At 72.4% G+C, this 53912-nt stretch carries 58 protein-coding genes and 2 pseudogenes (2 of these 60 running past the window's edge); 30 read left to right on the top strand and 30 right to left on the bottom strand.

Annotated features, from left to right (window positions below; all coding sequences use genetic code 11):
• The 8 genes from AB0M03_RS07715 to AB0M03_RS07750 form a co-directional block, all read right to left on the bottom strand.
• On the bottom strand, positions 1-258 hold the 5' end (the start) of the coding sequence (locus tag AB0M03_RS07715; RefSeq protein ID WP_363489564.1) for an endo alpha-1,4 polygalactosaminidase. It extends 690 nt beyond the left edge of the window; 258 of the gene's 948 nt are visible here — the first part of the coding sequence; the start codon lies at positions 256-258; its stop codon lies beyond the left edge, outside the window.
• Positions 258-962, bottom strand: coding sequence for a spherulation-specific family 4 protein (locus AB0M03_RS07720; protein WP_363489566.1), 705 nt, complete (start codon positions 960-962; stop codon positions 258-260). Before AB0M03_RS07720 ends, AB0M03_RS07715 begins: the two co-directional genes overlap by 1 nt.
• On the bottom strand, positions 962-1870 hold the full coding sequence (locus AB0M03_RS07725) for an NAD-dependent epimerase/dehydratase family protein (protein WP_363489568.1): 909 nt from the start codon (positions 1868-1870) through the stop codon (positions 962-964). The genes AB0M03_RS07720 and AB0M03_RS07725 overlap by 1 nt, the downstream gene beginning before the upstream one ends.
• Positions 1871-1873: 3 nt before the next feature.
• On the bottom strand, positions 1874-2587 hold the full coding sequence (locus AB0M03_RS07730; RefSeq protein WP_363489570.1) for a sugar phosphate nucleotidyltransferase: 714 nt from the start codon (positions 2585-2587) through the stop codon (positions 1874-1876).
• Positions 2588-2628: 41 nt separating this feature from the next.
• Entirely contained in the window at positions 2629-3630 is a 1002-nt protein-coding gene (locus tag AB0M03_RS07735) for an SDR family NAD(P)-dependent oxidoreductase (protein ID WP_363489572.1), read from the bottom strand.
• A gap of 114 nt (positions 3631-3744) precedes the next feature.
• Positions 3745-5301, bottom strand: coding sequence for a hypothetical protein (locus AB0M03_RS07740; RefSeq protein WP_363489574.1), 1557 nt, complete (start codon positions 5299-5301; stop codon positions 3745-3747).
• Positions 5298-6806: a GT4 family glycosyltransferase PelF gene (gene pelF / locus AB0M03_RS07745; RefSeq protein WP_363489766.1), complete on the bottom strand. Its 1509-nt coding sequence runs from the start codon at positions 6804-6806 to the stop codon at positions 5298-5300. Before pelF ends, AB0M03_RS07740 begins: the two co-directional genes overlap by 4 nt.
• Before the next feature lie 235 nt (positions 6807-7041).
• Positions 7042-9198 (bottom strand): hypothetical protein, encoded by a 2157-nt coding sequence (locus tag AB0M03_RS07750; protein ID WP_363489768.1) that lies wholly within the window; start codon positions 9196-9198, stop codon positions 7042-7044.
• A 599-nt stretch (positions 9199-9797) separates the two neighbouring features.
• Between AB0M03_RS07750 and AB0M03_RS07755 the strand changes: the two genes are divergently transcribed.
• The 4 genes and pseudogenes from AB0M03_RS07755 to AB0M03_RS07770 all read left to right on the top strand — a co-directional run bounded on the left by AB0M03_RS07755 (position 9798) and on the right by AB0M03_RS07770 (position 11405).
• Positions 9798-9968 (top strand): hypothetical protein, encoded by a 171-nt coding sequence (locus AB0M03_RS07755; protein ID WP_363489576.1) that lies wholly within the window; start codon positions 9798-9800, stop codon positions 9966-9968.
• A gap of 128 nt (positions 9969-10096) precedes the next feature.
• Complete coding sequence (locus AB0M03_RS07760; protein ID WP_363489578.1) at positions 10097-10498, top strand: YciI family protein; 402 nt, start codon at positions 10097-10099, stop codon at positions 10496-10498.
• Between the two features lie 33 nt (positions 10499-10531).
• A pseudogene (locus tag AB0M03_RS07765) lies at positions 10532-10675 on the top strand (sigma factor); the annotation flags it as partial.
• A gap of 139 nt (positions 10676-10814) precedes the next feature.
• Positions 10815-11405 (top strand): hypothetical protein, encoded by a 591-nt coding sequence (locus AB0M03_RS07770; protein WP_363489580.1) that lies wholly within the window; start codon positions 10815-10817, stop codon positions 11403-11405.
• Positions 11406-11427: 22 nt separating this feature from the next.
• On the opposite strand, the gene AB0M03_RS07775 is transcribed toward AB0M03_RS07770, so the two are convergent.
• Entirely contained in the window at positions 11428-11640 is a 213-nt protein-coding gene (locus tag AB0M03_RS07775) for a hypothetical protein (RefSeq protein ID WP_363489582.1), read from the bottom strand.
• Between the two features lie 45 nt (positions 11641-11685).
• Positions 11686-11916: pseudogene (locus tag AB0M03_RS07780) on the bottom strand (phosphotransferase); the annotation flags it as partial.
• Between the two features lie 142 nt (positions 11917-12058).
• Between AB0M03_RS07780 and AB0M03_RS07785 the strand changes: the two are divergent.
• Positions 12059-13444, top strand: coding sequence for an FAD-dependent oxidoreductase (locus AB0M03_RS07785; RefSeq protein ID WP_363489584.1), 1386 nt, complete (start codon positions 12059-12061; stop codon positions 13442-13444).
• 69 nt (positions 13445-13513) lie between these two features.
• Here AB0M03_RS07785 and AB0M03_RS07790 read toward each other — a convergent pair whose 3' ends face one another.
• The 3 genes from AB0M03_RS07790 to AB0M03_RS07800 form a co-directional block, all read right to left on the bottom strand.
• The gene (locus tag AB0M03_RS07790) at positions 13514-14290 is read right to left on the bottom strand and encodes an MBL fold metallo-hydrolase (RefSeq protein WP_363489586.1); all 777 of its coding nucleotides are present in this window, start codon (positions 14288-14290) and stop codon (positions 13514-13516) included.
• Between the two features lie 146 nt (positions 14291-14436).
• On the bottom strand, positions 14437-14937 hold the full coding sequence (locus tag AB0M03_RS07795; RefSeq protein ID WP_363489588.1) for a ricin-type beta-trefoil lectin domain protein: 501 nt from the start codon (positions 14935-14937) through the stop codon (positions 14437-14439).
• 184 nt (positions 14938-15121) lie between these two features.
• Entirely contained in the window at positions 15122-15796 is a 675-nt protein-coding gene (locus AB0M03_RS07800) for a hypothetical protein (RefSeq protein ID WP_363489590.1), read from the bottom strand.
• 245 nt (positions 15797-16041) lie between these two features.
• On the opposite strand from AB0M03_RS07800, the gene AB0M03_RS07805 reads away from it, so the two are divergent.
• The gene (locus AB0M03_RS07805) at positions 16042-16611 is read left to right on the top strand and encodes a GNAT family N-acetyltransferase (RefSeq protein WP_363489592.1); all 570 of its coding nucleotides are present in this window, start codon (positions 16042-16044) and stop codon (positions 16609-16611) included.
• A 24-nt stretch (positions 16612-16635) separates the two neighbouring features.
• Here AB0M03_RS07805 and AB0M03_RS07810 read toward each other — a convergent pair whose 3' ends face one another.
• Positions 16636-17028: a VOC family protein gene (locus tag AB0M03_RS07810; RefSeq protein WP_363489594.1), complete on the bottom strand. Its 393-nt coding sequence runs from the start codon at positions 17026-17028 to the stop codon at positions 16636-16638.
• Positions 17029-17244: 216 nt separating this feature from the next.
• Here AB0M03_RS07810 and AB0M03_RS07815 point away from each other — a divergent pair, with 216 nt between their 5' ends.
• Entirely contained in the window at positions 17245-17457 is a 213-nt protein-coding gene (locus AB0M03_RS07815; RefSeq protein WP_363489596.1) for a hypothetical protein, read from the top strand.
• Between the two features lie 67 nt (positions 17458-17524).
• A complete protein-coding gene (locus tag AB0M03_RS07820; RefSeq protein WP_363489598.1) occupies positions 17525-18529 on the top strand; it encodes a GNAT family N-acetyltransferase in 1005 nt (334 codons plus the stop codon).
• A gap of 129 nt (positions 18530-18658) precedes the next feature.
• On the opposite strand, the gene AB0M03_RS07825 is transcribed toward AB0M03_RS07820, so the two are convergent.
• The 3 genes from AB0M03_RS07825 to AB0M03_RS07835 are packed head-to-tail and all read right to left on the bottom strand — an operon-like array spanning position 18659 to position 21118.
• Positions 18659-19027, bottom strand: coding sequence for a VOC family protein (locus tag AB0M03_RS07825; protein ID WP_363489600.1), 369 nt, complete (start codon positions 19025-19027; stop codon positions 18659-18661).
• Between the two features lie 57 nt (positions 19028-19084).
• Entirely contained in the window at positions 19085-20488 is a 1404-nt protein-coding gene (locus tag AB0M03_RS07830) for an FAD-binding oxidoreductase (protein ID WP_363489602.1), read from the bottom strand.
• A gap of 42 nt (positions 20489-20530) precedes the next feature.
• A complete protein-coding gene (locus tag AB0M03_RS07835) occupies positions 20531-21118 on the bottom strand; it encodes a cupin domain-containing protein (RefSeq protein WP_363489604.1) in 588 nt (195 codons plus the stop codon).
• A gap of 256 nt (positions 21119-21374) precedes the next feature.
• Between AB0M03_RS07835 and AB0M03_RS07840 the strand changes: the two genes are divergently transcribed.
• From AB0M03_RS07840 to hypE, 13 genes are all read left to right on the top strand, one after another.
• Positions 21375-22460 carry a hydrogenase expression protein HypE gene (locus tag AB0M03_RS07840; RefSeq protein WP_363489606.1) on the top strand — a complete coding sequence of 362 codons (1086 nt, stop codon included), beginning with the start codon at positions 21375-21377 and terminating at the stop codon, positions 22458-22460.
• A gap of 82 nt (positions 22461-22542) precedes the next feature.
• Entirely contained in the window at positions 22543-24318 is a 1776-nt protein-coding gene (locus tag AB0M03_RS07845; RefSeq protein WP_363489608.1) for a nickel-dependent hydrogenase large subunit, read from the top strand.
• Entirely contained in the window at positions 24318-24830 is a 513-nt protein-coding gene (locus tag AB0M03_RS07850; RefSeq protein ID WP_363489610.1) for a hypothetical protein, read from the top strand. Before AB0M03_RS07845 ends, AB0M03_RS07850 begins: the two co-directional genes overlap by 1 nt.
• A complete protein-coding gene (locus tag AB0M03_RS07855) occupies positions 24827-25477 on the top strand; it encodes a DUF5947 family protein (RefSeq protein ID WP_363489612.1) in 651 nt (216 codons plus the stop codon). Before AB0M03_RS07850 ends, AB0M03_RS07855 begins: the two co-directional genes overlap by 4 nt.
• Entirely contained in the window at positions 25474-26133 is a 660-nt protein-coding gene (locus AB0M03_RS07860; RefSeq protein ID WP_363489614.1) for a DUF6084 family protein, read from the top strand. The genes AB0M03_RS07855 and AB0M03_RS07860 overlap by 4 nt, the downstream gene beginning before the upstream one ends.
• A complete protein-coding gene (locus AB0M03_RS07865; RefSeq protein WP_363489616.1) occupies positions 26130-27527 on the top strand; it encodes a hypothetical protein in 1398 nt (465 codons plus the stop codon). The genes AB0M03_RS07860 and AB0M03_RS07865 overlap by 4 nt, the downstream gene beginning before the upstream one ends.
• Positions 27524-28204, top strand: coding sequence for a hydrogenase maturation protease (locus AB0M03_RS07870; protein ID WP_363489618.1), 681 nt, complete (start codon positions 27524-27526; stop codon positions 28202-28204). The genes AB0M03_RS07865 and AB0M03_RS07870 overlap by 4 nt, the downstream gene beginning before the upstream one ends.
• 260 nt (positions 28205-28464) lie before the next feature.
• Positions 28465-28839, top strand: coding sequence for a hydrogenase maturation nickel metallochaperone HypA (locus tag AB0M03_RS07875; protein ID WP_363489620.1), 375 nt, complete (start codon positions 28465-28467; stop codon positions 28837-28839).
• A gap of 4 nt (positions 28840-28843) precedes the next feature.
• Entirely contained in the window at positions 28844-29656 is an 813-nt protein-coding gene (gene hypB, locus AB0M03_RS07880) for a hydrogenase nickel incorporation protein HypB (RefSeq protein ID WP_363489622.1), read from the top strand.
• Positions 29653-31986 (top strand): carbamoyltransferase HypF, encoded by a 2334-nt coding sequence (hypF, locus tag AB0M03_RS07885; RefSeq protein ID WP_363489624.1) that lies wholly within the window; start codon positions 29653-29655, stop codon positions 31984-31986. The genes hypB and hypF overlap by 4 nt, the downstream gene beginning before the upstream one ends.
• A gap of 45 nt (positions 31987-32031) precedes the next feature.
• Entirely contained in the window at positions 32032-32322 is a 291-nt protein-coding gene (locus AB0M03_RS07890; protein ID WP_363489626.1) for a HypC/HybG/HupF family hydrogenase formation chaperone, read from the top strand.
• Positions 32319-33452 carry a hydrogenase formation protein HypD gene (gene hypD, locus AB0M03_RS07895; RefSeq protein WP_363489628.1) on the top strand — a complete coding sequence of 378 codons (1134 nt, stop codon included), beginning with the start codon at positions 32319-32321 and terminating at the stop codon, positions 33450-33452. The genes AB0M03_RS07890 and hypD overlap by 4 nt, the downstream gene beginning before the upstream one ends.
• Positions 33445-34518 (top strand): hydrogenase expression/formation protein HypE, encoded by a 1074-nt coding sequence (hypE, locus tag AB0M03_RS07900; protein ID WP_363489630.1) that lies wholly within the window; start codon positions 33445-33447, stop codon positions 34516-34518. Before hypD ends, hypE begins: the two co-directional genes overlap by 8 nt.
• A gap of 16 nt (positions 34519-34534) precedes the next feature.
• Here hypE and AB0M03_RS07905 read toward each other — a convergent pair whose 3' ends face one another.
• Positions 34535-35464: a LysR substrate-binding domain-containing protein gene (locus tag AB0M03_RS07905; RefSeq protein ID WP_363489632.1), complete on the bottom strand. Its 930-nt coding sequence runs from the start codon at positions 35462-35464 to the stop codon at positions 34535-34537.
• 123 nt (positions 35465-35587) lie between these two features.
• Here AB0M03_RS07905 and AB0M03_RS07910 point away from each other — a divergent pair, with 123 nt between their 5' ends.
• The 3 genes from AB0M03_RS07910 to AB0M03_RS07920 are packed head-to-tail and all read left to right on the top strand — an operon-like array spanning position 35588 to position 38969.
• Positions 35588-36292 carry a succinate dehydrogenase cytochrome b subunit gene (locus AB0M03_RS07910; protein WP_363489634.1) on the top strand — a complete coding sequence of 235 codons (705 nt, stop codon included), beginning with the start codon at positions 35588-35590 and terminating at the stop codon, positions 36290-36292.
• A complete protein-coding gene (locus AB0M03_RS07915) occupies positions 36289-38235 on the top strand; it encodes a fumarate reductase/succinate dehydrogenase flavoprotein subunit (protein WP_363489636.1) in 1947 nt (648 codons plus the stop codon). The genes AB0M03_RS07910 and AB0M03_RS07915 overlap by 4 nt, the downstream gene beginning before the upstream one ends.
• Positions 38232-38969, top strand: a complete 738-nt coding sequence (locus tag AB0M03_RS07920; protein ID WP_363489638.1) for a succinate dehydrogenase/fumarate reductase iron-sulfur subunit — start codon at positions 38232-38234, stop codon at positions 38967-38969. The genes AB0M03_RS07915 and AB0M03_RS07920 overlap by 4 nt, the downstream gene beginning before the upstream one ends.
• Positions 38970-39074: 105 nt before the next feature.
• Here the strand turns inward: AB0M03_RS07920 and AB0M03_RS07925 are convergent, their stop codons facing one another.
• Positions 39075-41453, bottom strand: coding sequence for a SpoIIE family protein phosphatase (locus tag AB0M03_RS07925; RefSeq protein ID WP_363489770.1), 2379 nt, complete (start codon positions 41451-41453; stop codon positions 39075-39077).
• Positions 41454-41882: 429 nt separating this feature from the next.
• On the opposite strand from AB0M03_RS07925, the gene AB0M03_RS07930 reads away from it, so the two are divergent.
• Together AB0M03_RS07930 and AB0M03_RS07935 are read left to right on the top strand one after the other, a co-directional pair.
• Positions 41883-43304 carry a ricin-type beta-trefoil lectin domain protein gene (locus AB0M03_RS07930; RefSeq protein WP_363489640.1) on the top strand — a complete coding sequence of 474 codons (1422 nt, stop codon included), beginning with the start codon at positions 41883-41885 and terminating at the stop codon, positions 43302-43304.
• Positions 43305-43410: 106 nt separating this feature from the next.
• Positions 43411-45252 carry an RICIN domain-containing protein gene (locus tag AB0M03_RS07935; RefSeq protein ID WP_363489772.1) on the top strand — a complete coding sequence of 614 codons (1842 nt, stop codon included), beginning with the start codon at positions 43411-43413 and terminating at the stop codon, positions 45250-45252.
• A gap of 110 nt (positions 45253-45362) precedes the next feature.
• On the opposite strand, the gene AB0M03_RS07940 is transcribed toward AB0M03_RS07935, so the two are convergent.
• On the bottom strand, positions 45363-45608 hold the full coding sequence (locus tag AB0M03_RS07940) for a GntR family transcriptional regulator (RefSeq protein ID WP_363489642.1): 246 nt from the start codon (positions 45606-45608) through the stop codon (positions 45363-45365).
• An 81-nt stretch (positions 45609-45689) separates the two neighbouring features.
• Between AB0M03_RS07940 and AB0M03_RS07945 the strand changes: the two genes are divergently transcribed.
• The 4 genes from AB0M03_RS07945 to AB0M03_RS07960 all read left to right on the top strand — a co-directional run bounded on the left by AB0M03_RS07945 (position 45690) and on the right by AB0M03_RS07960 (position 47655).
• Positions 45690-45977, top strand: a complete 288-nt coding sequence (locus tag AB0M03_RS07945) for a hypothetical protein (RefSeq protein WP_363489644.1) — start codon at positions 45690-45692, stop codon at positions 45975-45977.
• A gap of 258 nt (positions 45978-46235) precedes the next feature.
• Positions 46236-46646 (top strand): sigma factor-like helix-turn-helix DNA-binding protein, encoded by a 411-nt coding sequence (locus AB0M03_RS07950; RefSeq protein ID WP_363489646.1) that lies wholly within the window; start codon positions 46236-46238, stop codon positions 46644-46646.
• Between the two features lie 338 nt (positions 46647-46984).
• Positions 46985-47383, top strand: coding sequence for a hypothetical protein (locus AB0M03_RS07955; RefSeq protein ID WP_363489648.1), 399 nt, complete (start codon positions 46985-46987; stop codon positions 47381-47383).
• Between the two features lie 50 nt (positions 47384-47433).
• Entirely contained in the window at positions 47434-47655 is a 222-nt protein-coding gene (locus AB0M03_RS07960; RefSeq protein ID WP_363489650.1) for a hypothetical protein, read from the top strand.
• A gap of 317 nt (positions 47656-47972) precedes the next feature.
• Here AB0M03_RS07960 and AB0M03_RS07965 read toward each other — a convergent pair whose 3' ends face one another.
• From AB0M03_RS07965 to AB0M03_RS08010, 10 genes are all read right to left on the bottom strand, one after another.
• Entirely contained in the window at positions 47973-49181 is a 1209-nt protein-coding gene (locus tag AB0M03_RS07965) for a tyrosine-type recombinase/integrase (protein WP_363489652.1), read from the bottom strand.
• 69 nt (positions 49182-49250) lie between these two features.
• Positions 49251-49451: a hypothetical protein gene (locus tag AB0M03_RS07970; RefSeq protein ID WP_363489654.1), complete on the bottom strand. Its 201-nt coding sequence runs from the start codon at positions 49449-49451 to the stop codon at positions 49251-49253.
• A gap of 70 nt (positions 49452-49521) precedes the next feature.
• A complete protein-coding gene (locus tag AB0M03_RS07975) occupies positions 49522-50001 on the bottom strand; it encodes a hypothetical protein (protein ID WP_363489656.1) in 480 nt (159 codons plus the stop codon).
• Positions 50002-50145: 144 nt separating this feature from the next.
• A complete protein-coding gene (locus AB0M03_RS07980; RefSeq protein WP_363489658.1) occupies positions 50146-50688 on the bottom strand; it encodes an HNH endonuclease in 543 nt (180 codons plus the stop codon).
• Positions 50688-50930, bottom strand: coding sequence for a hypothetical protein (locus tag AB0M03_RS07985; protein WP_363489660.1), 243 nt, complete (start codon positions 50928-50930; stop codon positions 50688-50690). The genes AB0M03_RS07980 and AB0M03_RS07985 overlap by 1 nt, the downstream gene beginning before the upstream one ends.
• Positions 50927-51400 (bottom strand): hypothetical protein, encoded by a 474-nt coding sequence (locus tag AB0M03_RS07990; RefSeq protein WP_363489662.1) that lies wholly within the window; start codon positions 51398-51400, stop codon positions 50927-50929. The genes AB0M03_RS07985 and AB0M03_RS07990 overlap by 4 nt, the downstream gene beginning before the upstream one ends.
• On the bottom strand, positions 51393-51815 hold the full coding sequence (locus tag AB0M03_RS07995) for a hypothetical protein (protein ID WP_363489664.1): 423 nt from the start codon (positions 51813-51815) through the stop codon (positions 51393-51395). The genes AB0M03_RS07990 and AB0M03_RS07995 overlap by 8 nt, the downstream gene beginning before the upstream one ends.
• 167 nt (positions 51816-51982) lie before the next feature.
• Complete coding sequence (locus AB0M03_RS08000; protein WP_363489666.1) at positions 51983-52432, bottom strand: hypothetical protein; 450 nt, start codon at positions 52430-52432, stop codon at positions 51983-51985.
• Positions 52432-52809 carry a hypothetical protein gene (locus AB0M03_RS08005; protein ID WP_363489668.1) on the bottom strand — a complete coding sequence of 126 codons (378 nt, stop codon included), beginning with the start codon at positions 52807-52809 and terminating at the stop codon, positions 52432-52434. The genes AB0M03_RS08000 and AB0M03_RS08005 overlap by 1 nt, the downstream gene beginning before the upstream one ends.
• A protein-coding gene (locus tag AB0M03_RS08010; protein ID WP_363489670.1) for a phage/plasmid primase, P4 family crosses the window boundary here: on the bottom strand, positions 52809-53912 show its 3' portion. 1104 nt of this gene lie beyond the right edge of the window; 1104 of the gene's 2208 nt are visible here — the last part of the coding sequence; the start codon falls outside the window, past its right edge; it ends in the stop codon at positions 52809-52811. Before AB0M03_RS08010 ends, AB0M03_RS08005 begins: the two co-directional genes overlap by 1 nt.

Here is a 53912-nt window from a genome sequence, read left to right on the forward strand (position 1 = left end):
CCAGCGGGCGGCGGTCGGGCGGGCGCCGGACGGGGAGCCGGAAGGCACCGAGTCGCTGCCGGGCGTCGGCGAGGCGCTCGCCGACGGGCTGCCGCTCGCCGGGGCCGAGCCGGACGGTGCCGGGTTCGCCGTCCCGGAGGCGGTGGCGGTGGGCTCGTCCGGGTCGGGGCCGTCGTCCTCGCCCCCGCTCGAGCACCCGGCGAGGGTGAGCAGCAGGGCGGCTGCGGCGAGGGCGGCGGGGTGCGGTCGGCGGGTCATCAGTCGGTCTCCGTCCGGGTGGGCGAGAGGGCTGGCCCCGCGAGGGCCGGGGTGAGGGCCAATGACAGGGTGCGCCACGGATTGTCGCCGTCGCCCGTTGTCGCGTAGTGGACGGCGGCGCCGCGCAGTCTGGCCTCGCGGGGGACGGCGCGCAGCCGGCCGGACGGCACGCCGTGCACCAGGTGGCAGAAGAGTTCCGCCGGGTGGTCCGCCGTCCAGCGCGGCACGGGCGCCGCCTCGTACGCCTGCCAGTCTCCCTCGAAGGTGACCAGCAGGTCGGCAACCGTGCCGTCGGCGTAGGCCGGGTCGGGGTGGGTGCCGTGGCCGAGGACGACGGTTTCGCAGCCGAGGGCGCGGGCGGCGACGGTGAGCCGCCGCTGGTAGGGCAGGAAGGCGGGGTCGGTGCAGGCCTGGTCGAAGTAGACGCCGTCGGTGCCGTACCAGGTGCGGTGGCGCTGGAGGTCCTCGACGACGGCGGCGTGCGGTCGGCGGCCGTACGCGGTGTCGACGTAGCCGAGGATGCGCACCCCGGCCTCGCGGAGTTCGGCGAAGGGCTCGGCGAGGACCGGGTCGGGGGCGGCGCCGGGGCCGTCGGCCGCGTTGACGACGACGCCGTACAGGCGCGGTGCGGCCCGGACGAGGGCCCGCCAGGCGGGCGGGTCCTCGGCCGGGTGCACGTAGAGCGGTACCAGCTGGCGCTCCATCAGGCGGTCTGCTCCGGGGTGTCCTTCAGGCTGTGCCAGAGGTCGGCCAGCGAGTCGGCGAGCGCGATCCGCGGCTCCCACCCGAGGGTGCGGGCGGCGGTGATGTCGGCCTGCTGCCAGGAGACGGCGGCGGAGCGCTCGGAGCCTGCGCCGTGCTCCTCGATCCGGCCGGTGAACTGTGCGGCGGCGACCAGGGCGTCGGCGACGGCGCGGACCGGCCGGGCCTCGCCGCCGGCGATGTTGAGGACCGCCGGCAGCGGGTTCGCGGCGGTGAGGACGGCGGCCACCGCCCGGGCGACGTCGCGGGCGTCGACGAAGTCGCGGTGGGCGGACAGGTCGCCGACGGTGACGGTGCCGCCGGGGCCGGCCCGGCGGATCTCGGCGGCGAGCCGGCCGGCCAGCGAGGTGCCGGGCGAGCCGGGGCCGACCGGGTTGAACACCCGGAGCACCACGGCGTCCTGGCCGCGGGCGGCGGCCTCGGCGACGGCCAGGGTGCCGGCCAGCTTGGTGGCGCCGTACAGGCCGCCGGGCCGCGGGGCGGCGTCCTCGGCGAGCGAGGTGCCGTGCTCGCAGGCGCCGTACTCGGCGGCGGAGCCGAGGTGGACGAGGCGGCTGCCGGGCACGGCCGCGCGCAGGGCGGCGGCGAGCACGGCGGGGCCGCGGGCGTTGAGGCCGGTCTGCAGCAGGGCGTCGCCGGTGACCGCGCCGGCGCAGTTCACCACCGCCGCCGGGCGGAGGTCGGCGAGCAGCGCGGTGAGGCCCTCGACGGTCTCGTCGGCGAGGTCGATCCGCAGGTCGGCGGTGGCGGAGCGGCCGACGCGGAGCACCCGCGCACCGGGGAGGGTGCGCAGGTGCTCGGCGATGTGGCCGCCCAGGAAGCCGGTGGCTCCGAGGACGAGGACGTCCATGGCTCAGGCACCCCGCAGCAGCAGGTCGCGGTTCTCCCGGAAGTCCGCGTTGGCCCGGTCGTAGTCGTCGGGGCGGCCGATGTCCAGCCAGTAGCCGTCGAACTCGTAGGCCTGCGGCGGGGTTCCGGCGTCCAGGAGGTCGAGCACCAGGTCGTCGAAGCCGAGCGGCTTGCCCGCGGTGTAGCGGGTGAGGGTGGACCTGGAGAGGCCGTAGACGCCCATCGAGACGTGGTAGTCCATGCTGGGCTTCTCGCGGAACTCGGTGACCCGGCCGTGCTCGGTGGTGAGGACGCCGAAGTCGATGTTGACCCTGCGGGCGTAGGTGGCGATGGTGAGCGGCGCGCCGGCGTCGGTGTGCTGCTTGAGGACGTCGCCGTAGGGCAGGTCGGTGAGCACGTCGCCGTTCATGACGAGGAAGTGCTCGGGGAGGGTGTCGAGCATGGTGAGCAGCGGGCCCATGGTGCCGAGCGGGCTGTCCTCGGTGGTGTAGGTGACGTCGATGCCCCACTGGGAGCCGTCGCCGACGTAGGCGCGGATGATGTGGCCGAGGTGGCCGATGGCGAGGGTGCAGCTCTCGAAGCCGGCGGCCACGAGCTGGCGCATGACGATCTCGAGGATGGCGTGCTGGTCGCCGATCGGGACGAGCGGCTTGGGCAGCGCGGTGGTGTACGGGCGCAGGCGGACGCCCTTGCCGCCGGCCAGGATGACAGCGTGCATGCTGGTGCTCCTTTTCTGTGTGCGGTGGGTGCGGGCGCGGATCAGACGTTGTACAGGTCGGTCTTGTAGCGGGCCAGGTTGGCCGGGTCGCGGAAGAACTCGATGGTGTGCAGCAGGCCCTCCTCCAGCGAGTGGGCGGGGGCCCAGCCGGTGGCGGTGCGCAGCCGGGTGGCGTCGGCGACCAGGCGCATGACCTCGGAGGCGGCGGGGCGGATGCGGTCGGTGTCCTCACGTACCGTCAGGTCGGCGTCCATCAGCTTGCCGACCAGGGTGACCAGGTCGCCGACGGAGATCTCGCCGCCGGTGCCGGCGTTGAAGGTGCGGCCGACGACCTGCTCGGCGGGGGCGGTGCCGACGGTCGCGAACGCGGCGGCGGTGTCCTTGACGTAGAGGAAGTCGCGGGTGGGGCGGAGGTCGCCGAGGGTGATGGTGCGCTCCCCGGCCGCGACCTGGCCGATGACGGTCGGGATGACGGCGCGCATGGACTGGCGCGGGCCGAAGGTGTTGAACGGACGGAGCGTCACCACGGGGGTCTCGAAGCTGGCGTGGTAGCTGTCCGCGAGCCGATCGCCGCCGGCCTTGGAGGCCGCGTACGGGGACTGGGTGTTGATCGGGTGGTCCTCGGTGATCGGGACGGTCTGCGCGGTGCCGTAGGTCTCGCTGGTGGAGGTGTGCACCAGGCGCGGGATCTCCAGGTGGCGGACGGCCTCCAGCACGTTGAGGGTGCCGGTGACGTTGGTCTCCACGTAGGAGTGCGGGGCCTGGTACGAGTACGGGATCGCGATGAGCGCGGCCAGGTGGTACACCGCGTCGGTGCCCTTGACCAGGCCGGTCACCGAGCCCGGGTCGCGGACGTCGCCGAGGACGATCTCCACGCTGTCCAGGACGTCCTTGTCCAGGGTCTCCAGCCAGCCGAACGAGGAGAAGGAGTTGTACTGGACCATGGCGCGGACGCGGTGCCCGTCGGCGACGAGCTTCTCGACGAGGTGGGAGCCGATGAAGCCCTCGGCTCCGGTGACGGCGGCGGTGGTGGTGTTGCTCATGGCGAGCCTCCGGTGGTGTGGACGTGTGGTTCGGCTCGCGGCCCTCGGGGGGCGCGCGGTGGGGGTACAGGGGTGCCGCGGTTGCGGCGGGGGCCCGCCGGGGCGGGCACCGCGTCATCTGTGCGCGGTGATGCGGCCCGTCCTGGCGCGGGCGACGCATATGGTCGCGCCCACGGCGAGGCCGGTGGCTATGAGCCGGGCCGCGGTGGCCGAGGCCGGGTGCAGGGCGCCGGCCGTGCTCTCGGCGAGGGCTGCGGCGGTGCATATCAGGGCGGGCGGCCAGACGGCGCCGAAGACCTGGAGCAGCAGGGCCGTCCAGAGCAGGGCGCCGAGCAGCAGCAGGCCGCCGAGCTGGACGGGGTCGGGGAGCTTCCCCGTCCAGAGCAGGCAGGCTCCGGTGCCGAGGGCGGCGAGCACGGTGAGGTAGCCCGCGATCAGCAGGAGGAGCGTGCGGTCGGTGCGGTTGCGGAACTGGTCGGCGGTGGTGCTGGTGTGCAGCGCCGTCACCGACCGGCTGCGGAACCGGAAGAGCAGCCACTCGGCCAGACCCATGCTGAGCGTCAGCGCCACGGCCGCCGAGGCCCCGCCGGGGACGGCGGGCCGCCACGGGTCGCCGAAGGAGGCGGTGATGACCAGGGCGCCCACCGCCAGGCCGAACAGGCCGTGCGGCAGGCTGTCGGCGAGCGGCACGCCGCCCGCCGGGGCCTCGTCGCCGGCCCGCAGCCGCAGCCAGATCTCGATGCCGGCGAAGACGGCGGCGAGGGCGAGCGACAGGGCGGGGCCGGCGATCCGCAGCCAGTCCGGCAGGTCGACGGCGAGGGTGGCCGCGGCCCCGGCGGCGGTCGGCGCGAGTGCGCCCATCAGCCGCTTGGCCCGACGGGTGATCAGCAGGACGGTCGCGCAGGCGAGGTACAGCGACTGTCCGGCGGCGAACAGCAGCACGGCCGTGTCCGCCCCTGCGAGGGCGGCCGCCGCCGTGCCGAGCGCGGTGGCGGTGAGACCGCCGCGCAGCAGGCTGCGCCCGACCGCGGACCGGGCGCCGACGGACCGCCAGGCGTACGCCCGGTGGGCGAGCGCCTGGTTGAGCCCCCAGCCGACCAGGGCGGTCAGGGCGAGGGCGCTGCCTGCGCCGGCGCTCTGGAGGAAGCGTGCGGTCGGCAGGTAGGCGAGGCCCGGGAGGGCGAACAGCAGGCCGCGCAGCACGGTGCGCAGCGGGTCGGCCTGCCAGGGGTCGTTGGGCTCGGGCGGCGCGGGGTGGCGCCGCTCGGTGCGGGCGAACAGTTCCTCGGCGATGGCGAAGGAGTCGGTGCGGCCGTAGCGGACGGCGGCCTGCTCGTCCGTCAGGCCGTCGGACTCCAGCACCGCGGCGATCTCGAAGGGGTGGACGGCGCGGGCGCAGACGTCGGCGAGCCGTTCGGCGAGTTCGTCGAGCGGGTCGTCGGGCAGCGGCACGGGCTCGGCCGCGCCGGGTTCGACCACCCGCAGCGCGAGGGTCTCGTCCGGGTTGCGGGCCGCGCCGGCCGCGTCCTTGGTGAGCTCGCCGGGCGGCGGGACGCGCAGGGCGAGCGTCTCGTCCGGCCGGTCGGCGTCCTTGCGGCGCGGCGGCAGGTGCAGGACGACGGTGTCCTCGGGGCGCGGCCCGTCCTCGGAGAGGTTCAGCAGGGTGCTCATCCGGCGGCCCCGACGGCGGACCGGCCGGCCGCGGCCTCTGCGGCGGCGGCCTCCTCGCGCTGCGCGGGCGTCCACCAGTCGAAGGGTCCGCTGTCGTCGGCGGTCCGGAAGCGGTCGCGGCGGTCGAGCTCGCGGTAGATGTCGCGGAAGGAGTCGATGGTCTGGCGGAGGGTGAACTGCTCGATGACGCGCATGCGCGCGCCGCGGCCCATTTCGGCGCGGCGGTCGGAGTCGCGGAGGAGTTCGAGGGCGGCCTTGGCCATCGCCTCGGGCTCGCGGGGCGGGACGACGAGGCCGGTGTCGCCGACGGCCTCCCGGACGCCGCCGACGTCGGTGGAGACGGTGGCGCGGCCGCAGGACATCGCCTCGATGAGGGTGAAGGGGAAGCCCTCGCTGATGCTGGAGAGCATGACCACGTTGCCGGCGGCGTAGGCGTCCCGGATGTCGTCGACGCGGCCCTCGAAGACCACCGCGTCGCCGATGCCGAGGTCGACGGCGAGGGCCTCGCAGCGCTCCCGGTACGCGGCGCCGCCGGCGGGGGTGCCGCCGAACAGCCGCAGCCGGGCGCCGGGTATCTCGGCGCGGACGATGGCGAAGGCCCGGATCAGCGTCTCCAGGTCCTTGATCGGGTCGACCCGGCCGGCCCAGCTGAGGGTGGGCACCTCGGGTTCGGGCCCGGCGGGCGGGAACGCGGCCGGGTCGACGCCGTTGTAGACGGTGCGGATGCGCTCGGCGGGGGCTCCGGCGCGCTCCTCCCAACGGCGGTTGTAGCGGTTGCCGGGGGTGACCAGGGCGGCCCGGGCGTAGCTCTCGACGGCGAGCATCCGGTAGAAGCCGAGCACCAGGGCCTTGACCGGCCAGGCGTAGCCGGTGCCGTAGCCGAGGTAGCGCTCGCGCAGGTAGATGCCGTGCTCGGTGAGCAGGAACGGGGTGCCGTGCAGGTGGTTGCCGACCAGGCCTGGCAGGGCGGCGAGACCGCCGCTGACGGCGTGCAGGACGCCGCCGGGCTTGGGGTGGGCCGCGAGCGGGCGCAGCGCGTGCTCGAGGAGTTCGGTGGCGGTGAGGGCGTCGTGCAGGCTGGGCTTGGCGGCCGAGGTGGCCAGGTGGGGGCGGTTCCAGACGGCGGCGAGGACGCGCAGGGCGGCCTCGGAGCGCAGTGCGGGGCTGAGCCGGCCGGCCCGGGCGTGGTCGGCGAGGACGTACAGCTCGGGGCCGAAGGCGTCCTCCTCGGCGGGGTCGAGGAGGGAGAGCAGGAAGCGCTCGTAACCGGTGAGGAAGGCGCGCATGGCGGCTCCCTTCGGTGCCTGGCCGGGCGGGGCGGGGCCCCAGAGCGGGACGGCGCGGACGTCGGTGACGTGCGCGGGGAGGTCCCAGGCGAGCGGCTGGCCGGCGGTGCCGGTGATCGCGATGACCCGGAACTCGGTGTCGGGCATGCCGGTGACGAGCTGGTCGCACCAGACGCTGACGCCGCCGTGGCTGTGCGGGTAGGTGCCCTCGGTGAGCATGGTCACGCGGGTGCCGACCAGGTGCGCCAGGTCGACCGGGCGTACCGCGCCCAACGCTTCGGGCTCGGTGCCGGCCGCGGGCACGGCGTGCAGACGTGTGTTCATGGATTCCCCCCCAGGAAATCCCGCCCCCGGGCAGGCGGGCGGTGTCGGTGCGCGTGGTGCGGGGCGGTGGCCGGGCCGGGGAGGGTCGCTCCCCGGCCCGGACCGCCCGGGCCTTCGGTTTCCGGCCGGATCAGCCGGTGGTTGTCGTCAGCTCGTTGAGCGTGTCGGCGTCGGCGGTCGGGCCGGCCGGCACGGGGTCCTTGACGCCCTTGGGCACCGGCAGGCTGGCGACCGTCTTGGCGATGGTCGTGCGGATCGTCTTCAGGGCGGCCGCCGCGGGCACCTCGGAGCTCGGCAGCTTCAGGGTGACGCTGGTCTGGGTGAGACCGGGGCCGACCCAACCGGACAGCTGCCCGGCGTACGCGGAGCCGAAGTCGGTGGTGCCGATCAGCTGCTGCTGCTTGGTGCCGGTGGGCATGGTGGCCTCGGCGAGGACACCGGACGGGGCGCTGATGGTGACGGTGTCGCCGATCCGGTAGGCGGTGACCTGGCCGGCGTCGACGGCGTTGTTCCAGGCCGCGCGGCGCTGCAGCTCGACGCCGATGTCCTTCTGGCGGAGGTTCACCAGCGGGGTGTCGGCGGCGTACAGCCCGTCGTACTCGGAGAGGATGCGCTCCATCACCGGGTAGGCGATGCGGTCCTCGGCGTAGTTCGACTGGTGGACGAAGTGCGGCCGCGGGTCGTTGTTGATCGCCCGGTTGACGGCCAGTCGGGCCTCCAGCGGGACGATGTAGTCGGCGTAGCCGGTGTTCAGGTCCAGCGGGGCGGGCAGGCAGGTGCTGGTGGCCGGGTTGTCCTCGCAGATGCCGCTGCCGCCCTGGGCGCGGGAGGTGTAGATCCAGTTGTACTCGTCCACCTCCTCGACCGTCTTCGCCGCGTTGTAGAACACGTTCAGCGGGTAGCGCGGGATGGTCAGCGCGTCGCCGACCTCGCGCTGCTCGTGCTCGCGGGAGGAGTCGCTGGCCAGCCAGCGGACGCCGGTGTTGTCCACGGACGGCGCGAGGTACGGGTTGTCGGTGGGCTGCTGCGGGTTGGTGACCAGGCCGGAGTGCTCACCGGTGACCAGCTCGGTGTTGTCCACGTTGGTGAGGCCGTTGTTGGCCGCCCAGGTGCGGTTGTTGGTGATCTGGGAGGTGATGTCGGCCTGGCTGGTCCACACGGTGTTGCCGTTGGCGTCGGTGGTGCAGCGCCAGGGCACCACGGTGACGTCCTGCACGCAGCCGAGGAACTGGTGCGAGTAGGTGTGGTTGATCCACCGGTAGGACGCCTGGTCGGCGATGAGCTGGGCGGTCAGCGGGTCGGTGCCGCCGTTCTCGGCCTTGAAGTCCTCGGTGCCCTGGCCGTTGTACGCCAGGTCGACCTTGAAGTTGTGGTTCTGCTGCCACGTCTTCAGGTACTGGGCGTCCGCAGCCGTCATGCGGCTGGGGTGCTCCTCCGGGTTGCTGCCGGGCGGGCAGGTGACGTCGCCGGGGGTGCACTTGAGGACGGTGTCCCAGCGGTCGTCGGCCATGAAGACGTCGTCGACGTGCAGGGCGAAGTAGTTGCGGTCGTAGCCGAGGTGGATGCCCTCGGTGGCCCACTCCACGATGCCGCGCGCCAGCTGGCGGTACTGCCGCTGGTAGGCGTTGTAGACGAAGGTGACGACCAGTTCGCGCCGGCCGTCGTGGGCGTACTCGCCGACCAGGGAGCCGCGCGTGCCGGTGCCGGGGATCGGCGCGTCCACGTACGGGGTGAAGGTGGCGCCGGCCGCCTGCTGGGCGAGCGGCGTGGCCAGGTAGCCGTAGCTCTCCCCGACCGACGGGGAGTTGTCCTCGAAGGTGACGCCGCCCTCGAGGTAGCCGAACGGGCCGGACTTGCCGGCGGCGGTCACCTGGGCCTGGACGCCGTCCAGGCTGCCGGCGTACGCGCCGGGCAGCGTGCCCCAGTTGAGGCCCACGCCGGCACCGGCGTAGGTGTAGGCGTCCACCTGGCGGATGCCGAACTGCTGCTCGTACGAGGCGAGCGCGGTGAGCTCGCCGGCGCTGAGGCCGGCCGGGCTCTCGCTGGGCATCACGACGGCCTGGAACTTGGCGCGCGGGGCGCCGTTCACCGTGTCGCTCAGGAACGCGGCGGCGATGGTCGGACGGCTCGCCGAGGCGAGGTCGATCCGGGTGTACGGCACGCCGGTGCTCTCGAGTTCGGCCACGATCGCGCCGACGGCCGGTCCGCCGTCGTCGACGACCAGCAGCTTCAGGTCGATCCTGGGAGTCGGCGCCGCGTACGCGCCGGGCATCGGCGCCAGCGTCATGACCAGTCCTGCCACCGTGCAGGCGGCGGCAATGCGGGCTCTACGCCCCATGAGGTGTCCCTCCCCTTCGGACGGCGCGCGGGTCGCGCGGAGAGTCGCCGTCCGGCTTGTGCGATGTGCGGAGTGTGCGGGTGCACGGGTTGTGCGGTCACCAAAAAACGCGACGCTCAGGGCGCCGCGCAACGTCATCCCCCGCCGCACATCGTATGACCATCGACCCTCACCGCATCCACCGAATCGCCCAGGAGAACGCAAAGTTGTCGAATAATCAGCACATGGGTCATTTGCCATTTCACACGTACCCACCCCGTGCCCCGCATGCGCCCCCCGCTCAGCAAACTCCCAGTTGTACGCCCTGCACCGGCGGAGGGGAACGCGCTGCTCGACTGCCCGACCGTACCGGCCCGGAGCCGTCCGTGCACCCGCCCGACTCCCAGGAACCTCTCAGGATCGCCGTCGGCGGCCCGTCCGGGCAGGCCCGGACAACACAATCGGAAGGGTGCATTCCACTCCCGACGGCGCGTCAGGACCGGTTTGCGGTTGCGCCGCCGGTACGGTTCCGTGACGAGACCGCGACAGTGCATGGGAAGGCCACGTCCATGACACCGTGCTCCCCCGCCAGCTGCTCCTGCACCCCCCGGGACCTCGCCGTGCAGGCGCGAGCCTGGTCCAGGCCCAGGCACCGCAGGCCGGTGCCGCCCGGCACGGGCCAGGTCTTCGACTCCTTCCTCTCCTGGTGGGGCCGCGCCCGCCGCGCCGACCTGCGCTAGCGGGGCCCGCCGGCGCACGGGAAGAATCTTCCGGATTTCCCGCGCCCGGTGTCGAAATCGCGCCGCCGGCTTCCACCCACCTGTGAGAGCGCGCCCCGCCCGGGGCCGCCCGAGTGGAGGAGAGAGCGATGAAGTACATGCTGCTGATGCAGTTCAGCGCCCGGGGCAACGACTTCCCTGCGATCACCGAGTGGGCCGAGGAGGAGGTCCGGGCGCACATCGCGTTCATGCACGAGACCAACGCCGAGCTCGTCCGGAACGGCGAGTTCGTGGACGCGCAGGGCCTCGCCTTCCCCGACACCGCGAAGATCGTCCGCGCTTCGGGCGACGGCACGCCGCTGGTCACCGAGGGCCCCTTCCCGGAGACCAAGGAGTTCCTGGCCGGCTACTGGATCCTCGACTGCGAGAGCGAGCAGCGGGCGCTGGAGATCGCCGCGCGCGCCTCCTCCGCCCCCGGCCCCGGTGGCAAGCCGCTGAACATGCCGATCGAGGTGCGGCAGGTGATGGCCGCCCCGCCCACGGAGCTCTGAGCCCCGACCGGCACCGGTCCCCGCGTCGACGACCTGCTGCGCGAGCTCGCGCCGCGGGTCGTCGGCGTGCTCACCCGCCGCCACGGCGACTTCTACGCCGCCGAGGACGCCGTCCAGGAGGCACTGATCGCGGCCGCCGCCCGGTGGCCGGAGCAGGGGCTCCCCGACCACCCGCAGGTGCTGGAACGCCTCTCCGACAACCCGGTGGTCTCGCTGAACCGGGCCGTCGCCGCCGCCATGGCGCACGGCCCGCACGCCGGGCTGGAGCTGCTCGCCGCGCTCGACGCGGCGGGGCGCGCCCCGGCTGCACCCCTTCGTGGCCGAGGCCGGAGACCTGGCGGCGTTGGCCCTGGAGTCCGGACACCCGGAGCGCTTCGTGTGGATCGACGAGAAGGGGGCGATGGCCGACATCGGGTCCAGCCCGGCCGATCCCGGCGTGTACCGCAAGCACGACCTCCGGATCCCGCCCTCGGTGGGCTGGAGCACCCTGCACCCGCGGGCGCAGCAGTTGCTGGCCGACGTGCTCCTGCTGCTGAACCTCACCGAGCGGAGCGGCGCGGTCGAGGACCTGGAGGCCCGGCTGGAGCGCACCAACCGGGCGTCCCTGCCGCCGTGCCCGGCCGAGGACCGCAGGCCGCTGCAGCCGGAACGCACGGTGGGCATGCCGGGCGCGGCCGAGCCGGGCTCCACCCGCCTGCGCGACTGCCCGTTCGAGCTGTGCCCCTACCCGCCGAAGGGCGAGCTGCCGCGCGCGGAGCTGCGGGAGCCGTTCTGCCGCCGGCAGAGGGCCTTGGTGGCCGTCCACTCGCTGCACCGGCGGAAGGCCCTGTGGCAGGGCATGACCGACCACGAACTGGCCGACTTCCGGACGGCGATGGCGACGCGGACCCGCACCCCGGACCGGTGAGAGCCGCCGGGGCCGGATCGGTTCAGTCGGCGAGCGGCTCCAGGACCGCGAGCTGTTCGGCGACCCGCTCGGCGGACCAGGAGAGCAGCCAGGCGGTGTGGTCGGGGGCGTAGCGGCGGGGCGCGGACTCGACCCGCATGACCAGCGCCAGGTGGATCCGGTAGAGGGCGAGCCTGGCCCGGGCACCGGGTGTGGTGGTGGTCAGGTCCGGGGTGATGCTCCGGTAGCCGGCCATCAGGTCGGGGTCGTCCTCGGGGGTGCCGAGCGGGTCGAGGCCGACGAGTTCGGCGAGCGGGTCGCCGAAGAAGGCGCGTTCGCCGTCGATGAGGCCGCGGAGCCGCCAGGTGCCGCCGGCGCCGTGGCTGCCGTCCGGGTCGCGGGTGAGGACGATGTTGCCCTCCCAGGCGTCGAAGTGGACGAGGGCGGGGCGGCGCGCCTCGGCGAGGGCGGCGGCGAAGCGCTCGGGGAGGCCGGCGTGGCCGGGCCGGCCCCCGAGCGACGGCGACCCCAGGTCGAGTCATACAACAGTCTTATGGATCCATAAATCCGAGGCATGTACCACCGGGCGGGTGCTCGGGCGAGGGTGGCAGTCGGAACCTCTCCGCCGTCCGTCCCGGGCCGCCTGCGGCCCGCCCCTGCCGAAGGATGCCGCCATGTCCCGCCCCGTCCGGGTCGCGATCGTCGGAGCCGGCCCCGCCGGTGTCTACGCGGCCGATGCCCTGCTCAAGTCCGACATCGCCGCCGACCCGGGGGTCTCGATCGACATCCTGGAGCGGCTGCCCGCGCCGTTCGGGCTGATCCGCTACGGCGTGGCGCCCGACCACCCGCGGATCAAGGGCATCGTGACCGCCCTGCACCAGGTGCTCGACAAGCCGCAGGTCCGGTTCTTCGGCAACGTCGACTACCCGGGCGACCTCTCGCTGGACGACCTGCACCGCTTCTACGACGCCCTGGTGTTCGCCACCGGCGCGGTCGCCGACCGCGACCTCCGCATCCCCGGCATCGAGCTGGAGGGTTCGTACGGCGCCGCCGACTTCGTCTCCTGGTACGACGGCCACCCGGACGTGCCGCGCAGCTGGCCGCTGGAGGCCGAGAAGGTCGCGGTGCTCGGCGTCGGCAACGTCGCCCTCGACGTGGCCCGCATCCTGGCGAAGACCGCCGACGAGCTGCTGCCGACCGAGATCCCGGGGAACGTGTACGACGGCCTGGCGGCCAACCGGGCCGTGGAGATCCACGTGTTCGGCCGGCGCGGCCCGGCGCAGGCGAAGTTCAGCCCGATGGAGCTGCGCGAGCTGGACCACTCCCCCACGATCGAGGTGATCGTCGACCCGGAGGACATCGAGTACGACGACGGCTCGATCGCCGCCCGGCGCGCCAACAAGCAGGCCGACATGGTCGCCGCCACGCTGGAGAACTGGGCGATCCGCGACATCGGCGACCGCCCTCACCGCATCCACCTGCACTTCTTCGAGTCCCCGGTCGAGGTGGTCGGCGAGGACGGCCGGGTGGTCGGCCTGCGCACCGAGCGCACCGCCCTGGACGGCACCGGTGACACCAAGGGCACCGGCATCTTCCGCGACTGGGACGTCCAGGCCGTCTACCGCGCCGTCGGGTACGCCTCGGACGAGCTGCCCAAGCTGCCGTTCGACACCCTGTCGGCGACCGTCCCGCACGAGGCCGGCCGGGTCGTCGAGGCCGGGGCGCACCTGCCCTCGACGTACGTGACCGGCTGGGTCAAGCGCGGCCCGGTCGGTCTGATCGGCCACACCAAGGGCGACGCCAACGAGACGATCGCCTGCCTGGTCGAGGACCACCGGGCCGGCCTGCTGCGCCTCGCCGCCTCGCCCGCCGAGGACGCCGTCGTCGCCTTCCTCGAGGAGCGCGGCGTCGACTTCACCACCTGGGAGGGCTGGAAGGGCCTGGACGCCCACGAGCGCGCGCTCGGCGAGCGCGAGGGCCGCGAGCGGATCAAGGTCGTGCCGCGCGAGGAGATGCTGCGGGCCTCGGGCAGCTCCCTGACGCCCGCCGTACGGGACTGACCGGGCCGCCCGGGCGCGGACGGGACTCCCCGCCGCCGCGCCCGTCCGCGCCTCGCCGTGTCGGCGTGTTCAGAGCTCGACGGACGCGCCCGGTGCGAGGAGGTGCAGACGGTCGGTCAGACCGGCCCGGGCGAAGGCCTCCGCGAGCGAGGCGCCGCCCTCGGTGAAGTGCGCCCAGTGCTCGAAGTGCAGCGGCACGACGTGGCGGGCGCCGAGGATCCCGGCGGCCTCGGCGGCCGCGGCGCTGGTCAGGGTGAGCGGCGCGTCCGGGACGAGCGCAGTGCGGGCGGCCCCGGCGAAGAGCACGGCGACGTCGACCGGGCCGAGCCGGTCGGCGACCTCGCGGACGATGTCCAACGAGGCGTTGTCGCCGCTGACGTAGACGGTGGGCAGGCCGTCGCCGGACAGTACGAAGCCGGTGACCTCGCCCACCAGGTGCTCGCTGCCCTCGGGCCCGTGCAGGGCGGGCACGCCGGTGATCCGCAGCTCCCCGCCGTCGGGTCGGGCGAGTGCGGTGTGCTGCCAGTTCGGCAGGGCGCGGACCCCGCCGCCGAGCCGCTCGGACGCCGGGGCGGTGGAGAGCACGGGCGGCGCGTCGGGCGCGGTGACGAGGGCCCGCCCGGCGTCGTCCAGGTTGTCGGGGTGGTGGTCGTGCGAGAGCAGTACGGCGTCCAGCGGGCCGAGGTCGGCGGCCGGCACCGCGGGGCCCGCCGTCTTGGTGAGGCTGCGCGAACCGACCGGGTGGACGCCCGGCGCGTCGAAGGTCGGGTCGGTGAGCAGCCGGACACCGCCGAGCTCCAGGACGGCGGTCGGGCCGCCGATGTAACGGACGGTCAGCGTGGCCATGGACGGGTCCCCCTCCGGACGGTGATCACGGGCACCGGGGACAATCGCCGGGCGCCCGCCGTTGTTCCCGCCCCGGCCGGTCGGCGCCGAACGATCGGAACCACCGATCGGCGGCCCCTCGGGGCGGGGCCGCCGCCCGGGCACCGTCAGGGCAGGGTGACGATCTGCCAGCGCTGGTTGGGGTTGGTCAGTTCGCCGCACTCGTGGACGTAGACGTTCTCGCCGTCGCTGTCGAGGCACTGCAGGGTCTGCTGGTTCTGCAGGGTGATCACCGGGCCGGCCTTGTTCTTCTCCCACCAGTGCTGGTAGCCGCTGCTGTTGCAGTCGTGTGCGTAGGCCGCGGTGCCGTTGTTGTCCAGACACTGGCCGGAGGCGACCCCCTTGTAGACGATGGAGCCGTCGCCGAGCTGGTCCCGGGCGAACTGCTGCCGCAGGTCGTCCTCGTGGCAGTCGCGCAGCTTGTAGTTGGAGCCGCCACCGCCGGGCGTGTCGAAGATGCACTTGCCGAACTTCGCGCTCTTGAACCGGACGAGCGGCCCGAACTCGGCGGAGGCCGCCGCCGCACCGGGCGCCGCGGTCAGCAAGGGTACGGCCAGGGCGGCGCTGAGCGCTGGCAGGAGGAGTCGGGCGGGGGTGGGCACGCGCACGGCGGTGCATCCTTTCGGGAGGTGAGTCCGCAGACCGGGGGACGGCAGCAGCGGAACGGACCCCGGCTGACGCACTGACAGGTCCGTTCCCGAACGATGCTAGATCGGCACAAATCGACACACCCGTGGAGCGCTGCCGCCCGGGGACGGCACCGCCCCCGGTGCGGCACCCGGTGCGCGGTGCTCAGTCCGTGTCGGCCCCGGCATCCGGGAAGTACAGGTCCTGGATCTCCAGACCCTCGGTGCCCAGCCGCGTCAGCTCCGCGTGCTCGCGCATCCGGCCCCCGTAGACCGGATGGTCCATCAACCCGGTGTACGTGTCGAAGTCCAGGTCCAGCAGGCCCGCCTCGTCGGCGAGGTAGACGTCCAGCCCCGGGTACATCACCGCCACGTACGGCAGGTCGTCGGTGTCGGTGACCAGCACCGGGTACTCCCCCGCCGAGTCCGGCTCGCCGACGTACAGCAGCCGCCGCGAGTCGGAGCCGCCGACCAGCGGGAAGCCGCGGCCCGGCAGCAGCGCCTCGAACTCGCCGAACATCGCCGCCCAGCCCTCCTCGCCGGGCCCGAAGCCGTACATCTCCTCGGTGGTTTCCGACAGGGAGCGGCCCGCCAGGGCGGGTGCCGACGGCTCCTCGTACCAGCCGAGGTCGACGGGCAGCCGGGAGTCGAAGGCGAGCCAGCGGCGCAGGCTCGGCGGCAGCGGCCGGCCGCCCGGCATCCGCAGCGCGTCGATGGCCTCCGGTGCGAGCGGCACCGGCTCCTCGTCCAGGTCGGGCATGTCGGCGGCCTCCCAGCCGTCCTCCCTGACCTTCGCGATGACCCGCTCGACCAGGGCCGCACCGTGCATGTCGTTCTCCATGCGCGGCACTGTGCCACACCCCTGTGACAGCCCCGCGGCCGTCCACCTGCCGAAATTCACGCGACGCCCCGGAGCGGCTCCGGCAGGATTCCCCACGTGCAGGACATCCTCTGCGGGCTCGCCGCCAATCCGGACACGCCGCCGGCCCTGCCCGCCGCCCGAAGCGATGGCGTCCCTGGTGGCCGGAGCGACGACTTGACCTGCGACTCCGGGCAGCTGCCCGGTGGCCGACGAGAGGTGACGCCATGACAGCCCTGTTCTACCGCGAGGCAGGCCCCGAGGATGCCGAGCAGGTGGCCCTGCTGCACGCCGACAGCTGGCGGCGCCACTACCGCGGCGCCTACTCCGACGCCTTCCTGGACGGCGACGTGCTCGGCGACCGCCGGGCCGTGTGGTCGACCCGGCTCGCCGTGCCCGCCGGCAGTGCGACCGTGCTGGCCGAGGACGCGGAGGGGCTGGCGGGATTCGTGCACCTCGTCCTCGACCACGACGGGCGCTGGGGCAGCCTGGTCGACAACCTGCACGTCGCGCACCGCAGGCACCGCACCGGCACGGGCACCGGGCTGCTGGCCCGGGCCGCCCGCACGGTCGCCGAGCGGGCGGCGGGGCCGTCCGTGTACCTCTGGGTCCTCGAACAGAACACGGACGCCCAGCAGTTCTACCGCGCCCGCGGCGGCACCTGCGTGGAGCGGACGGCCGTCCCACCCCCGGGCGGCGACCCGGCCCGGCTGCACGGCGCCCCCGCCAAGCTGCGCTTCGCCTGGCGCGACGCCGCGGCCCTGCTGCCCGCCCGGCCGCCGCACCCGGACCGCTGACGCCGCCCGCCCGGGGGCGTCCGCTCAGGCGCCGCTGCGCTCGGCGGCGCTGCGCTCGGCGGCGCTGCGCTCGACGCAGAACTCGTTGCCCTCCGGGTCGGCCAGGGTGACCCAGCCGGTGCCGTCCGGCCTGCGGTGGTCCGCGGCCAGCGCGGCGCCGAGGGCGAGCAGGCGCTCGACCTCCTCGTCGCGGGTGCGGTCCTGGGGCTGGACGTCCAGGTGGACGCGGTTCTTGACGGTCTTCGGCTCCGGCACGGTGACGAAGAGCAGTCCGCCGCCCTTGCTCTCGACCAGGCACTCGGGGTCGCCGGGCCGGTCGTCGTCGTGGACGGAGCTGTCCAGGACAGCCGCCCAGAAGGTGCCGAGCCGGTAGGCGTCGGCGCAGTCGATGGTGATGTGTCGCACGAGAGAAGCCATGGGCGCCACTATTGCCGTGTTGCGGCGCCGGGTCCATCCGTTTGCCGACGGAACGTCAGGCCCCACCGGCCCGAGAGTGCATTCGGGTGGTCGATTCGGAAGCCGCCCCCGAACGCCCCTCGTGGCGCACCCATGACCCTTGAAGACACGTCCTAGACTTGTCCCAGGGGCCCCGGAGCACCTCCGGCATCCGGACGCCACCGGAAGGAGGCCGCCGTGAGCAGGCTGCATTCCAGGGACGCGGCGGATGCGGCGAGCAAGGCCGTGAGCACGCTCCGCTACTCGGGAAACCCGGAGCAGGACCACCTCCTCGACGAGATCCAGCACCCCGAGACCACCAACGCCCTCTACGAGCTGGCCGCCCGGACGGCCCCGGAACGGACGGCGCAGCGGCCGGACGGCGACGGCGCCGCCCCACCGAAGGACTGAAGGCCGCCGGGCCGCTCCGCCGTAAATCCTTTGCCAGGGCGCCGCCGGGGCGTCGAGAATCCGCGGTATGGGCACTGACGCACGTTACGACCGGCGGCCGATCGACGCCGACCAGATCGGCGAGTGGCTGGAGCTGCTGGCCGCCATCGAGGCCGAGGACCGGGAGGACGAGCACCACGGCCCGGACGACCTCCACGAGTACCTGGCGGACCCGTACTGCGACTTCCCGCGCGGATCGATCGCCTTCTACGACGGGCCGAAGATGGTCGGCTACGGCTATCTGAAGGCCCGGACGGCCGCCGACCCGGTGCACGAGCTGTACTACCTGGGCGGCGTCCACCCGGCCCACCGCGGCCGCGGCATCGGCGCCGCACTGCTGGAGTGGGCGGAGCAGGCGGCGCTGCCGATCCACCTGGACCGCTACCCGGACCACCCGCTGACCCTCTACAGCTCCAGCCTGTCCCGCAACGCCCCCGCCGGGGAGCTGTACGCGGCGCACGGCTACACGGCGTCGCGCTGGTTCCACGGCATGACCCGCGACCTGCTGGAGCCGCTGCCCGACATCCCCGCACCGGACGGGGTCGAGGTCCGCGGCTTCACCCCCGAGCGCTCCGAGGACGTCCGGCTGGTGCGCAACGACGCCTTCCGCGACCACTGGGGCTCCACCGAGCAGACGGTGGAGAGCTGGGCCCACATGACGGCCAATCCGGCCTTCCGCCCGGGCCTGAGCTCCATCGCCTACGACACCGCGGACGGCGGCGCCGACGGCCGCCCGCTCGGCTTCGTGCTCGGCGAGGAGTACGCCGCGCACACCGAGGCCACCGGCGAGCGCGACCTCTACATCTCGCTGGTCGGCACCTGCCGCGCCGGCCGCAAGCGCGGCATCGCCTCCGCCCTGCTGGCGCACACCCTCGCCCAGGCCCGCGAGGACGGCTTCGCCACCGCCTCCCTCGGCGTCGACGCGGACTCCCCGACCGGCGCCCTCGGCCTCTACGGCCACGTCGGATTCACCGTCAAGGACACCTGGATCGCCCAGCTCAAGCCCCTCTGGGAGCCCGGCACCGAGTCCTGAACCGCTCCGGCGGAATGGCGGCCGTCCAGGACGAGGAGACGGGCGCAGCACGACGCCGCCGGCTGGCGCACCGCGTGCGAGGCCCTGGCCCTCCACCACGACGACCGCTGGAACGGGGCGCCCGAGTGCTCAGGCCAGGACCTCCAGGTAGTGCGGGTTGTGCATGATGCCGAGGATGTTGCCGAAGGGGTCGAGCACGGCGCCGGCCCGGAACGGGCCGTAGTTGCGGAGCGGCTCGTGCTCCTCGGCGCCGAGGTCCAGCAGCCGCGCCATCTCGGCGTCCACGTCGTCGACGTGCCAGTAGGCGACGACACCGGCCGGGGCTGAGGGGGTGCGGGAAATGCCGAACTCCTGCGAGTGGTCGCCGAGTCGGAACTCGATGTAGTCGGGCTGCTCGAAGTACGGTTCCAGACCCAGGACTTCGGTGTACCAGCTGCGCGCCCCGGCGAGGTCCTCGGCGTGGTAGCGGATGGTGGCGAGGCCACGGAATGTCGTCATGCCCGGTAGTGTGCCCCGCATACAGGCCAGTTCCTGGCCTCAATCGCCGACGGGTCGTCAGCGGCCGCTCAGCAGGTCGGCGGCGCGGGCGATCAGCGAGGTCCGTCCGAGCCCGGCCGCCTCGCGCCGGTCGGCCGCGCGGTAGGCGACGTACAGGCCGCGGATGCCGAGCCAGCGCAGCGGTTCGGGCTCCCAGCCGCGCACCTTGCGGCCGACCCAGGGCAGCCGGGTGAGTTCGGTGTCGTGGCCGAGCACCAGGTCCCGCAGGGTGCGGCCGGCGAGGTTGGCGGTGGCGACACCGTGGCCGACGTAGCCGCCGGCGGCGCCGAGCCCGGTCGCCGGGTCGAGCTGGACGGTGGCGCACCAGTCGCGGGGCACGCCGAGCACCCCGGACCAGGCGTGGTCGATCGGGGCGCCGGCCGCGGCGGGGAACAACCTGCCGAGCAGCTCGGCGAGGCCGCACTGCGTGGAGACGTGCGTCTCGCCGCGGGTGTCGACGTGCGAGCCGAAGCGGTAGGGGACGCCGCGGCCGCCGATGGCGATCCGGTCGTCCGCGGTGCGCTGGAGGTAGCAGTAGGCGTGCGCCTCGTCCCCCAGGACCTCGGCGCCCCGCCAGCCGATCTCGTCCCAGACCTGCCGGTCCAGCGGCGCGGTGACGATCATGCTGCTGTTCATCGGCACCCAGGTGCGGCGGTGGCCCGGCATCCCGGCGGTGAAGCCCTCCAGCGCGCGGACGACGTACCGGGCGCGGACGGTGCCACGGCGGCAGACGGCTGCGCCGGGGCGGATCGCGACGACCTCGGTGTCCTCGTACACGGTGACGCCGAGCCGTTCGACGGCGGCGGCGAGGCCGCGGACCAGCTTGGCCGGGTGGATGCGGGCGCTGTGCGGTGTCCACAGGGCGCCGCGAGCACCGGCGACGCGCACCCGGTCGGCGAGTTCGCCGGCGCCGAGGCGGACCATGTCCTGTTCGTCCCAGCCCTCGCCGCGCAGGGCGGGGAGGTGGGCGAGCATCCGCTGCTCCTGGACGGGGCCGACGGCGACGTGCAGCTCGCCGTCCTTGCGGATGTCGGCGTCGATGCCCTCGGCGGCGGCCACCGAGACCACTTCGTCGACGGTGGCGAACATGGCCTTCTGCATGGCCGCGGCGGCGGGCCGGCCGTGGGCGGCGGCGTAGCGGCGGAACTGGCCGGGCAGCGCGGAGGTGAGCCAGCCGCCGTTGCGGCCGGAGGCGCCGAACCCGGCGAACTCCTTCTCCAGGACGGCGATCCGCAACGAGGGCTCGGCCTGCTTGAGGTAGTAGGCGGTCCACAGGGCGGTGTAGCCGCCGCCGACGAGGGCGACGTCCACGTCGAGGTCGCCGTCCAGGGCCGGGCGGCGGTCGGGCAGGCCGTCGGCGGCGTACCAGAAGGAGACGGCACCGTTGGTGCGGGCGGGTCCGGCGGGCCGGGTGGGGCTCATGTTCACTGCCTCGGTGGGGGTCGGTCCGGTCGGAGAGGTCGGTCAGTCCGGGGTGGCCGGGCTGATGATCCAGAGCACCTCGGCGGGGCCGTCCGAGGTGTTGGCCACCCGGTGCGGTGCGGAGGTGCGGTAGTCGAGGCTGTCGCCGGTGTGCAGGGTGTACGGGTGCCCGTCGAGCTCGACGGTGACGCTGCCGGCGAGGACGACCAGGATCTCCTGGGAGTCGCCGTGGCTGTACGCCTCCTCACCGGTCGAGGTGCCGGGGTCGAACTCGCCCGCGTAGACCTCCAGGTGGGAGAGCGGCCGCTGCGAGACGAGGTACTTGCGGGTGCCGGGGGCGGCGTGCAGGGCGGGGCGCTCGGCACGGCGGACGACGCGGGGGCCTGCGGGGGTGTCCTGGTCGAAGAGGTCGGCCATGGCGAGGCCGAGGGCGCCGGCGATCCTGCGGAGCATCCCGATGCTGGCGCCGGCGAGGCCGCGTTCGACCTGGCTGAGGAAGCCGGGGCTGGCGCCGGCCGCCTCACCGAGGCCGCGCAGCGACAGGCCGCGCATCTCCCGGTAGCCGCGGATGCGGGCGCCGAGGGCCAGCAGGTCCGCATCCGGTGCGGCGGCGGCCGTCTGATCGGTCATGGGGCACCCGGTTCGGCTCGGACGGACGGGCGAGGGACACCGACCAAACGATGCGTTCGATCAGGCGGAACACACCGTATGCCGCTCGACGGGGCGGCACAAGGGGCCGCAGGACACGCCGTTGCGCCCGCTTCCGGCTGAGTCCGTTCGAGCGACCCTGTCGGCCGTTCGCCCGGGCGGAGGAGCACGGACGCTGCTATGAAAAGCATTGAGTCCGTTTTGTCCGGTCTCATCCCCGTTTCTAGGAGGCATCCACATGGGTGCTACGGCTACCACTGCCCAGGCCGAAGGCCAGGGCGGGGCACCGGCCGGCAAGCAGCCGCCGGTGCACATCCTCTGGATCAACGCCGGTCTGAGCTGTGACGGCGACTCGGTCTCGCTGACCGCCGCGATGCAGCCGAGCATCGAGGAGATCGTCACCGGCGCCCTGCCGGGTCTGCCGGAGGTCGCGGTGCACTGGCCGCTGATCGACTTCGAGTGCGGCCCGGTGCAGGGCGCGGACAACTTCGTCGAGTGGTTCTTCAAGGCCGACCGCGGCGAACTCGAGCCGTTCGTGCTGGTGGTGGAGGGATCCATCCCCAACGAGTCGATCAAGCCCGAGGGCTACTGGTGCGGCTTCGGCGACGACCCGGAGACCGGCCAGCCGATCACCACCAGCGAGTGGCTCGACCGCCTCGCGCCCAAGGCCACCGCCGTGGTCGCGATCGGCACCTGTGCCACGTACGGCGGAATCCATGCCATGGCGGGCAATCCGACCGGCGCGATGGGTGTGCCCGACTACCTGGGCTGGGACTGGACGTCCAAGGCCGGGCTGCCGATCGTCTGCGTGCCGGGCTGTCCGATCCAGCCGGACAACTTCTCCGAGACGCTGACCTACCTGCTGTACCAGTTGGCGGGTTCGGCCCCGATGATCCCGCTGGACGACAAGCTGCGGCCGACCTGGCTGTTCGGCGCAACCGTCCACGAGGGCTGCGACCGCGGCGGCTACTACGAGCAGGGACAGTTCGCGGAGGCGTACGGCGAGCCGGAGTGCCTGGTGAGGCTCGGCTGCTGGGGCCCCGTCGTCAAGTGCAACGTGCCCAAGCGCGGCTGGATCAACGGCGTCGGCGGCTGTCCGAACGTGGGCGGCGTCTGCATCGCCTGCACCATGCCCGGCTTCCCGGACAAGTTCATGCCCTTCATGGACGAGCCCCCGGGCGCCCGGGTCTCCGTCACCGCCAGCGAGGCCTACGGGGCCGCCATCCGCCGCCTGCGCTCCATCACCGCGAGGACGGTGGACAAGGAGCCCAAGTGGCGGCGCACCGGCCGCAAGCTGACCACCGGTTACCGCACCCCCTGGTGACCGCACCGGACGCCGCGCGCCGGACGGGCGCGCGGCGTCCACCCCTGCTCCCCGACGCAACGACGAAGGGCACACACTCCCGATGGCGACGACAGCGAAGCCGACCGGCGACGGCCTGATGGAGATGTCCTGGGACCCGATCACCCGGATCGTGGGCAGCCTGGGCATCCACACGAAGATCGATTTCAAGCAGAAGAAGGTCGCCGAGTGCTACAGCACCTCGTCGGTCTTCCGCGGCTACAGCGTGTTCATGCGCGGCAAGGACCCGCGCGACGCGCACTTCATCACCAGCCGGATCTGCGGCATCTGCGGCGACAACCACGCCACCTGTTCGGTCTACACGCAGAACATGGCGTACGGGGTGAAGCCCCCGCACCTGGGCGAGTGGATCATCAACCTCGGCGAGGCCGCCGAGTACATGTTCGACCACAACATCTTCCAGGAGAACCTGGTCGGGGTCGACTACTGCGAGAAGATGGTCCGCGAGACCAACCCCGGCGTGCTGGATCGCGCCGAGCGCACCGAGGCGCCGCACGCCGCCGAGCACGGCTACAAGACCATCGCCGACATCATGCGCTCGCTCAACCCCATCGAGGGCGAGTTCTACCGCGAGGCGCTGCAGGTCAGCCGGTACACCCGGGAGATGTTCTGCCTGATGGAGGGCCGCCACGTGCACCCCTCCACGCTCTACCCCGGCGGCGTCGGCACGGTCGCCACCGTGCAGCTGTTCACCGACTACCTCAGCCGGCTGACCCGCTACGTGGAGTTCATGAAGCGCGTCGTCCCGCTCCACGACGACCTCTTCGACTTCTTCTACGAGGCCCTGCCCGGCTACGAGGAGGTCGGCCGCCGCCGCATCCTGCTCGGCTGCTGGGGCAGCCTCAACGACCCCGACCACTGCGACTTCACGTACCGCAACATGACGGACTGGGGCCGGCGGATGTTCGTCACCCCGGGCGTGATCGTCGACGGAAAGCTCGTCACCAACGACCTCACCCAGATCAACCTGGGCATCCGCATCCTGCTCGGCAGCTCCTACTACCAGGACTGGGAGGGGCAGGAGCTCTTCGTCACCCACGACCCGCTCGGCAACCCCGTCGACCCGCGGCACCCGTGGAACCAGCACACCATCCCGCAGCCGCAGAAGCGGAACTTCGACGACAAGTACAGCTGGGTGATGTCCCCGCGCTGGTTCGACGGCAAGGACCACCTCGCCCTGGACACCGGCGGCGGCCCGATCGCCCGCCTGTGGTCCACCGCGCTCTCCGGCCTGGTCGACATCGGCTACGTCAAGGCCACCGGCCACAGCGTCGTCATCAACCTGCCGAAGACCATGACCAAGCCGGAGACCACCTTCGAGTGGAAGATCCCGCAGTGGTCCAACGCGCTGGAGCGCAACCGCGCCCGCACCTACTTCCAGGCCTACGCCGCCGCCTGCGCACTGCACTTCGCCGAGAAGGCGCTGGAGGAGGTCCGCGCCGGGCGCACCCAGACCTGGGAGAAGTTCGAGGTGCCGGACGAGTCCATCGGCTGCGGCTTCACCGAGGCCGTCCGCGGCGTGCTGTCGCACCACATGGTGATCCGCGACGGCAAGATCGCCAACTACCACCCGTACCCGCCGACCCCGTGGAACGCCAGCGTCCGCGACAGCTACGGCACCCCGGGACCGTACGAGGACGCGGTGCAGAACACGCCGATCTTCGAGGAGAACTCCCCGGAGAACTTCAAGGGCATCGACATCATGCGGGCCGTGCGCAGCTTCGACCCGTGCCTGCCCTGCGGCGTGCACATGTACGTCGGCGACGGCCGGACCGTGCAGAAGATGCACGTCCCCACCGGTCTGAGCGGGCTCGCCTGATGACCGCGGAGACGGCCGGCCGGCGCGTCCAGGAAGTCCTGGACCGCCTGGCCGGCGAGGCGGACGAGGCGGCCGTCGCCGCGGCCGAGGACCTCGTCCGCGAGCTCATGGCGTTCTACGGCGAGGGCCTGGCCCGGCTGGTCGCGCTGCTGACGGCGAACGGCGCCGCCGTGCCGGCCGCGCTGCTCGACGACCAGGTGGTGTCCGGGCTGCTGGTGCTGCACGAACTCCACCCGGAGGGCGTGCAGCAGCGGATCAGGCGGGCGCTCGCCTCCCTCCCCGGGCGCCCGGCCGAGCTGATCGGCTACGCCTCCGAGACCGGGTCGGTGCGGCTGCGCACCGCCCCCGGCGGCTGCGGCTGCGGCGGCGAGGAGTCGCTGCGGCGGGACGTGGCGGCCGCACTCGCCTGCTTCGCCCCCGAGGTGACGGACATCCGGCTGGAGCAGGCCGCCCCGCAGCCCGCCCTGCTGCAGATCGGCCGGCGGCCCCCGGTGGGGGCGGACGCCGGATGACCACGCCCGCCACCGACGCCCCGGGCGGGGGCGCCGCGGTCCTGCGCCGACTGCGCAGACCCGCGGCGCCCCGCCCGGAACGCTGCACCTTCTGCGGTGCCGGACTCCCCCCGGAGCACCGGCACCTCGCCGACACCTCCCGGCGCGCGCTCGCCTGTGCCTGCACCGCCTGCGCCATGCTGTTCGAGCAGCCCGGCGCGGCCGGCGGCCGGTACCGCGGCGTGCCCCGCCGCTACCTGGTCGACCCCGGCCACGGCATCGACGGCGCCGACTGGGAGGCGCTGCAGATCCCGGTCTCCACCGTCTTCTTCCTCCGCAACGCCGAACTGGACCGGCTGGTCGCGCTCTACCCGAGCCCGGCCGGCCCCGCGGAGAGCGAACTCGACCCGGAGTCCTGGCAGGCCGTCCTCGGCCGCACCCGGCTCGCGGCGATGCTGGAACCGGACGTCGAGGCGCTGCTGCTGCGCCGTGCCCACGGCGTGACGACCTGTCACCTGGTGCCGGTCGACGCCTGCTACGAACTGGTCGGGCGGATGCGGCTGCACTGGCAGGGCTTCGACGGCGGCCCCGCGGCCCGCGCCGAGCTGGACGGCTTCTTCGACCGCCTCGCCGGCCTCGCCCGGCCCCTGACCGAGGACACCGCGTGACGACCTGTGACCTGACCTTCGACTGCACCGGGGTGCAGGGCGACCGGTACGCCGCCGGGCCGACCCTGCTCTTCCGGCTGCGGATCGGCTCCGGCGGCGCCCGGGTGCACGCCCTGGCGCTCCGCTGCCAGCTGCGCATCGAGCCCGCGAGGCGCAGCTACGACGACACGGAGGCCGAGCGGCTCGGCGACCTCTTCGGCGAGCGGTCCCGCTGGGGCACCAGCCTGAACCCGGTGCAGTTCGCGCAGGTCCCGCTGATGGTGCCGGGCTTCACCGGCAGCACCGAGGTGGAGCTGCCGGTGCCGGTCAGCTACGACCTGGACATCGCGGCGACCCGCTACTTCGCCTCGCTCACCGACGGCGACGCGCCGCTGCTGATGCTGTTCTCCGGCACCGTCTTCACCGGCGCGGACGGCTTCGCCGTGCAGCCGGTGCCCTGGCACAAGGAGACCAGGGTCCGCCTGCCGGTGCGGGTGTGGCGGGAGGCGATGGAGCAGCACTTCCCCGGCTGCGGCTGGCTGCGGCTCCCCCGGGACACCATGGACGAGCTGCTGGCGTACCGCTCCCGGCACGGACTGCCCTCCTGGGAGGCCACCGTGCGCGCGTTGCTGGCCGCCGCGGGCAGCCCCGCCCTGGCCGAGGAGGCAGCCCGATGAGCACCGTCCGCCCCGCCGCCGAGCGGTTCGCCGGCGCCCGGCAGATCGCCGACGCCGTACTGTTCGAGGGCTACGTGCTGTACCCGTACCGGGCCTCGTCCGCCAAGAACCGGCTGCGCTGGCAGTTCGGCGTCCTGGTGCCGCCGGGCTTCGGCGAGGGCAGCGGCGAACACCCCGACCAGTGCACCGAGCTCCTGGTGGAGCCGCGGCGCGGCGCCACGATCAGCGCCGAACTGCGCTTCCTGCGCGTCCAGCGGCGCACCGTGCAGCGGCTGCGCGAGGACGGCGGGCACGAGGACACCACGGCCCTGGAGCTCGCCGACCGGGTCCTGACGCCGTGGGACGAGGGCGCCGAGGAGCGCGTCCAGCTGTCCGCGACCGTCGACGAGCTGCTGGAGGGCGAGGTCGCCGTGCCGGTGCACTGCCCGGCCCGCACCGAGATCGAGGCGGTGCGCGAGGGCGAGGACGGGCGGACGGTCGGCCGGACGGTGCGGCGCTGCGCCCAGGTCGACGGCGTGCTGCGGGTGCGGCTGCAGCCGCTGCCCGGCCCCTACGCGGCGTACCGGCTGCGCGCGGTGGTGGAGAACACCACGGCGTGGACGGCCGGCCCCGGGGAGGGCCGGGAGGAGGCGCTGGCGCACTCGCTGGTCTCCGCGCACCTGCTGCTCGGCCTGGACAGCGGCTCCTTCGTGTCGATGACCGACCCGCCGGAGTGGGCCAAGGAGGCCGTCGCCGAGTGCCGGAACCGGCGCACCTGGCCGGTGCTGGCCGGCGACGACGGCCGCGCCGACGTGGTGCTGTCCTCCCCGATCATCCTGGAGGACCACCCGCAGGTGGCGCCGGAGAGCCCCGGCTCGCTGTACGACGGCACCGAGATCGACGAGATCCTGGCGCTGCGCACCTCCGCACTGACCGAGCGGGAGAAGCGGGAGGCCCGCGGCACGGACGAGCGGGCCGGCGCCGCGGTCGACCTGGCGGACTCGCTGCCGCCGGAGGTGATGGAGCGTCTGCACGGTGCAATGCGGGCGCTGCGCGAGGTGACGGCGGGCCCGCCCGCGGAGGCCGCCGTCCCCGGCGTCCGCCCCGACACCCCGTGGTGGGACCCGGGCGGCGACCCGGGCGTGGACCCGGCCCGCGACCGGGTGGTGATCGACGGCCGCACGGTCGGCGCGGGCGACAGGGTCGTGCTGCGGCCCGGCCGGCGCCGCACCGACGCCCAGGACCTCTTCCTGCAGGGCCGCACCGCGCTGGTCGAGGCGGTGCTGCAGGACGTCGACGGTGCGGTGCACCTGGCGGTGACCGTGGAGGGCGACCCGGGCGCCGACCTGTGGCGGGCCCAGGGCCGCTTCCTGTACTTCCAGCCGGACGAACTCGCCCTCGCGGAGGAGTCATGACGGACCGCCGGGAGACCGCAGGCCGGGTCCTGGTCGCCGGGGTCGGCAACATCTTCCTCGGCGACGACGGCTTCGGCGTCGAGGCGGTGCGCAGGCTCACCGGCCGCCCGCTGCCCGAGGGCGTCGAGGTGGCCGACATCGGGGTGCGCGGCGTGCACCTGGCGTACCGGCTGCTGGACGGCTACGACACGCTCGTCCTGGTCGACGCCACCGAACGCGGCGGCACTCCGGGCACGGTGTACCTGCTGGAGGCACCGGCGCCCGGTGCCATCGAGCCGCAGGCGCCCGCCCTGGACGGCCACCGGATGGGCCCGGACGCCGTCCTGGCGCTGCTCGCCACGCTCAGCGCCGGCACCGGCGGCAGCCCGCCGCGGCAGGTGTTCGTGGTGGGCTGCGAACCGGAGTCCGTCGAGGAGGGCATGGGGCTCAGCGCCCCGGTCGCCGCGGCCGTGGACGAGGCCGTCGCCGTGGTCCTCCGGCTCCTCGACGGCGGGCCCGCCGACCTTCCCGAACCAAGACCGACCGGCAATCGGGGGGTGGGTGAAGGAGCGGCGTCAGGGCCGAGTCCGGGCGGTGCCGACGAGGGAGTAGCAGCGGAGCTGCGGCGACCGAGGAGAAGCCGTTCGGGCGAGAGCCATGGCGCCGCGACGCCGCCCCCGATTGCCGGCCGGTCTTAGACACCACCGACAGAGAGGCACCCTCATGCGCAAGCTCCTGATCGTCCTTCTGAGCGCCGCTGCCACCGCCGTGCTCGTGCAGAGCCTTCCGGACATCAAGCGGTACCTGCACATCCGGCGGATGTGACCGCGGCGCGATGCTGCGAATGGCGTAAGCCCGCGCCGCCCGTCCGGCGCGGCGCACCCGGCACCCCGGGGCAGCGGCCTGTAATGGTGGCCGACCGGACGGTCACCGCCTCCAGCCGCGGAACGGGGTGCCGATGCACGAGATGTCGATCGCCATGGCCGTGGTGGAGCAGGTGGCGCAGGCCTCCCCCGAGGAGGCCGGCCGGGTCGAGTCGGTGGTGCTGCAGGTCGGCGAACTGGCCGGCGTGGTGCCCGACTCGCTGCACTTCTGCTTCGGACTCGCCTGCGCCGGAACGGTCCTGGAAGGCGCCGAGCTGGTCGCCGAGACCGTTCCGGGGCAGGCGAGGTGCACGGCCTGCGGCACCGGCTGGGCGGTCGGGATGCCGCCGGAGCTGACCTGCCCGGGGTGCGGCGACGGCGCCGGCACCGAGCTCGTGGCCGGGCGGGAGCTGCAGATCCGCAGCGTCCGCTGGGCGGACCGTCCGGCGTACGCCGACCAGGAAGGCTGACGCCATGTGCCGAGTCATCGACCTCCAGCAGGCCGTGCTCGCCCGCAACGAGGACGCCGCCCGGGAACTGCGGGCGGCGCTCACGGCCCGCGGCACCGTCGCGGTGAACCTGCTCTCCAGCCCGGGCAGCGGCAAGACCGCGCTGCTGGAGGCCGAGTTGGTGCTCGCCGGGCAGCGCGGCATCCCCGCCGCCGCCCTCACCGCGGACCTCGCCACCGAGAACGACGCCCTGCGGCTGGCCCGTTCCGGCGCCCCCGTCAAGCAGGTGCTCACCGACGGGCTGTGCCACCTGGAGGCGGCGATGCTCGCCCGCCACCTGGACGGCTGGCTGCCGGACGACACCCGGCTGCTCTTCGTGGAGAACGTCGGCAACCTGGTCTGCCCGGCCTCGTACGACCTCGGGGAGAGCCTGCGGGTGGCGCTCGCCTCGGTGACCGAGGGCGAGGACAAGCCGCTGAAGTACCCGACCGCCTTCGGGCTGGCCCACCTGGTGGTGGTGACCAAGGCGGATCTCGCGGACGCGGTCGGCTTCGACGAGAAGTCCTTCCTCGCCAACATCGAGCGGGTCAACCCGGGGGTCGAGGTGGTCTTCACCTCGGCGCGCACCGGGGAGGGCGTCGGGCAGCTGCTGGACCGCGCCTGCGCCGTGCTGGACGGCGGCGCCGTGCACCGGCCGGTGATGGGCGTGCCCGCCGCCGGGCACCACCACGGGCCGCCGCAGACCGCCGGTCACGGCCACAGTCACGAGGGCGGCCACCTGCACAGCCACGGGCACGCGCACGGGGCACCGGCGGAGCTGCCGCTGGACGCCTCGTGACGGCCGAGCCGTCGGCGCCGTCCGTCGAGCGCCGCCGGGTCCGGGTCGGCGGCATCGTGCAGGGCGTGGGGTTCCGCCCGTTCGTGCACTCGCTCGCCGGGGAGCTGCAACTGGCCGGGCACGTCACCAACACCGGCGAGGGCGTGCTCGCCGAGGTGGAGGGCCGCCCCGACGCCGTCGAGGCGTTCTGCCGGCGGATCGCCGGCGACGCACCGCCGCTGGCCCGGGTCCTCTCCGTGCTGCACGAGGCGATCGAGGCCACCGGCGACCCGGGCTTCGCCATCGTGCCGTCCACGGGCGGCGGCGGCAGCCGCACCCTCATCCCGGCGGACACCGCCACCTGCGCCGACTGCCTGGCCGAACTCGCCGACCCGGCCGACCGGCGGCACCGCCACCCGTTCATCACCTGCACCCACTGCGGGCCGCGGTTCACCATCGTCACCGGCCTGCCGTACGACCGGGCCGCCACGACCATGGCCGGTTTCCCGATGTGCGAGGACTGCTCCCGCGAGTACCGCGACCCGGCCGACCGGCGCTTCCACGCCCAGCCGATCTGCTGCCACGCCTGCGGGCCCACCCTCTCGCTCACCGTGCCCGGGCGGGCGCCGCGCACCGGTGCCCAAGCGCTGGACGGCGCCCGGGCGATGCTGGCCGCCGGCGCCGTGCTCGCCGTCAAGGGCCTCGGCGGCTACCACCTGGTGTGCGACGCGGGCAGCGGCGCCGCCGTCGCGGAACTCCGCAGGCGCAAGCGCCGCGGCGACAAACCCTTTGCGGTGATGGCCGGTTCGACCGCACAGGCGGCCGCGCTGGTGCACCTCGGCGACGCCGAGCGGGAGGCCCTCGAGTCGCCCGCCCGCCCGATCGTGCTGCTGCGCCGCAGGCCGTACGAGGACGGGATCGCCGGCGGTGTCGCACCGCGCTGCCCCGACCTCGGCATCATGCTGCCGTACACCCCGCTGCACCGGCTGCTGCTCGGCCTGCCCGGCGACCCGGACGGGCCGCGGCTGCTGGTGATGACCAGCGGCAATCTGTCCGGCGAGCCCATCGTCACCGACGACGACGAGGCGCTGGAGCGCCTCGCGCCGCTGGTGGACGGCTGGTTGGCGCACAACCGGCCGATCCACGTGCCCTGCGACGACTCGGTGGTACGGGTCGTGGACGGCGAGGTGCTGCCCGTCCGGCGCTCGCGCGGCTACGCCCCGCTGCCGGTGCCGCTGCCGGTCGAGGTCCGCCCGGTGCTCGCGGTCGGCGGCGACCTCAAGAACACCTTCGCCCTGGCCGCGGGCCGCACCGCCTGGCCGTCCGGGCACGTCGGCGACATGGACGACCTGGCCACGCTCGCCGGATTCGGCCGCGCCGTACGCCAGTTGGCGGCCGTCACCGGGGTGCGTCCGGAGCTGCTGGCGGCCGACCGGCATCCGCGGTACCGCTCCGCCCTGTGGGCGCGCCGCGAGGCCGGCAGGCGCGAGGTCCGCACCGTGCAGCACCACCACGCGCACATCGCCTCCGCGATGGCCGAGCACGGCCTGGACGGCACCGGGAAGGTCATCGGCGTCGCCTTCGACGGCACCGGCTACGGCGAGGACGGCGCGGTCTGGGGCGGCGAGGTCCTGCTCGCCGACTACGACGGCTTCGAGCGCTTCGCACAGCTCGGCTACGTGCCGCTGCCCGGCGGGGACGCCGCGGTGGAGCGGCCGTACCGGATGGCCCTCGCCCACCTGTACGCGGCGGGCCTGCCCTGGGCTCCCGAGCTGCCCTGCACGACGGCCTGCCCGGCCGAGGAACTGGCAGTTCTGAAGCAGCAGTTGGCGCGCGAGCTGAACTGCGTGCCGACCTCCAGCATGGGCCGGCTGTTCGACGCCGTCTCCTCGCTGGCCGACGTCTGCCACCGGGTCGGCTACGAGGCGCAGGCCGCCGTGGAGTTGGAGGCGGCCGCGCTGGACGCGGCTGCGGACGACCGGCCGTACGCCTTCGGGCTGCGGCCGGGCGCGGGCGACGGTGCGGCCGCGCTGGTCGCCGACCCGGGCCCGGTGCTCGCGGCCGTGGTGGCCGACGTCGCGGCCGGGGCGCCCGCCGGGGTCGTCGCCCGGCGCTTCCACTCGGCCGTGGCCGCCCTGGTGGAGCGGCTGTGCACCGAGGCGCGCGAGCGGACCGGGCTCACCACCGCGGCGCTGACCGGCGGGGTGTTCGGCAACGCCCTGCTCACCGAGGACTGCCTGCACCGGCTGCGGGCGGCCGGCTTCACCGTGCTGCGGCACCGGCTGGTGCCGCCCAACGACGGCGGTCTGGCGCTCGGCCAGCTCGTGGTCGCCGCCCGGACCGGCAGCTGAAGACCGGGGGCAAGCCGCCCCCGGAGGACGAACGAGGAGACTCCGATGTGCCTGGCGGTGCCCGGCAGGGTGATGGAGATCGAGGAGCGCGACGGCACCCGGATGGCCGTCGTGGACTTCGGCGGCGTGGTCAAGGACGTGTGCCTGGAGTACCTGCCCGACCTGGCGGTCGGTGAGTACGCGATCGTGCACGTCGGGTTCGCGCTGCAGCGCCTGGACGAGGAGTCGGCCCGCCGCACGCTCGAACTCTTCGAGGAACTGGGCCTGCTGCAGGAGGAGTTCGGTGATCCGTGGGAGGCCGCCGCGGGCGCCCCGAAGGAGGCGGAGAAGAAGTGAAGTACCTGGAGGAGTTCCAGAACCCGGACCTCGCCCGGCGGCTGCTGGACGACATCCGCGCGTCGGTCACCCGGCCGTGGGCGCTGATGGAGGTCTGCGGCGGCCAGACGCACACCATCATCCGGCACGGCATCGACCAACTGCTGCCCGAAGGGATCGAGTTGATCCACGGGCCGGGCTGCCCGGTGTGCGTCACCCCGCTGGAGGTGATCGACAAGGCGCTGGAGATCGCCTCCCGGCCCGAGGTGATCTTCTGCTCGTTCGGCGACATGCTGCGGGTGCCGGGCACCGACCGCGACCTGTTCCGGGTGCGCGGCGAGGGCGGCGACGTCCGCGTGGTGTACTCGCCGCTGGACGCACTGCGGGTGGCCGAGCAGAACCCGGACAAGCAGGTGGTGTTCTTCGGCATCGGCTTCGAGACCACCGCCCCGCCCAACGCCATGACGGTGTACCAGGCGAAGAAGCGCGGCATCGGCAACTTCAGCCTGCTGGTCTCCCACGTGCGGGTGCCCCCGGCCATCGAGGCGATCATGCAGTCGCCCGAGTGCCGGGTGCAGGGCTTCCTCGCCGCCGGGCACGTCTGCTCCGTGATGGGCACCGCCGAATACCCGGAACTCGCCGAGCGGTTCAAGGTGCCGATCGTGGTCACCGGCTTCGAGCCGCTGGACATCCTCGAGGGCATCCGCCGCACCGTCCGCCAACTGGAGCGCGGCGAGCACACCGTGGACAACGCGTACCCGCGAGCGGTGCGGGACGAGGGCAACCCGGCCGCGCAGGCCATGCTCGCCGACGTCTTCGAGACCACCGACCGGGCCTGGCGCGGCATCGGCACCATCCCGCAGAGCGGCTGGCGGCTCTCCTCGCGCTACCGCGAATTCGACGCCGAGCACCGCTTCGACGTGGGCGGCGTGAACACCTGCGAGCCGGCCGCCTGCCGGGCCGGCGAGGTGCTGCAGGGGCTGCTCAAGCCCCACCAGTGCGAGGCCTTCGGCACCGAGTGCACCCCGCGCAACCCGCTGGGCGCGACCATGGTCTCCAGCGAGGGCGCCTGCGCCGCCTACTACCTGTACCGCCGCCTGGGTGCGCCCGCCGCGCCCGCCGCCCCGCTGGAGGCGAGCCCCGTTGCTTGACACCGACACCCTCGCCGCCCCCGACTTCTCCAACTGGTCCTGCCCGCTGCCGCTGCGCGACCACCCGCGGGTGGTGATGGGGCACGGCGGCGGCGGGGCGCTCTCCGCCGAACTCGTCGAGCACGTCTTCGCGCCCGCCTTCGGCGGCCCGGTGCTGGCCGCGCTCGGCGACTCCGCGGCCGTCACCCTCGGCGGGGTGCGGCTCGCCTTCTCCACCGACTCCTACGTGGTGCGGCCGCTGTTCTTCCCCGGCGGCAGCATCGGCGACCTGGCCGTCAACGGCACCGTCAACGACCTGGCGATGAGCGGCGCCACGGCCGCCTACCTGTCCTGCGGGTTCATCCTGGAGGAGGGCGTGGAGACCGCCCAGGTGGCCCGGGTCGCCCAGGCGCTCGGCGCCGCGGCACGGGCCGCCGGGGTCGAGGTGGCCACCGGCGACACCAAGGTCGTCGAGGCCGGCCGCGGCGACGGGATCTACCTCAACACCGCCGGCATCGGGCTGATCCCGGCCGGGGTCGACATCCGGCCGCAGCGCGCCGAACCGGGCGACGTGGTGATCGTCAGCGGGGCGATCGGGCTGCACGGCGTCGCCGTGATGAGCGTCCGCGAGGGCCTGGAGTTCGGGGTCGGCGTGCAGAGCGACTGCGCCCCGCTCGGCGGCCTGGTGCAGGCGATGCTGGCGGTCGCCCCGGACCTGCACGTACTGCGCGACCCCACCCGCGGTGGGCTCGGCGCCTCGCTCAACGAGATCGCGGCGGCGGCCGGGGTCGGCGTGGTCGTCCAGGAGCGCAGCATCCCCGTCCCGCCGGAGGTCGCCAACGCCTGCGCGATCCTCGGCCTCGACCCGCTGTACGTGGCCAACGAGGGCAAGCTGGTCGCGTTCGTGCCGCGGGAGCACGCCGAGGCGGTGCTGGCGGCGATGCGGGCGCACCCGCTCGGCGCGGGCGCGGCGGTGATCGGCGAGTGCGTGGCCGACCACCCCGGGATGGTGGTCGCACGGACCGCACTCGGCGGGACGCGGGTGATCGACCTGCCGGTCGGCGAGCAGCTGCCGCGGATCTGCTGAGTGGTACCGCCGCCGGTCACGGCGCGGCGAGCAGCCGGGTGCCTTCCGGCAGCTCGCCGCGCCGTGCCTGTGCGGCGAGCTGCTCCGCGACGGTGGCGCGCATCCGGTCGGCGGCGCGGCCGAGCGGGATGTCCCGGCCGTGCGCGAGCGAGATGGTGCGGCCGAGGCCGGCACCGGTGAAGCGGGCGGTGGGCAGGCCGGAGCGGGCCGCGACCATCGCGGGCACCACGGCGGGCCCGAGCCCGGCCCGGACGAAGCCGAGCACCGCGTCCATCTCGCCGCCCTCGACCGCGAAGCGCGGCTCGAAGCCGGCCTCCCGGCAGGCCGCCAGGGTGGCGTCGCGCAGTGCGTACCCGGCGCGGAACATCACCAGCGGCCGATCGCGCAACTCCTCGACGGCGACGGCCTGGTGGGGCAGCGGCCGGGCGGACACCAGCACCAGGTCCTCGTGCAGCAGCGGGGTGACCGCGAGCGTCGGCAGGGTGCCGCCGCCCGGGCTCGGGGAGACGATCAGCGCCAGGTCCAGCTCACCGGCGTCCAGCGCGGCCACCAGATCGCCGGAGCCGCCCTCGCTGATCTGCAGGTCGACACCGGGGAAGCGGCCCCTGAAGGCTCCCAGCACGTCCGGCAGCAGGCTGACGCAGAGACTGGGCGGCGCACCGAGGCGGACCCGGCCGCGGCGCAACTGGACGGTCTCCTGGACGGCCAGGCGGGCACTGTCGGTGTCGGCGAGGATGCGGCGGGCCAGCGGCAGCAGGGCCTCGCCCGCATCGGTGGGGGTGGTGGCACCGCGGGTGCGGTGCAGCAGTTCGGCGCCCAGCTCCCGCTCCAGCGCCTTGATCTGCTGGGAGAGCGAGGGCTGCGCGACGTGCAGCCGCTCGGCGGCCCGGGTGAAGTTGCCGAGCTCGGCGACGGCGGTGAAGTAGCGGAGCTGCTGGAGTTGCACGATGCCAACCTAGGGTCACCCACGCGCCCCTGGGGTGCGTCGCCTTTCCATAGCCTGAGCCTATCGTGGCGAGCCTTTTCATGTCTTGGACGTGGGGTGGGGCTCGTTCCTAGCGTGGAGCGCATGGCTCTGGCGACTGGAACGCGTCGGCCCCGGCACGCCCTGGCGGCGCTGTGGGGTTCGACGATCGGCAAGAAGGCGGTGATGGCCGCCAGCGGTGCGGTGATGCTGCTGTACCTGGTGGCCCACATGCTGGGGAATCTGAAGATCTTCTTCGGGCCGGACGACCTCAACGGCTACGCGGCGTGGCTGCGCACGGTCGGACAGCCCTTCCTCGGGCACGCGTGGTTCCTGTGGATCGCCCGGCTGGTGCTGCTGGCCTCGGTGGTGGCGCACGGCGTCGCCGCGTACCAGCTGAGCCGGCGCGATCTGGCGGCGCGGCCGCAGAAGTACGCGCGGCGCCGGGCGCGGGCGAGCTATGCGACCCGGACGATGCGCTGGGGCGGGGTGATCCTGGCGCTGTTCATCGTCTGGCACATCCTGGACCTGACCACGCTGACGGTGAACCCGCGGGCCGAGGAGGGCCACCCGTACCAGAACGTGGTGGCGTCCTTCTCCACCTGGTACGGCGGCGGGATCTACATCGTGGCCATGCTGGCCGTCGGGCTGCACGTGCGGCACGGATTCTGGAGCGCCGCGCAGACCCTCGGCCTCAACGATGCGCGCCGCGACCGGGTGTTGAAGGCGACGGCGAACGTACTGGCGCTGGTGCTGACGGCCGGGTTCCTCGCCGTGCCGGTGGCCGTGATGATCGGAGCGGTGAAGTGACCCCGTACCTCGACTACACCGTCGGCGAGCCGGTCGTCGACACCAAGGCGCCCGCCGGGCCGATCGAACAGCGCTGGGACCGGCGGCGGTTCGAGGCGAAGCTGGTCAACCCGGCGAACCGCCGCAAGCACACCGTGATCGTGGTCGGCACCGGCCTGGCCGGCGCCTCGGCCGGGGCGACGCTCGCCGAACAGGGTTACCGGGTGGTGCAGTTCTGCTTCCAGGACTCACCGCGCAGGGCGCACTCGATCGCCGCACAGGGCGGCATCAACGCGGCGAAGAACTACCGCAACGACGGCGACAGCGTGCGACGGCTGTTCTACGACACCGTCAAGGGCGGCGACTTCCGGGCGCGGGAGTCCAACGTGCACCGGCTGGCGCAGATCTCGGTGGAGATCATCGACCAGTGCGTGGCGCAGGGCGTGCCGTTCGCCCGCGAGTACGGCGGCCTGCTGGACACCCGATCGTTCGGCGGGGTGCAGGTGCAGCGGACCTTCTACGCCCGCGGGCAGACCGGCCAGCAGCTGCTGCTCGGCGCCTACCAGGCGCTGTCGCGGCAGATCGCCGGCGGCGGGGTGGAGATGCACCCGCGCACCGAGATGCTCGACCTGGTGGTGGCCGGCGGCCGGGCCCGCGGGATCGTCGCCCGCGACCTGGTGACCGGCGAGGTCGGCACGCACCTCGCGGACGCGGTGGTGCTGGCCACCGGCGGGTACGGCAACGTCTTCCACCTGTCGACCAACGCCAAGAACTCCAACGCCACCGCGGTCTGGCGGGCGCACCGCCGCGGCGCGTGGTTCGGCAACCCGTGCTTCACCCAGATCCACCCGACGTGCATCCCCCGCTCGGGCGACCACCAGTCGAAGCTCACCCTGATGAGCGAGTCGCTGCGCAACGACGGCCGGATCTGGGTGCCGAAGGCGGCCGGGGACACCCGCCCGCCCGCGGAGATCCCCGAGGCCGAACGGGACTACTACCTGGAGCGGATGTACCCGTCCTTCGGCAACCTGGTGCCGCGCGACATCGCCTCCCGCGCCGCCAAGGCGGTCTGCGACGAGGGCCGCGGCGTCGGGCCGGGCGGCCAGGGCGTGTACCTGGACTTCGCGGACGCCATCGCCCGGCTGGGCCGGGACACGGTCTCCGCGCGCTACGGCAACCTCTTCGAGATGTACGAGCGGATCACCGCGGAGGACCCGTACCGGGTGCCGATGCGGATCTACCCCGCAGTGCACTACACCATGGGCGGGCTGTGGGTGGACTACGACCTGCAGACCACCGTGCCGGGCCTGTTCGCGATCGGCGAGGCCAACTTCTCCGACCACGGCGCCAACCGGCTCGGCGCCAGCGCCCTGATGCAGGGCCTGGCCGACGGCTACTTCGTCCTGCCGCCGGCGCTCAACGACTACCTGGCGCGGCAGGGTTCGGAGCCGCTCGACCCCGGTGACCCGCAGGTCGCCGGCGTCCGGCAGGAGGTGGTGGACCGGCTGGAGCGGCTGCTCGCGGTGCGCGGCGACCGCACCCCCGAGTCCTTCCACCGCGAACTCGGCCGGATCATGTGGGACGACTGCGGGATGGCCCGCACGGACGCCGGGCTGCGCCGCGCGCTCGCCCGCATCCCGGAACTGCGCGAGGAGTTCTGGCGGCGGGTCACCGTGCCGGGCAGCGGGGAGAGCCTCAACCAGCAGCTGGAGAAGGCCAACCGGGTCGCCGACCACCTCGAACTCGCCGAGCTGATGTGCCTGGACGCACTCCACCGCACCGAGTCCTGCGGCGGCCACTTCCGCGAGGAGAGCCGCACCGCACAGGGCGAGGCGCTGCGCGACGACGAGGCCTTCTCGTACGCCGCCGCCTGGGAGTTCACCGGCACCGGCCGCGCCCCCGTGCTCCACCGGGAGCAGCTCTCCTTCGAGTACGTCCACCCCACCCAGCGGAGCTACGCATGAACCTCACCCTGCGGATCTGGCGGCAGGCCGGCCCGGACGAGCCCGGCGGCTTCACCACCTACCAGGTCGGGGAGATCAGCCCCGACATGTCCTTCCTGGAGATGCTGGACACCCTCAACGAGACGCTGGCGCTGCGCGGCGAGGAGCCGGTGGCCTTCGACCACGACTGCCGCGAGGGGATCTGCGGCGCCTGCGGCATGGTCATCGACGGGCAGGCGCACGGCCCGCAGCCGACCACCACCTGCCAGTTGCACATGCGGCACTTCGAGGACGGCGCGACCGTCGACGTGGAGCCGTGGCGGGCCGCGGCGTTCCCGGTGGTCAAGGACCTGGTGGTGGACCGCTCCGCACTGGACCGGGTGATCGGCGCCGGCGGGTACATCACCGCGCCGACCGGCAGCGCACCGGAGGCGCACGCCACGCCGGTGCCCAAGGAGGCGGCGGACGCGGCCTTCGAGCACGCCGCCTGCATCGGCTGCGGGGCCTGCGTGGCGGCCTGCCCGAACGGCTCGGCGATGCTGTTCACGGCGGCGAAGGTGGTGCACCTCAACCTGCTGCCGCAGGGCGCACCCGAGCGGTCGGGCCGGGTACGGGGCATGGTCGGGGCGATGGACGCCGAGGACTTCGGCGGCTGCACCAACACCGGCGAATGCGCGACGGCCTGTCCCAAGGGCATCCCGCTGTCGGCGATTTCGACACTGAACCGGGAGTTCCTGCGGAGCACCTTGCGGTGACGCGATTCGTACGGCGACCCGCATCCGGATCGCGCAGTTCTCCCCCAGCCTTCGGCCGGGAGGTGCCCCCACCCGCCCCTGGGTGCCTGTCCCGATGCGCCCGTGTCAGGAGTCGGTCGGGAGTTCCTGTTCGGTCCAGATGGTCTTGCCGGCGGCGGTGTAGCGGCTGCCCCAGCGGTCGGTGAGCTGGGCGACCAGGTAGAGGCCGCGGCCGCCCTCGTCGGTGAGGCGGGCGCGCCGCATCCGCGGCTGGGTGCTGCTGCCGTCGGAGACCTCGCAGGTGAGGGTGTCGGCGCGGATCAGCCGGACGCCGACCGGGCCGCCGGCATAGCGGATGGCGTTGGTGACCAGTTCGCTGAGGACGAGTTCGGTGGTGAAGGCCAGTTCGTCGAGGCCCCAGGCGGCGAGCTGGTCCGTGGCGTCGGCCCGGACGCGGGCGACGGCGGCCGGGTCGGGTTCCACGGACCAGGCGGCGGTGTCGGCGGCGGGCACGGCGCGGGTGCGGGCGAGCAGCAGGGTGACGTCGTCGCGGAGCCGGGTGGGCGGCAGTCCGGCGACGACCTGCAGGGCGGCCTCGCGCAGGGGGCGGTCCTCGCGGGCGATCGCGGAGAGCCGGCGGCCGATCTCGGCCATGCCCTCGTCGATGTCGCCCTCGCCGCGTTCGATCAGCCCGTCGGTGTAGAGGGCGAGGACGCTGCCCGGGTCGAGGACGGTCTCGGTGGCCTCGAAGGGCAGGCCGCCGACGCCGAGCGGCGGGCCGGGGGTGACCGGCAGGAAGTGTGCGGTGCCGTCGGGGGCGGCGACGGCGGGCGGCGGGTGGCCGGCGCTGGCGACGGTGCAGCCGCGGGTGACCGGGTCGTAGACGGCGTACAGGCAGGTCGCGCCGACGGAACCGGGTTCGGGCCGCTGCCGGCGGCCGGCGCGGGCGGTGTCCGCGGGGGCTTCCCGGTCCGCGTGGTCGGTGTCCTCGGCGTCGGCGGCGAAGTCGCCCTCGAAGAGCAGCTGGGAGACCAGGTCGTCGAGGTGGACGAGCAGTTCGTCCGGCTCCAGGTCGAGGTCGGCGAGGGTGCGGACGGCGGTGCGCAGCCGGCCCATGGTGGCGGTGGCCTGCAGGCCGTGGCCTGCGACGTCGCCGACGACCAGGGCGACCCGGGCGGAGGAGAGCGGGATGACGTCGAACCAGTCGCCGCCGACGCCGCCGGCGCTGTCGGTGGGCAGGTAGACGCTGGCGGTGGAGACGGCGGCGACGGTGCGGACGGCGGGCGGCAGCAGGCTGCGCTGGAGGCCGACGGCGGCGCGGTGCTCGCGGGTGTAGCGGCGGGCGTTGTCGACGGCGAGGGCGGCCCGGGCGGCGATCTCGGCGAGCAGCAGCCGGTCGCCCTCCTCGTAGCGGTCCTTCCAGCGGTTGCGGCGGCTGGTGACCTGGCCGAGCAGGATGCCGCGGGCCACCAGCGGCGCGGTGATCTCCCAGTCGTGGGCGGCCTCGGCGGTGGTGTCGCGGTCGGGGGTGCCGTCGGCGCGGACGAGGACGGTGTCGCCGGTGGCGGGCGCGGCCTCGCCGGCCACGGCGGTGCGGCGCAGCAGCAGGCGGCCGGTGGGGTCGGGGGCGGGTTCGTCGCCGGTGAAGACGGCGGCGGCGATGTCGACCACGGCGACGTCGGCGAGGTCGGAGACGAGGGCCTTGGCGAGGCCCTCGGCGGTGCCGGTGACCGAGAGGGAGCCACCGGCGGCGGCGGTGACCCGGTGCAGCAGGGCGAGGCGCTGCCGGGAGCGGTGCTGTTCGGTGATGTCGGTGAACAGCACGGTGAGGCCGATGACGACGCCATCGGCGTCCTGCAGGCGGAAGGCGGAGATGGCCATCATCCGGCCGCTGCGGGGGTCGACGACGGTGCGGGCGAGGCCTTCGGCGAGGACCAGCGGGCGGCCGGTCTCCAGGACCTCGCGCAGGTGGGCCTCCAGGGCGACGGCGTCCTGGGACTGGAGGAAGTCGGCGAGCCTGAGGCCGGTGAGGGTGGGCGGGACGCCGCTGTACGGCAGCAGGTGGGTGTTGGTGCGGACGATCTGCAGGTCGGTGTCGAAGACGGCGAGGCCGAAGCGGTCCTGGAGGAAGAGTTCGCGGGTGAAGGCCTGGTCCTGGCGCCACCGGGCGACGGTGGAGGACTTGGCACCGAGGACGACCTGCCGGGTGGCCGCCGGGTCGGCGGGGTTGCCGCCGTGCAGGGTGAGGACGCGGACGTCGAGGTTGAGCGGGCGGCCGTCGCCGGTACGGACGGTGACCTTGCCGTCCCAGCCGGCGGCGGAGTCGTCGGGGCTGCGCCAGCTGTCCGGGTCGGCGAGGAGGTCGCGCAGCGGGCGGCCGACGAGGGCCCGGGCGGGCAGGGCGAGCAGATCCTCGACCGCGCTGGTGCAGCCGACGATCGTGCCGCTGCCGTCGACGAGCGCCCCGGCGACGCCGTCGAGGAACGGGAAGCGGCGGTCCTCCATCTCGTTCACCTCGCCCGGTGGTCTCCTCTCCCCCTCATACTCCACCGGCCCCGGGGTGTCGGCGCCCCGGGACACGCAGCGTGACCGAGCGCGCCGCCTTCGGCTTCTGTAAGCATGGGGGTTGACGCGAATGGTTCAACGGGCCTAACTTCACGTTCTGAAAAAGGGTCCAGACCAATTCGCCGGGACCCCTGCACCGTCCGCCGCACCCGGGAGGAGCTGGTGACATCCCACCAGATGGTTGCTGTGGAGGGTTGTTGACGGATCGCAAGGAGATCCGTCCGCTCCATCACAGCGCACTGCCCGACGGCCGTTCCGCCCTGTCGACCGGGCCGTTCAGTGCTGCGCAATGTTCACTTCGTGAATGCAAAGGTCCCTGATCCTCACCCCACCACGCCCGGGTGACACCCCGGGCAGGAGGAGAACACCTTGCTCCGCAACCTTGTCCGCACCGTCGCGACGGCGGCCGCGCTGCCCGCGACGGCCGCCGCACTGCTGGTGGCCGGCGGCACGCCCGCCGCCGCTGCCGCCAACCCGGGGCCGGGCTTCCCGGCCCACTTCGCAGCGCCGTACCTGGAGACCTGGAAGTCGCCCTCGGTGATGACCGAGGTGCGCAACGCGACCGGTCTCAAGTACTTCACCCTGGCGTTCGTGATCAGCAACGGCAGCTGCAACGCCACCTTCAACGGCAGCACCGACATCGCCGATGCCTCCTGGCAGGCCGCGATCAACAGCCTGCGCTCGGCCGGCGGCGACGTGATCGCCTCCTTCGGCGGCGCCGCAGGCACCGAACTCGGCCAGGCCTGCACCAGCGTCTCCGCACTCCAGGCCCAGTACAAGCGGGTGATCGACACCCTCGACCTGACCCGGATCGACCTCGACATCGAGGGCTCGGCACTCAACGACACCGCCGCCAACGACCGCCGCAACCAGGCGCTGGCCGGCCTCCAGCAGCAGTACGCGGCGGCCGGCAAGCGGCTCGCCGTGAACTACACCCTGCCGGTGAGCCCGTCCGGCCTGGAGTCCAACTCGATCAGCCTGCTGAACAACGCCAAGAGCCGCGGCCTGGACGTCAACATGGTCAACATCATGACCATGGACTACGGCCCGGCCATGGACATGGGGCAGGCCGCGATCAACGCCGCCAACGGCCTGCACACCCAGCTCGGGCAGATATGGACCGGCAAGACCTCCGAGCAGCTCTGGGCGATGGAGGGCAACACCCCGATGATCGGGGTCAACGACACCACCGCCGAGGTCTTCACCACCGGCAACGCCACCACCCTGGAGTCCTTCGCCGCCTCCCGCGGCATCCAGCAGCTCGCCTTCTGGGCGATCGGCCGCGACAAGGCCTGCGCCGTCAACGGCACGCTCTCCGACTCCTGCAGCGGTACCCCGCAGTCGCCGTACCAGTTCACCAAGACCTTCAACGCGCTCACCGGCACCACCACCCCGCCGCCCACCGGCCGCACCGGCCGGATCACCGGCTACGGCGGCAAGTGCGTGGACGTCGCCGCGGCGAACAGCGCCAACGGCACCGCGATCCAGCTGTACGACTGCAACGGCACCGCCGCGCAGACCTGGACGGTCGGCACCGACGGCACGGTCCGCGCCCTCGGCAAGTGCATGGACGTCACCGCCGCCGGAACCGCCAACGGCACCCAGGTGCAGCTGTACGACTGCAACGGCACCGGCGCCCAGCAGTGGCAGGCCCGCGCCGACAGGACCCTGGTGAACCCCTCCTCCGGCCGCTGCCTGGACGCCACAGGACCGAGCTCCGCCAACGGCACCCGGCTGCAGATCTGGGACTGCTTCGCCGGCGCCAACCAGCAGTGGACCCTGCCGGCCTGACGCCCGGCCCCGACACGAGAGGAGCACAACCGTGCCATCGACACCCGGGCACCGGCGTGCCCACGCCCGCCGGCGGGCCCTCCCGCTGGTCACCGCCGTCGGCCTGATCGCCTCGGCCTCCACCGCCGTCCTGCTCGTCCAGGGCCCCGCCGCCCGGGCGGCCGGCCTGCCGACCGGCTTCACCACCGTCGTCGCCAAGCACAGCGGCAAGTGCGTGGACGCGGCGGCCGCCGCCACCGCCAACGGCACCGCCGTGCAGCAGTACGGCTGCAACGGCACCAACGCCCAGCAGTGGCAGTTCCAGGACACCGGCAGCGGCTACGTCCGGATCAACGCCCGGAACGACACCACCAAGGTGCTCGACGTCACCGACGTCTCCACCGCCGACGGCGGGAAGATCCAGCTGTGGGCGTACGGCGGCGGCCTCAACCAGCAGTGGCAGCCGGTCGCCGAGGCCGGCGGCACGTACCACTTCGTCAACCGCAACAGCGGCAAGTGCCTGGACGTGCCGAGCGCCTCCACCGCCGACGCCGTCCAGTTCCAGCAGTGGACCTGCAACGGCACCGCCGCACAGTCCTTCTCCTTCGGCAGCGGCAGCCAGAACCCGCCCGGCACCCCGGACTTCGGGCCCAACGTGGCGGTCTTCGACCCGTCGATGCCGGCCTCGACGATCCAGGCGAAGCTCAACTCGGTCTTCTCCCAGCAGGAGTCCAACCAGTTCGGCAGCCAGCGGCAGGCCCTGCTCTTCAAGCCCGGCAGCTACAGCGTCGACGCCAACGTCGGCTTCTACACCCAGGTCGCCGGGCTCGGCCTCTCCCCCGACGACGTGACCATCAACGGCGCCGTGCACGCCGAGGCCGACTGGTTCCAGGGCAACGCCACCCAGAACTTCTGGCGCTCCGCCGAGAACCTCTCGGTCAACCCGACCGGCGGCACCGACCGCTGGGCCGTCTCGCAGGCCGCGCCCTACCGGCGGATGCACGTCCGCGGCAACCTCCAGCTGGACGACGGCGGCTGGTCCAGCGGCGGCCTCATCGCCGACTCGAAGATCGACGGGCAGGTCCGCTCCGGCTCCCAGCAGCAGTGGCTCTCCCGCAACGCCCAGTGGGGCAGCTGGACGGGCTCCAACTGGAACATGGTCTTCGTCGGCGACGTCAACGCCCCGGCCAACTCCTTCCCCGACCCGCCCTACACCACCGTCGGCCAGACCCCGGTGGTCCGCGAGAAGCCGTTCCTGTACGTGGACACGTCCGGCGCCTACAAGGTGTTCGTCCCGGCGCTGCGCAGCAACAGCAGCGGCACCAGCTGGGCCGGCGGGGCGCAGCAGGGCAGCTCGCTGCCGATCGACCAGTTCCACATCGTCAAGCCCGGCGCCACCGCCGCCGACATCAACGGCGCACTCGGTCAGGGCAAGAACCTGCTGTTCACGCCCGGTGTGTACCACCTCGACCGTTCGATCGACCTGACCCGTCCCGACACCGTGGTGCTCGGCCTCGGCCTCGCCACGCTGGTACCGGACAACGGCGTCACCGCGATGACCGTCGCCGACGTCGACGGCGTCAAGGTGGCCGGGCTGCTGATCGACGCGGGCACCACCGACTCCGCGGTGCTGATGCGGGTCGGCCCGGCCGGCTCCGCCGCCGACCACTCGGCGAACCCGACCTCGCTGCACGACGTGTTCTTCCGGGTCGGCGGCGCCGGCGTCGGCAGGGCCACCCAGTCCCTCGTGGTCAACAGCAACAGCGTGATCGGCGACCACATGTGGATCTGGCGCGCCGACCACGGCAGCGGAGTCGGCTGGACGAGCAACACCGCCGCCAACGGCCTCACCGTCAACGGCAACGACGTCACCATGTACGGCCTGTTCGTCGAGCACTACCAGCAGACCCAGGTGGTGTGGAACGGCAACGGCGGCCGGACGTACTTCTTCCAGAACGGCGTTCGGTAAGGCGTTCGCTGAGGTAGCGCCCACAATTGAGCCCGACCGGCCCGGGAATCCCCGGCGGACCCCCGGTCAGGGGCTCGGAATCTGAGTCTCCGACAGGTGCACACGGGGCTCTACAGGACGAATGTTCCCTTGCCCCGGACCGTCTGGACCAGGCCGCGTTCCCGCAGCTCCCGCATGGCCCGCGCCACGGTCATCCGAGCGATGCCGTAGGTCTCTGTCATCTCCAGTTCGCCAGGCACCCGGTCTCCCGGGCTGAGCTCCCCGCTGGCGATCCGCCGGGCGACGTCGTCCGCCACGGCCATGTACACGAGTGCAGGCCCTCGCCGATCAAGCCCTCGAATCTCCTCTTCGCTCATGACTGCAACCCTGACACCTCCTGACCTGCGAAGACACACATAGCTCACTACACTTGTCTATAGCGCGCTACACTCCACAGCATGCCAGAACTCGCCCGCACCCCCGTCCGCATGTGCGTCGGCTGCAAGGCCACCACCACCTCGCCCATCCTGGTCCGCCACATTGAGCAGCAGAGCGGCCCCGGCTGCTCCATCTACGCCTGCCCCGCCTGCGCACCCGACTACATGTCCCCCAACGAAGCGTTCTCCGCCCTGTTCGACCACACCCTCGGCTGCGAGCAGTGCTCCCTCCCGTCCCCCGCCGAGCCCTGTCCCACAGGCCACACTCTCGTCCGGGTCCACACCGCCGCTCTCCGCCGGATCGCGTAAAGGCCCCGTAGCCCAGAGAAAACCGCCCCACTCAAGGAAACCCCCGAACTCACCTCCCGCTCTCGGCAGAGCTCAGAAAGAATCGGTTCTCGGCCTATCTCCGCAGCCCGCTCTCCGCCCCGGAGCGGGCTGCGCCCCTATCCGCGCCCGATTCGCCCCAATTCCGGGAGGGACGGTGCTACTACCACCGCCACCTCCACATCTGAATTCCGCTGCGCACAGTAGCCTTATCGGAACGACGGAACGAGAGGAGGCACCATGCCAGCAAACAACCGCAAGCCGCCCGCCGCGATGCTGGAAGAGGCGCGCAAGTGCTACGAACTCCAGGTGGCGGGATTCTCCACCTACCAGATCGCCGAGAAGATGGGATTCTCCCAGAAGACCGTGCGGACCCGGATCGAGCTGCACATCACCAAGCGAGTGCACCCCAAGGTCGACGAGATGCGCACGCGCCAGGTCGCCCGGCTGGAGGTCTACATCCGCTCGCTCTGGAGCAAGGTGACGGCCGGTGACGAGAAGGCCATCAACGCCGTCATCCGCACCGAGGAGCGCATCGCTCGCCTTCTCGGCCTGGACATGCCGCAGCAGATTGCGGTGTTGACGCACACTCCCGAGAGCGACGCTCTGGATGTCCAGAAGATGCTGCGGGCCCGCAAGGAGCAGGAATAGCCGCCCACGGGAGAGGTAGGCTTCTCCCATTCGCCCGCTGCTTAGCGGGTACTGGCAGAGCACCACAGCACGAGGATTCCCCGGAGATGGATTTCGAACGGGAGCCCGACAGCTGAGCCGGAGCCACGTAGGCAACACGGAATCCCGCTGAATAGCGACTCTGGAGAGCCTGGCAGAACAACAGAATACGCACAGGAAAGCCGTGTGGCCCACCAGTGCAGAAGCAAGTGCCACATTCCACACTGGATAGTGCGGGAAGGCAGGGACGCCCCGAGTGGGGGACTTGGACAACGACGATTCAAGACCCAACACATGTGCACTCGGGAAGGAAACCCACAATGGACAAGACCCAGAAGGCCATTGCCGCCCTCAAGAAGGCAGGCATGGCCGAGCCCCAGGCCGCGAAGTACGTCCGAGCCCTCGACCTGGACCAGCCGCTCAAGGCGCAGATTGTCGAGCTGGCCGAGGACATGCCCGACCTGTTCGGCCTGGACACCGACACCGAGGACGACGAGCCCATGTCCGCCCGGGAGGCGCAGCTGTCCCGGCTGCGCGGACGCCACGTTCTGGCCCCGGAGCGCGGCTCCGAGGGCTCCTCTGCCCAGCGCAACGCCGCCGCTGTCACCCCGCGCCGCACCCCGCGCCGCAGCACCGCCCCCGCCACGGCCCAGGCCGCCGCCGCCCGTCTCCTGCGAGGTGTCGGCAAGGCGGCCGACCGCGCTGCCCCTCTGGACTGACCAACTCCTCACCAAAGCCAGCAAACCAAACTCCAGGAAGAGGCAAAGCTATGGCTCTCATCGACATCGACACCGAGGACCTTGAGGTCCTGGTCGAGGCCACGCTCAACAACCGCAGCAAGCCCGGGATGGAGCTGCTGAACGTGCTCCGTGTCGCCAACGGCAAGCCCGCCCACCCGGCCAACTACAGCCGTGGCGACCTCAACAACATCGAGCCCGCTGTCTGGTCCGCCGCGCTGGACGAGCTCCGCGCCGCCTGCACCGCCGAGTAACACCACAGACCACGAGCCATCTCGTTGCCGGAACCGTTGCGCCCGGCGCAAGGTTGGATGCCGGAGATGCCCCGGCTACATCCCTCCTGCGAGAGAAGCTCCACATAGCAAGAGCCCCCGGTGGAGAGGAAGCCGACGCCTTCCCTTCCTGGCCCGCCGGGGGCTCTTGCGCGCCTGGAGGAGGGTTACGGTTCTACTACAACCGTAACCGACGCCCGGCAGGCTTGACGAGGGGGACGCCCATACTACGGGCGTCCCCGACGCGCTCGGTCGCCGAGAGATCTCCCGGGAGCCTTCCCCCGGGCCCGGCGGACCCGTTATCTGGCGGCAGCGCTCAGACGGAGGGCCGTGACGGAGCCGCTCTGTCCGAGACTCTGGCCCGCCCCGGACAGGAAGGCGTCTACGGCGCTCATCTTGTCGCTGTAGTCGGTGCGGAACAGGTGGATGTAGACCTTCTCCGTGACCGAGATGGAGCTGTGCCCGAGCCACTTGGAGATGTCGTAGACGGTGATGCCAGGTGCAGCAGCCATGATCGAGGCGTAGGTGTGGCGGAGGTCGTGCCAGCGGAGTCCGGTCGGCAGGCCGGCAACACCACTCCGCACCAGCGGACGGAAGTACCTGCCGCACCAGTTGTTCATGTCGAGCACCCTGTCCCAGTCTGTCGCTGCGCCGTTGCGGCCCGCGCTCCGCAGCCCCGGCCACAGCCGCGCGTCGGGGTCGTGGCGGTTGGGGTGGGCAGCGAGCCAGGCCTCCAGCTCTGCCCTGAGAGCTCCAGGGAGCGGCACGTCTCGGACGCTCTTCTTGGACTTGGGGCTTGTGTACAGCCACTCGCCCTTGCCCCGGCGGACCGTGCGCCGCACCTGGACCTCTCCGCGGAGCAGGTTCACGTCCCCCACACGGAGCGCTGCCAGCTCTCCAGCACGGAGCCCAGTGAACGCGGCCATGCGCACCAGCAGCCCGAACCACTCCTGCTTCTCGGACAGCGCCTCAGCGAGCGCCGCGACCTGGAGGGGAGTGAGGAAGTGGCGGTCGTCCACAACTTCTGAGCGGTCCTTGGGGAGTGCAACGCCAGAGCACGGGTTCACCACCAACCACTCATGACGGATGGCGTACTTGGCGGCCTTGTTGAGCACGTTGTAGATGACCCGGACGGTGCCCGGGGACAGCTTCTCCGCCAGCTTCGCTACCCACTTCTCGACGTCCCGGGCACGCAGCGAGCCGATCCGCCGCTGTCCGAGAGCCGGGGCGATGTGGTTGCGGAGGATGGCGCGCTGGCCGTCGATGGTGCGGGCCTTCAACTCCACCTCTCCGGCCTTGATGCACGCCTCTACAACCTGAGCCACGGTCCGCTTCTCGACGCGCCACAGGGTCGAGCGGCCCGCGTCGAGCTCGTCCTCGATGCGGAGCTTCTCGCGCTCAGCCTCCTTGAGCGTTGCGCACGTCATCTGGACGTCCCGGCCGCCGTCTGTCCAGCGCACCTCCCACGCCGAGCCGTTCTTGCGCTGGACCTCGCGGATACCCGCCATGTGTTGCTCCTGGAATGTGGTGCAGGCCCGCTACGCCTTCGGTAGAGGCGTAGCGGGCTCAGCGGGTTGTCAGAAGAAGAGGCCGAAGATGGAGCGGACGATGGTGCTCACCAGGCGCCAGACGCCGTCGGCTCCGAGCAGCAGGCCGAACCCCGCCGTCGACAGGCCCAGCAGCGAGAACCAGAGGCCGTCCTCGCTCAGGAGCCGGGCCCGGAGCCGGACGAGACGGTACGAGCGGGGCGCGCGGTGGTGGGTGGCGGTACGCTTCATGGTGTTGGTTCCCTTCGGGGTTCAGGGTCGGGCTGGAGGTCGCAACTCCAGCCCGGCCGTTTCTGTTGGGTCAGGCCTGAGCGGGCTTCGGAGCCGCCGCGCGCCGCGTACGGGCAGCACGCCGGGCGGGCTGGGCCGGGGCCTCGGGGGCCGCCGCGCTCTCGGCAGGGGTGGGCTGCTGGGCCGCCTTGCGGGTGCGGGGCGCGGCAGCCGGGGCCGGTGCGGGGGTCTCCGCCGGCAGAACCGGTGCGGTCTCGGGCTCGTCGGCCTTGTCCAGCTCAGCCTGGAGGGCGGCCAGCTGCTTCTGGAGACGAGCCTTCTTCTCAGCAGCGGCAGCCTTGCGCTTGCGCTCCGCCTCCGCCTTGCGGGCCGCCAGGGACTGCTGGTTCTCCTCGCTGGCCTGGAAGTCGTGCCGCATCGACACCGCGAGCTGAAGGGTCTTCAGGTCCACCTTGACGCCGGTCTGCACGTACAGCCACTCGGCGAACGCCTTGTGGAGCTCGGTGGGGGCAGCGGCGGCGCGGTCGGCGAGGGTCTTCTTGCTGGTCATGGTGTCCTCCTGAGGGACTCGACTCGGTGTTGATCTTGCTGGAGTCAAGTTAACCTCGATATTGTTGAAAAGTAAACGACTTCTCGAGAAGCCGCCCATTTCCGCAGGTAGGGCGAGGTCAGGGCGAACAGGCGGGGCTGAGTGTCAGTCGTCGTCCGGCTCGGTGATGACTTGGACGGAGGCCAGGTAGCGCTCGGCGGCCCGAGCTCGGCGGACGTTCTCGTGGTGCGTCACGATCTCCAGATGCTCCGGCCGCACGCACAGCGTTGACCTGCAGCCACGAGCGAAGACGTGATCGATGTCCATCCCCTCGGGGATCGGCTCGCCGGTCAGGTGCTCGTAGGACACGCGGTGTGCGTACACCATGCGACCATTGAGACGGAACTGGCCATAGGCATCGCGCGTCGAGGCGTTCCAGAGCGTGCAGCCGTTCGCGTTCAACGGGTCCACCTTCAGCCAGAAGCGGGCCATGTCCTCATCCGTGATGGGGCCCAGAGGGAGAGCGCGCGACGGAGCCGAGGCAGCGAGCCCAGCCTCAAGGAGGCGCCTGCGGGCGCTGATGGCCACGGGCCGCGACACGCACCACTCCTCCGACATCTCCTTCGGGCCCGGCACCTCGTTCGGAGCCAGCTCACCTCGCTCGATGAGCTCTCGGTAGTGGTCCACAAGATCATTCACCAGCGACATCAGTGCATCCCCTCTTCGGTGTCGGGCGTGGCGGTCTGGCTGCCGGCTGCATCGGTGTAGGTGGTGGCCGGGCCCGTCACGGTCCGGCGACGGCGGGGCTCGGGGGTGGGGGTGACGGTTGTAGTAGAACCGTCACCCTTCTTGGGCTTGACGATTCGACTGCGGCGCTGAGGCGTTGGGGCCTGCTCCTCGCCCTGGGCACGGTTCACGCGGGCCCGGCGGGTGCGCTTCTGCGGGTTCATGCTGCGTTCTCCATGTCGTTCACGAGCCAGCAGGGCGCACCGCTCTTGTCCCTGGCCCGGCTGACCAGGCCGCGATCCGCCAACTTCCCCATGATCTTGGCCATCACGGCGTTGGATACGCCGAACTCTCCGGCCAGGACCGCAGTCCCAGGGAGCTCGCTCTTGACCTTGATCCGGCGTCGGATCACGTTCTCCACCTTCTGCGCCCGCTCCTCCGGCGTCCCCTCGCGAGAGATCTCTTCGGTCTCGACTTCCTTGTTCAGCCAGGGCTGCTCGATGGCGATGTGCGCGCCCTCCTCGTTGACGACCCACGGCCAGCCCGGACGCCTCAGCCGGGCACGGAACTCGGACGGGATGCGCGCGATGAACATGGGGTTGAGATAGTCAGCACCCCTGCCCACGCTCTCCAGAACCTCGGAGAGCAGGTACCACGCCTGCCCCCTGGACATGAATTCCTGAAGCTCAGACATTGGTGTCCTCCGCATCGGCGTTCTCCGCGAACAGCGAGCGCGGCACCAGCAGCAGAGCCGGGCGGCCCGCGCCGGAGGGGCGCAGCGTCGTCATGTAGGGGACGCCCCGGCGGTCGGCCAGCTCCAGGGCCTGAGCGGAGGCGACGATCACGTACGCCACGAACTCGCCCATGGCGGGGAATTCGTCCGAGACGAGTCGGGCGTAGGCCGCAGACACTCCAGCCGCCGGGTACTGGACCATGGTCACGCGTCCGGTGTTCTTGCTGCGCACCATCTGGAGGATCAGCGCGCCGCCCGTGTTGGCGCACTGCCGCATGCCCAACTGCACCTCTCGCTTCTTCATCAGCGGCAGCAGCGCGTTGCGGACCCAGACGGGCTGCTTGCAGTACTCATTGCGGTTCGGCCTGGAGGTCATGTTCTTCCTCTCGTACATATGTTCGAATCTGAGGACGGGCCGGAGCCCAGAGAAGCCCTCTCGCGGGCTCCGGCCGGTCGGGTTGGGCGCGGGGCCCAGGGGTCAGCGGTTCTGCCCGCTACGGCTCAGCGAGAGCCCGCTACGGGGTGACGCCCGGACTATGGGCGTCAGAGGCGGAAGTCTGGGCGGAGTCCGGAGGCGAACCGGTCCCCGTTGCCGGGGCTGAAGCCGCATGCTCCCCATCGCGCGGGCTGGACGCCCATCTCCTCGGCGATTTCGCCAACGCGACGCTCGGCCTCCAGGAGGGTGCAGATCCCGTCGAATCGCTCCATGCCATGGGCGACATGCACGGACTTGGGCGGCGTCCAGCTGGAGTCGAAGTTGATGGCCACCTGCATGCCGTATGTGTCGACCACCATCGGGAGGTTGGTGATGTCGCCGCGCTCGTCCTCGAAGTAGCACCATCCGACGACCGGCTGAAGCTCGTACAGCAGCGGCTCGCCGCTGTCCCAGCAAGCGATGTCGTGCTTTTTCGCCGCCTCCTCGTCGGGAGTGCTCAGGTACAACGCCACGAAAGCGCCGAACGGGGCGGGCACGATGTTGAAGGGCATATCCATCAGTTGCTCTCCTTGGTGTTGTCGTAGCGGTAGATGCAGGCGGTGCGCTGGGTGGCGGCGTCGAAGAGCAGGGTGCCCTTGTCGAGATTGGGGAGTTCGGCGAGGCGGCACTCCAACTCGATGACGTCCGGGAGCACCAGGAAGATGTCCGTGTCGGTGTTCTGGAGCCAGGCCATGGCCTCGACCACAGAGTCGAAGTCCTCGAAGTCGCGGACCAACATCGCGTCGGCCATCCCGGGGAGCCGGGTGCAGGTGGCGGCCGTGACGGAATTGCTGCGGAGCGACAACTTCACCGCCTCGGCGACGCAGATGTCCATCTCTCGCGAGCCCCACACGGGCCGCTCGCGGCGCGGCTTGTTCGGCTTCTGTCGTCCCATCAGCTCTGCTCCTTGGTGCCCGGGATGCGCAGCGTGTATCCGAGGATCACGCCGATCTGCTTGCCGTCGACGCGCTTCCGCTGCTGATTGATCTTCTGGTTGCCCAGGGCGGCAGCAACAGCCCTGGTGCATTCCATCTGCGTCTTGAATCCATCGCGGATGCTGTTGACCTGCGTCCACGTCAGATAGGCTGCCCACAGCGCGGTCGGGATGATGTAGTCGTCCTTCTTGCCGGGGATTACGCACTCGTCTATGAATTCGCCCTGTCCAGATGCACCCTTGATGAACTTCGAGGTGCACTCAGCGATCTCTTCGGGCTGATCTCTCACCAGTCCGTTGTTGCAGTAGTCATCCCAGCCCTTCACGAGCCAGGCCAGCGTTGCCTGCTTGGAGCGAGTCGCAGAGACAAGCCGCGTGCGGATCGACGGGTCCTCGTCCTTGCGGTCGATCGAGACGTTGCAGGGGATAGCACAGATGCGCCGCGCTGTCGGCTCATCCAGTCCCGTGATCTTCGGAGCGAAGTTCGTGGCCATCCACGGTGCATACATCGGCTCCATGGTGATCATGTTCTGCGCACTCTGGCGCATATCGCGAAGCTGCTGCGGCTCTGCGCCGGTGATGTTCTTGATCCGGTCGGCCGGCAGACTCCAGTCCTCGCCAGCCTCAGAGGAGCTGATGAACCTCAGGTGCATGAGCGAGATCAGGTCCGGGCGCGGCCGATCCATGGTGTTGCCCCGGAACAGCGACTGCTGATAGGTACCTGCGTACCTCCCGAGGGCCGCCGCGATGGCCCCCATCAGGGTCGTCTTGCCGCCGGTGGTGTTGCCGAGCAGCGAGAAGAACCACCGCTCGAAGTTCGCGCCGAAGATTGTGTAGCCCAGCGCCTTTGCCAGGTACTCCTGAATGTGCTTCGGCCAGAACTTGTCGAGCATCCCGCTCAGGTCAGGACAGAACGCGTCGGGGATGTAGTCCACATCGGTGCCGAGAGTCGTCCAGTCGTCCGGGCGCAGCGCCTTCCGGAAGGTGTGGCCGGTCTCGTTCAGCTCGATGACGCCGTTCTTGCACACCAGGATGTTCGGATTCCTGTCGAATCGCTCATGGAA

This window comes from Kitasatospora sp. NPDC051914, from assembly GCF_040680995.1.
In the GTDB taxonomy this organism is placed as follows: domain Bacteria; phylum Actinomycetota; class Actinomycetes; order Streptomycetales; family Streptomycetaceae; genus Kitasatospora.

Bases quoted from the DNA above. Each gene is read 5' to 3' on its own strand.
- AB0M03_RS07720 (WP_363489566.1), bottom strand. From the start codon at position 962: ATGGAGCGCCAGCTGGTACCGCTCTACGTGCACCCGGCCGAGGACCCG.
- AB0M03_RS07725 (WP_363489568.1), bottom strand. From the start codon at position 1,870: ATGGACGTCCTCGTCCTCGGAGCCACCGGCTTCCTGGGCGGCCACATC.
- AB0M03_RS07730 (WP_363489570.1), bottom strand. From the start codon at position 2,587: ATGCACGCTGTCATCCTGGCCGGCGGCAAGGGCGTCCGCCTGCGCCCG.
- AB0M03_RS07735 (WP_363489572.1), bottom strand. From the start codon at position 3,630: ATGAGCAACACCACCACCGCCGCCGTCACCGGAGCCGAGGGCTTCATC.
- AB0M03_RS07740 (WP_363489574.1), bottom strand. From the start codon at position 5,301: ATGAGCACCCTGCTGAACCTCTCCGAGGACGGGCCGCGCCCCGAGGAC.
- pelF (WP_363489766.1), bottom strand. From the start codon at position 6,806: ATGCTCACCGAGGGCACCTACCCGCACAGCCACGGCGGCGTCAGCGTC.
- AB0M03_RS07750 (WP_363489768.1), bottom strand. From the start codon at position 9,198: ATGACGCTGGCGCCGATGCCCGGCGCGTACGCGGCGCCGACTCCCAGG.
- AB0M03_RS07755 (WP_363489576.1), top strand. From the start codon at position 9,798: ATGACACCGTGCTCCCCCGCCAGCTGCTCCTGCACCCCCCGGGACCTC.
- AB0M03_RS07760 (WP_363489578.1), top strand. From the start codon at position 10,097: ATGAAGTACATGCTGCTGATGCAGTTCAGCGCCCGGGGCAACGACTTC.
- AB0M03_RS07775 (WP_363489582.1), bottom strand. From the start codon at position 11,640: ATGGCCGGCTACCGGAGCATCACCCCGGACCTGACCACCACCACACCC.
- AB0M03_RS07785 (WP_363489584.1), top strand. From the start codon at position 12,059: ATGTCCCGCCCCGTCCGGGTCGCGATCGTCGGAGCCGGCCCCGCCGGT.
- AB0M03_RS07790 (WP_363489586.1), bottom strand. From the start codon at position 14,290: ATGGCCACGCTGACCGTCCGTTACATCGGCGGCCCGACCGCCGTCCTG.
- AB0M03_RS07800 (WP_363489590.1), bottom strand. From the start codon at position 15,796: ATGGAGAACGACATGCACGGTGCGGCCCTGGTCGAGCGGGTCATCGCG.
- AB0M03_RS07805 (WP_363489592.1), top strand. From the start codon at position 16,042: ATGACAGCCCTGTTCTACCGCGAGGCAGGCCCCGAGGATGCCGAGCAG.
- AB0M03_RS07810 (WP_363489594.1), bottom strand. From the start codon at position 17,028: ATGGCTTCTCTCGTGCGACACATCACCATCGACTGCGCCGACGCCTAC.
- AB0M03_RS07820 (WP_363489598.1), top strand. From the start codon at position 17,525: ATGGGCACTGACGCACGTTACGACCGGCGGCCGATCGACGCCGACCAG.
- AB0M03_RS07825 (WP_363489600.1), bottom strand. From the start codon at position 19,027: ATGACGACATTCCGTGGCCTCGCCACCATCCGCTACCACGCCGAGGAC.
- AB0M03_RS07830 (WP_363489602.1), bottom strand. From the start codon at position 20,488: ATGAGCCCCACCCGGCCCGCCGGACCCGCCCGCACCAACGGTGCCGTC.
- AB0M03_RS07835 (WP_363489604.1), bottom strand. From the start codon at position 21,118: ATGACCGATCAGACGGCCGCCGCCGCACCGGATGCGGACCTGCTGGCC.
- AB0M03_RS07840 (WP_363489606.1), top strand. From the start codon at position 21,375: ATGGGTGCTACGGCTACCACTGCCCAGGCCGAAGGCCAGGGCGGGGCA.
- AB0M03_RS07845 (WP_363489608.1), top strand. From the start codon at position 22,543: ATGGCGACGACAGCGAAGCCGACCGGCGACGGCCTGATGGAGATGTCC.
- AB0M03_RS07850 (WP_363489610.1), top strand. From the start codon at position 24,318: ATGACCGCGGAGACGGCCGGCCGGCGCGTCCAGGAAGTCCTGGACCGC.
- AB0M03_RS07855 (WP_363489612.1), top strand. From the start codon at position 24,827: ATGACCACGCCCGCCACCGACGCCCCGGGCGGGGGCGCCGCGGTCCTG.
- AB0M03_RS07865 (WP_363489616.1), top strand. From the start codon at position 26,130: ATGAGCACCGTCCGCCCCGCCGCCGAGCGGTTCGCCGGCGCCCGGCAG.
- AB0M03_RS07870 (WP_363489618.1), top strand. From the start codon at position 27,524: ATGACGGACCGCCGGGAGACCGCAGGCCGGGTCCTGGTCGCCGGGGTC.
- AB0M03_RS07875 (WP_363489620.1), top strand. From the start codon at position 28,465: ATGCACGAGATGTCGATCGCCATGGCCGTGGTGGAGCAGGTGGCGCAG.
- hypB (WP_363489622.1), top strand. From the start codon at position 28,844: ATGTGCCGAGTCATCGACCTCCAGCAGGCCGTGCTCGCCCGCAACGAG.
- AB0M03_RS07890 (WP_363489626.1), top strand. From the start codon at position 32,032: ATGTGCCTGGCGGTGCCCGGCAGGGTGATGGAGATCGAGGAGCGCGAC.
- AB0M03_RS07910 (WP_363489634.1), top strand. From the start codon at position 35,588: ATGGCTCTGGCGACTGGAACGCGTCGGCCCCGGCACGCCCTGGCGGCG.
- AB0M03_RS07920 (WP_363489638.1), top strand. From the start codon at position 38,232: ATGAACCTCACCCTGCGGATCTGGCGGCAGGCCGGCCCGGACGAGCCC.
- AB0M03_RS07925 (WP_363489770.1), bottom strand. From the start codon at position 41,453: ATGGAGGACCGCCGCTTCCCGTTCCTCGACGGCGTCGCCGGGGCGCTC.
- AB0M03_RS07940 (WP_363489642.1), bottom strand. From the start codon at position 45,608: ATGAGCGAAGAGGAGATTCGAGGGCTTGATCGGCGAGGGCCTGCACTC.
- AB0M03_RS07945 (WP_363489644.1), top strand. From the start codon at position 45,690: ATGCCAGAACTCGCCCGCACCCCCGTCCGCATGTGCGTCGGCTGCAAG.
- AB0M03_RS07950 (WP_363489646.1), top strand. From the start codon at position 46,236: ATGCCAGCAAACAACCGCAAGCCGCCCGCCGCGATGCTGGAAGAGGCG.
- AB0M03_RS07955 (WP_363489648.1), top strand. From the start codon at position 46,985: ATGGACAAGACCCAGAAGGCCATTGCCGCCCTCAAGAAGGCAGGCATG.
- AB0M03_RS07960 (WP_363489650.1), top strand. From the start codon at position 47,434: ATGGCTCTCATCGACATCGACACCGAGGACCTTGAGGTCCTGGTCGAG.
- AB0M03_RS07965 (WP_363489652.1), bottom strand. From the start codon at position 49,181: ATGGCGGGTATCCGCGAGGTCCAGCGCAAGAACGGCTCGGCGTGGGAG.
- AB0M03_RS07970 (WP_363489654.1), bottom strand. From the start codon at position 49,451: ATGAAGCGTACCGCCACCCACCACCGCGCGCCCCGCTCGTACCGTCTC.
- AB0M03_RS07975 (WP_363489656.1), bottom strand. From the start codon at position 50,001: ATGACCAGCAAGAAGACCCTCGCCGACCGCGCCGCCGCTGCCCCCACC.
- AB0M03_RS07980 (WP_363489658.1), bottom strand. From the start codon at position 50,688: ATGTCGCTGGTGAATGATCTTGTGGACCACTACCGAGAGCTCATCGAG.
- AB0M03_RS07985 (WP_363489660.1), bottom strand. From the start codon at position 50,930: ATGAACCCGCAGAAGCGCACCCGCCGGGCCCGCGTGAACCGTGCCCAG.
- AB0M03_RS07990 (WP_363489662.1), bottom strand. From the start codon at position 51,400: ATGTCTGAGCTTCAGGAATTCATGTCCAGGGGGCAGGCGTGGTACCTG.
- AB0M03_RS07995 (WP_363489664.1), bottom strand. From the start codon at position 51,815: ATGACCTCCAGGCCGAACCGCAATGAGTACTGCAAGCAGCCCGTCTGG.
- AB0M03_RS08000 (WP_363489666.1), bottom strand. From the start codon at position 52,432: ATGGATATGCCCTTCAACATCGTGCCCGCCCCGTTCGGCGCTTTCGTG.
- AB0M03_RS08005 (WP_363489668.1), bottom strand. From the start codon at position 52,809: ATGGGACGACAGAAGCCGAACAAGCCGCGCCGCGAGCGGCCCGTGTGG.